The sequence below is a fragment of the Clostridium sp. Marseille-Q2269 genome (assembly GCF_943736985.1).
GTDB lineage: Bacteria > Bacillota > Clostridia > Clostridiales > Clostridiaceae > Clostridium_F.
In genome coordinates this window covers 57,672-115,342 of record NZ_CALSFS010000012.1, presented here as the reverse complement: position 1 = coordinate 115,342, position 57,671 = coordinate 57,672, and the positions used below count along the sequence as shown (strand labels likewise).

The 57,671-nt window shown below is 27.6% G+C and carries 59 protein-coding genes, 1 other RNA gene and 1 pseudogene (2 of these 61 cut by a window edge); 3 read left to right on the top strand and 58 right to left on the bottom strand.

What is annotated here, in order from left to right:
* Window positions 1-146 carry the final stretch of a cell wall hydrolase gene (locus NGI68_RS13105; protein ID WP_251861914.1) on the top strand. It extends 298 nt beyond the left edge of the window, so only the last 146 of its 444 coding nucleotides appear in the window; its start codon lies beyond the left edge, outside the window; the stop codon is at window positions 144-146.
* A 22-nt stretch (window positions 147-168) separates the two neighbouring features.
* Complete coding sequence (locus NGI68_RS13100; protein WP_251861913.1) at window positions 169-663, top strand: alginate lyase; 495 nt, start codon at window positions 169-171, stop codon at window positions 661-663.
* Between the two features lie 220 nt (window positions 664-883).
* Here the strand turns inward: NGI68_RS13100 and NGI68_RS13095 are convergent, their stop codons facing one another.
* The 39 genes and pseudogenes from NGI68_RS13095 to NGI68_RS12905 all read right to left on the bottom strand — a co-directional run bounded on the left by NGI68_RS13095 (window position 884) and on the right by NGI68_RS12905 (window position 37,869).
* A complete protein-coding gene (locus NGI68_RS13095) occupies window positions 884-1,231 on the bottom strand; it encodes a cupin domain-containing protein (RefSeq protein WP_251861933.1) in 348 nt (115 codons plus the stop codon).
* A 120-nt stretch (window positions 1,232-1,351) separates the two neighbouring features.
* A complete protein-coding gene (locus NGI68_RS13090; protein ID WP_251861912.1) occupies window positions 1,352-3,511 on the bottom strand; it encodes a YhgE/Pip domain-containing protein in 2,160 nt (719 codons plus the stop codon).
* Window positions 3,512-3,839: 328 nt separating this feature from the next.
* A pseudogene (locus tag NGI68_RS13085) lies at window positions 3,840-4,577 on the bottom strand (glycerophosphodiester phosphodiesterase).
* 368 nt (window positions 4,578-4,945) lie between these two features.
* Window positions 4,946-5,803, bottom strand: a complete 858-nt coding sequence (locus NGI68_RS13080; RefSeq protein ID WP_251861911.1) for a tagatose bisphosphate family class II aldolase — start codon at window positions 5,801-5,803, stop codon at window positions 4,946-4,948.
* Window positions 5,804-5,838: 35 nt separating this feature from the next.
* The gene (locus NGI68_RS13075; protein ID WP_251861910.1) at window positions 5,839-6,594 is read right to left on the bottom strand and encodes a DeoR/GlpR family DNA-binding transcription regulator; all 756 of its coding nucleotides are present in this window, start codon (window positions 6,592-6,594) and stop codon (window positions 5,839-5,841) included.
* Between the two features lie 180 nt (window positions 6,595-6,774).
* Window positions 6,775-8,178, bottom strand: a complete 1,404-nt coding sequence (locus NGI68_RS13070) for a PTS transporter subunit IIC (RefSeq protein ID WP_251861909.1) — start codon at window positions 8,176-8,178, stop codon at window positions 6,775-6,777.
* Window positions 8,179-8,216: 38 nt separating this feature from the next.
* Window positions 8,217-8,516 (bottom strand): PTS sugar transporter subunit IIB, encoded by a 300-nt coding sequence (locus NGI68_RS13065; protein WP_251861908.1) that lies wholly within the window; start codon window positions 8,514-8,516, stop codon window positions 8,217-8,219.
* A gap of 84 nt (window positions 8,517-8,600) precedes the next feature.
* Window positions 8,601-9,080: a PTS sugar transporter subunit IIA gene (locus NGI68_RS13060; protein ID WP_251861907.1), complete on the bottom strand. Its 480-nt coding sequence runs from the start codon at window positions 9,078-9,080 to the stop codon at window positions 8,601-8,603.
* Window positions 9,073-9,585, bottom strand: a complete 513-nt coding sequence (locus NGI68_RS13055) for an RpiB/LacA/LacB family sugar-phosphate isomerase (protein WP_353505401.1) — start codon at window positions 9,583-9,585, stop codon at window positions 9,073-9,075. Before NGI68_RS13055 ends, NGI68_RS13060 begins: the two co-directional genes overlap by 8 nt.
* 14 nt (window positions 9,586-9,599) lie before the next feature.
* The gene (locus NGI68_RS13050; protein ID WP_251861906.1) at window positions 9,600-10,031 is read right to left on the bottom strand and encodes an RpiB/LacA/LacB family sugar-phosphate isomerase; all 432 of its coding nucleotides are present in this window, start codon (window positions 10,029-10,031) and stop codon (window positions 9,600-9,602) included.
* Between the two features lie 338 nt (window positions 10,032-10,369).
* Window positions 10,370-11,338, bottom strand: coding sequence for a tetratricopeptide repeat protein (locus NGI68_RS13045; RefSeq protein WP_251861905.1), 969 nt, complete (start codon window positions 11,336-11,338; stop codon window positions 10,370-10,372).
* Between the two features lie 317 nt (window positions 11,339-11,655).
* Window positions 11,656-12,081 (bottom strand): type II 3-dehydroquinate dehydratase, encoded by a 426-nt coding sequence (gene aroQ, locus NGI68_RS13040; protein ID WP_251861904.1) that lies wholly within the window; start codon window positions 12,079-12,081, stop codon window positions 11,656-11,658.
* A gap of 45 nt (window positions 12,082-12,126) precedes the next feature.
* Window positions 12,127-12,615: a shikimate kinase gene (locus NGI68_RS13035; RefSeq protein ID WP_251861903.1), complete on the bottom strand. Its 489-nt coding sequence runs from the start codon at window positions 12,613-12,615 to the stop codon at window positions 12,127-12,129.
* 34 nt (window positions 12,616-12,649) lie between these two features.
* The gene (gene aroE, locus NGI68_RS13030) at window positions 12,650-13,459 is read right to left on the bottom strand and encodes a shikimate dehydrogenase (protein ID WP_251861902.1); all 810 of its coding nucleotides are present in this window, start codon (window positions 13,457-13,459) and stop codon (window positions 12,650-12,652) included.
* Window positions 13,460-13,477: 18 nt separating this feature from the next.
* A complete protein-coding gene (gene pheA / locus NGI68_RS13025) occupies window positions 13,478-14,653 on the bottom strand; it encodes a prephenate dehydratase (protein ID WP_251861901.1) in 1,176 nt (391 codons plus the stop codon).
* A 15-nt stretch (window positions 14,654-14,668) separates the two neighbouring features.
* Window positions 14,669-15,751, bottom strand: coding sequence for a chorismate synthase (gene aroC, locus NGI68_RS13020; RefSeq protein WP_251861900.1), 1,083 nt, complete (start codon window positions 15,749-15,751; stop codon window positions 14,669-14,671).
* Window positions 15,723-17,015 carry a 3-phosphoshikimate 1-carboxyvinyltransferase gene (aroA, locus tag NGI68_RS13015; RefSeq protein WP_251861899.1) on the bottom strand — a complete coding sequence of 431 codons (1,293 nt, stop codon included), beginning with the start codon at window positions 17,013-17,015 and terminating at the stop codon, window positions 15,723-15,725. Before aroA ends, aroC begins: the two co-directional genes overlap by 29 nt.
* A gap of 252 nt (window positions 17,016-17,267) precedes the next feature.
* Window positions 17,268-18,338 carry a 3-dehydroquinate synthase gene (gene aroB / locus NGI68_RS13010; protein WP_251861898.1) on the bottom strand — a complete coding sequence of 357 codons (1,071 nt, stop codon included), beginning with the start codon at window positions 18,336-18,338 and terminating at the stop codon, window positions 17,268-17,270.
* A 5-nt stretch (window positions 18,339-18,343) separates the two neighbouring features.
* Window positions 18,344-19,189 (bottom strand): prephenate dehydrogenase, encoded by an 846-nt coding sequence (locus tag NGI68_RS13005; protein WP_251861897.1) that lies wholly within the window; start codon window positions 19,187-19,189, stop codon window positions 18,344-18,346.
* Window position 19,190: 1 nt separating this feature from the next.
* Window positions 19,191-20,207, bottom strand: coding sequence for a 3-deoxy-7-phosphoheptulonate synthase (gene aroF, locus NGI68_RS13000; RefSeq protein WP_251861896.1), 1,017 nt, complete (start codon window positions 20,205-20,207; stop codon window positions 19,191-19,193).
* A gap of 92 nt (window positions 20,208-20,299) precedes the next feature.
* Complete coding sequence (locus NGI68_RS12995; protein WP_251861895.1) at window positions 20,300-20,470, bottom strand: hypothetical protein; 171 nt, start codon at window positions 20,468-20,470, stop codon at window positions 20,300-20,302.
* 685 nt (window positions 20,471-21,155) lie between these two features.
* Complete coding sequence (locus tag NGI68_RS12990; protein ID WP_251861894.1) at window positions 21,156-21,887, bottom strand: GntR family transcriptional regulator; 732 nt, start codon at window positions 21,885-21,887, stop codon at window positions 21,156-21,158.
* A 209-nt stretch (window positions 21,888-22,096) separates the two neighbouring features.
* A complete protein-coding gene (locus NGI68_RS12985; RefSeq protein ID WP_251861893.1) occupies window positions 22,097-23,023 on the bottom strand; it encodes a 1-phosphofructokinase family hexose kinase in 927 nt (308 codons plus the stop codon).
* On the bottom strand, window positions 23,020-23,871 hold the full coding sequence (locus NGI68_RS12980; RefSeq protein WP_251861892.1) for a tagatose bisphosphate family class II aldolase: 852 nt from the start codon (window positions 23,869-23,871) through the stop codon (window positions 23,020-23,022). The genes NGI68_RS12985 and NGI68_RS12980 overlap by 4 nt, the downstream gene beginning before the upstream one ends.
* Window positions 23,872-23,964: 93 nt before the next feature.
* Window positions 23,965-25,122 carry an N-acetylglucosamine-6-phosphate deacetylase gene (nagA, locus tag NGI68_RS12975; protein ID WP_251861891.1) on the bottom strand — a complete coding sequence of 386 codons (1,158 nt, stop codon included), beginning with the start codon at window positions 25,120-25,122 and terminating at the stop codon, window positions 23,965-23,967.
* Window positions 25,123-25,140: 18 nt separating this feature from the next.
* Window positions 25,141-25,563 carry a PTS galactosamine/N-acetylgalactosamine transporter subunit IIA gene (agaF, locus tag NGI68_RS12970; RefSeq protein WP_251861890.1) on the bottom strand — a complete coding sequence of 141 codons (423 nt, stop codon included), beginning with the start codon at window positions 25,561-25,563 and terminating at the stop codon, window positions 25,141-25,143.
* 56 nt (window positions 25,564-25,619) lie between these two features.
* Window positions 25,620-26,441 carry a PTS system mannose/fructose/sorbose family transporter subunit IID gene (locus NGI68_RS12965; RefSeq protein WP_251861889.1) on the bottom strand — a complete coding sequence of 274 codons (822 nt, stop codon included), beginning with the start codon at window positions 26,439-26,441 and terminating at the stop codon, window positions 25,620-25,622.
* Window positions 26,431-27,213, bottom strand: coding sequence for a PTS N-acetylgalactosamine transporter subunit IIC (gene agaW / locus NGI68_RS12960; protein WP_251861888.1), 783 nt, complete (start codon window positions 27,211-27,213; stop codon window positions 26,431-26,433). The genes NGI68_RS12965 and agaW overlap by 11 nt, the downstream gene beginning before the upstream one ends.
* An 88-nt stretch (window positions 27,214-27,301) precedes the next feature.
* The gene (agaV, locus tag NGI68_RS12955; protein WP_251861887.1) at window positions 27,302-27,778 is read right to left on the bottom strand and encodes a PTS N-acetylgalactosamine transporter subunit IIB; all 477 of its coding nucleotides are present in this window, start codon (window positions 27,776-27,778) and stop codon (window positions 27,302-27,304) included.
* A gap of 92 nt (window positions 27,779-27,870) precedes the next feature.
* On the bottom strand, window positions 27,871-29,049 hold the full coding sequence (locus NGI68_RS12950; RefSeq protein ID WP_251861886.1) for an SIS domain-containing protein: 1,179 nt from the start codon (window positions 29,047-29,049) through the stop codon (window positions 27,871-27,873).
* A gap of 522 nt (window positions 29,050-29,571) precedes the next feature.
* The gene (locus tag NGI68_RS12945; RefSeq protein WP_251861885.1) at window positions 29,572-29,751 is read right to left on the bottom strand and encodes a hypothetical protein; all 180 of its coding nucleotides are present in this window, start codon (window positions 29,749-29,751) and stop codon (window positions 29,572-29,574) included.
* Between the two features lie 126 nt (window positions 29,752-29,877).
* Window positions 29,878-30,241: RNase P RNA component class A (gene rnpB / locus NGI68_RS12940), an RNA gene on the bottom strand.
* A gap of 62 nt (window positions 30,242-30,303) precedes the next feature.
* Entirely contained in the window at window positions 30,304-31,032 is a 729-nt protein-coding gene (locus NGI68_RS12935) for a zinc ribbon domain-containing protein (protein ID WP_251861884.1), read from the bottom strand.
* Window positions 31,033-31,159: 127 nt separating this feature from the next.
* Window positions 31,160-31,963, bottom strand: a complete 804-nt coding sequence (locus tag NGI68_RS12930; protein ID WP_251861883.1) for a Nif3-like dinuclear metal center hexameric protein — start codon at window positions 31,961-31,963, stop codon at window positions 31,160-31,162.
* Window positions 31,947-32,642, bottom strand: coding sequence for a tRNA (adenine(22)-N(1))-methyltransferase (locus tag NGI68_RS12925; protein ID WP_251861882.1), 696 nt, complete (start codon window positions 32,640-32,642; stop codon window positions 31,947-31,949). Before NGI68_RS12925 ends, NGI68_RS12930 begins: the two co-directional genes overlap by 17 nt.
* Before the next feature lie 74 nt (window positions 32,643-32,716).
* The gene (locus tag NGI68_RS12920) at window positions 32,717-33,604 is read right to left on the bottom strand and encodes a PH domain-containing protein (protein WP_251861881.1); all 888 of its coding nucleotides are present in this window, start codon (window positions 33,602-33,604) and stop codon (window positions 32,717-32,719) included.
* Between the two features lie 72 nt (window positions 33,605-33,676).
* Complete coding sequence (gene rpoD / locus NGI68_RS12915; RefSeq protein WP_251861880.1) at window positions 33,677-34,762, bottom strand: RNA polymerase sigma factor RpoD; 1,086 nt, start codon at window positions 34,760-34,762, stop codon at window positions 33,677-33,679.
* Window positions 34,763-34,786: 24 nt separating this feature from the next.
* On the bottom strand, window positions 34,787-36,559 hold the full coding sequence (dnaG, locus tag NGI68_RS12910; RefSeq protein WP_251861879.1) for a DNA primase: 1,773 nt from the start codon (window positions 36,557-36,559) through the stop codon (window positions 34,787-34,789).
* Window positions 36,560-36,840: 281 nt separating this feature from the next.
* The gene (locus NGI68_RS12905; RefSeq protein ID WP_251861878.1) at window positions 36,841-37,869 is read right to left on the bottom strand and encodes a deoxyguanosinetriphosphate triphosphohydrolase; all 1,029 of its coding nucleotides are present in this window, start codon (window positions 37,867-37,869) and stop codon (window positions 36,841-36,843) included.
* Window positions 37,870-38,013: 144 nt separating this feature from the next.
* On the opposite strand from NGI68_RS12905, the gene NGI68_RS12900 reads away from it, so the two are divergent.
* The gene (locus NGI68_RS12900; protein ID WP_251861877.1) at window positions 38,014-39,090 is read left to right on the top strand and encodes a CotS family spore coat protein; all 1,077 of its coding nucleotides are present in this window, start codon (window positions 38,014-38,016) and stop codon (window positions 39,088-39,090) included.
* Between the two features lie 241 nt (window positions 39,091-39,331).
* On the opposite strand, the gene ppdK is transcribed toward NGI68_RS12900, so the two are convergent.
* The 19 genes from ppdK to dnaK all read right to left on the bottom strand — a co-directional run.
* The gene (ppdK, locus tag NGI68_RS12895) at window positions 39,332-41,965 is read right to left on the bottom strand and encodes a pyruvate, phosphate dikinase (protein WP_251861876.1); all 2,634 of its coding nucleotides are present in this window, start codon (window positions 41,963-41,965) and stop codon (window positions 39,332-39,334) included.
* Window positions 41,966-42,041: 76 nt separating this feature from the next.
* Window positions 42,042-42,683: a transcriptional regulator CcpN gene (ccpN, locus tag NGI68_RS12890; RefSeq protein WP_251861875.1), complete on the bottom strand. Its 642-nt coding sequence runs from the start codon at window positions 42,681-42,683 to the stop codon at window positions 42,042-42,044.
* A 501-nt stretch (window positions 42,684-43,184) separates the two neighbouring features.
* Window positions 43,185-43,796, bottom strand: coding sequence for a DUF4342 domain-containing protein (locus NGI68_RS12885; RefSeq protein WP_251861874.1), 612 nt, complete (start codon window positions 43,794-43,796; stop codon window positions 43,185-43,187).
* A 2-nt stretch (window positions 43,797-43,798) separates the two neighbouring features.
* Window positions 43,799-44,542, bottom strand: a complete 744-nt coding sequence (gene recO / locus NGI68_RS12880) for a DNA repair protein RecO (protein WP_251861932.1) — start codon at window positions 44,540-44,542, stop codon at window positions 43,799-43,801.
* A gap of 21 nt (window positions 44,543-44,563) precedes the next feature.
* Window positions 44,564-45,454, bottom strand: coding sequence for a GTPase Era (gene era, locus NGI68_RS12875; RefSeq protein WP_251861873.1), 891 nt, complete (start codon window positions 45,452-45,454; stop codon window positions 44,564-44,566).
* Window positions 45,455-45,469: 15 nt separating this feature from the next.
* Entirely contained in the window at window positions 45,470-45,868 is a 399-nt protein-coding gene (locus NGI68_RS12870; RefSeq protein ID WP_251861872.1) for a cytidine deaminase, read from the bottom strand.
* Between the two features lie 83 nt (window positions 45,869-45,951).
* Entirely contained in the window at window positions 45,952-46,650 is a 699-nt protein-coding gene (locus NGI68_RS12865; protein WP_251861871.1) for a diacylglycerol kinase, read from the bottom strand.
* A gap of 40 nt (window positions 46,651-46,690) precedes the next feature.
* Window positions 46,691-47,191, bottom strand: coding sequence for an rRNA maturation RNase YbeY (ybeY, locus tag NGI68_RS12860; protein ID WP_251861870.1), 501 nt, complete (start codon window positions 47,189-47,191; stop codon window positions 46,691-46,693).
* Window positions 47,188-49,272: an HD family phosphohydrolase gene (locus NGI68_RS12855; RefSeq protein WP_251861869.1), complete on the bottom strand. Its 2,085-nt coding sequence runs from the start codon at window positions 49,270-49,272 to the stop codon at window positions 47,188-47,190. The genes ybeY and NGI68_RS12855 overlap by 4 nt, the downstream gene beginning before the upstream one ends.
* A 22-nt stretch (window positions 49,273-49,294) precedes the next feature.
* Window positions 49,295-50,455, bottom strand: coding sequence for a sporulation protein YqfD (gene yqfD / locus NGI68_RS12850; RefSeq protein WP_251861868.1), 1,161 nt, complete (start codon window positions 50,453-50,455; stop codon window positions 49,295-49,297).
* A complete protein-coding gene (gene yqfC / locus NGI68_RS12845; RefSeq protein WP_251861867.1) occupies window positions 50,445-50,741 on the bottom strand; it encodes a sporulation protein YqfC in 297 nt (98 codons plus the stop codon). The genes yqfD and yqfC overlap by 11 nt, the downstream gene beginning before the upstream one ends.
* 117 nt (window positions 50,742-50,858) lie before the next feature.
* Entirely contained in the window at window positions 50,859-51,305 is a 447-nt protein-coding gene (locus NGI68_RS12840; protein ID WP_251861866.1) for a GatB/YqeY domain-containing protein, read from the bottom strand.
* Between the two features lie 43 nt (window positions 51,306-51,348).
* Window positions 51,349-51,525: a 30S ribosomal protein S21 gene (gene rpsU / locus NGI68_RS12835; RefSeq protein WP_003357777.1), complete on the bottom strand. Its 177-nt coding sequence runs from the start codon at window positions 51,523-51,525 to the stop codon at window positions 51,349-51,351.
* A gap of 135 nt (window positions 51,526-51,660) precedes the next feature.
* Window positions 51,661-52,005, bottom strand: a complete 345-nt coding sequence (locus tag NGI68_RS12830) for a histidine triad nucleotide-binding protein (protein ID WP_251861865.1) — start codon at window positions 52,003-52,005, stop codon at window positions 51,661-51,663.
* A 56-nt stretch (window positions 52,006-52,061) separates the two neighbouring features.
* Window positions 52,062-53,360 carry a tRNA (N(6)-L-threonylcarbamoyladenosine(37)-C(2))-methylthiotransferase MtaB gene (gene mtaB, locus NGI68_RS12825; protein ID WP_251861864.1) on the bottom strand — a complete coding sequence of 433 codons (1,299 nt, stop codon included), beginning with the start codon at window positions 53,358-53,360 and terminating at the stop codon, window positions 52,062-52,064.
* Window positions 53,360-54,118, bottom strand: a complete 759-nt coding sequence (locus NGI68_RS12820) for a 16S rRNA (uracil(1498)-N(3))-methyltransferase (protein ID WP_251861863.1) — start codon at window positions 54,116-54,118, stop codon at window positions 53,360-53,362. The genes mtaB and NGI68_RS12820 overlap by 1 nt, the downstream gene beginning before the upstream one ends.
* Window positions 54,119-54,267: 149 nt before the next feature.
* Window positions 54,268-55,206, bottom strand: a complete 939-nt coding sequence (gene prmA, locus NGI68_RS12815; protein ID WP_251861862.1) for a 50S ribosomal protein L11 methyltransferase — start codon at window positions 55,204-55,206, stop codon at window positions 54,268-54,270.
* A 175-nt stretch (window positions 55,207-55,381) separates the two neighbouring features.
* Window positions 55,382-56,527 carry a molecular chaperone DnaJ gene (gene dnaJ, locus NGI68_RS12810; protein WP_251861861.1) on the bottom strand — a complete coding sequence of 382 codons (1,146 nt, stop codon included), beginning with the start codon at window positions 56,525-56,527 and terminating at the stop codon, window positions 55,382-55,384.
* 144 nt (window positions 56,528-56,671) lie between these two features.
* Window positions 56,672-57,671, bottom strand: the 3' portion of a protein-coding gene (gene dnaK / locus NGI68_RS12805; protein ID WP_251861860.1) for a molecular chaperone DnaK. 872 nt of this gene lie beyond the right edge of the window; 1,000 of the gene's 1,872 nt are visible here — the last part of the coding sequence; its start codon lies off the right edge, out of view; its stop codon occupies window positions 56,672-56,674.

Genomic DNA, 57,671 nt, shown 5'->3' with positions numbered 1-57,671 from the left:
ATAATATAGGATATTCACTTTGGTATTTTAATCCTTTTAGACCCGTTTGTCCTAATATTTTTCCATCGAATGGTGTAGGCTCTTTTCAAGTAAGAGTTGTTCAACATTGTTTTTATAATCCAACTGAGTTATATGCACAAACTTAATAAATAAATTAGGAGGAATTTTATGTTTATTGATGATTGTCCTTATTTAGAAAATAATAGTTATGGCCAAAATATGAGACCTATGCCTTATATGGCTTGTGGTAATTCTCCAATGTATAACCCATACATGACTTCTTCTACAGATAACATAAATTACAATGAGATGAATAGATGTAACGATAACATAGCTAATGAAGATTCTATATATACTGAGAGTGGATCACCTATGAACACTAATCAATCTCAAAATCTACCTACTACTCCTGCACCTACTCCTAATGGTACACAATTTGTACCTTCTGTACAAGATGATATATTATATAACCAAGGCTTTCTAAAAACTCAAATAGGTAAAAGAGTAAAAGTAGAATTTTTAATAGGCACAAATTTGCTAATAGATAGAGAAGGTACATTAGTAGGAGTTGGAATAAGTTATATTTTAATAAATGAAGTGGATACTAATCATTTAGTTATGGCTGATATGTACTCTATAAAATTTGTAACAATATTTGATTAATTAGCATTTTATATAGTTAATTAATAAATTTATTTTCTAAATAAAAAGCATTACTAAACTAATCCATTTATTAAATTAAACCTTAACTAACTGCTATAAATGCATAAAGCTATGAAGTTAGGGTATCATCCTTATATTTCATAGCTTTTAATTTAAAATAAAACTTATAATTTTATATATTTATAATATACCATCTTGAAAATAACTTTTTAAATGATGTTTATTGTAAACTAAATATTACTGTTAACAGCATTTTAAATCTTTGTGTAGCCAATAATGCATGAGGTACATTACCTGGCATTACTATAGTCTCTCCCTTTTTTACATTAAATTTTTCTTCTCCTATAGTTATTTCTGCTTCACCATCTAGTATATAAACCATAGCATCTCCTGAAGCTGAATGTGAACTTATTTCTTCCCCTTTATCAAATGCAAATAAAGTTACACTTAATGGTTTTCCTTGTGCTAAAGTTCTACTTACAACTGTACCCTCTTCATAATTTACTAAAGATTCCATTTCTATTGGTGTTGCAAAATCTATGTTTTTTATTAATTGTTTTTTCATGATAAAAGTTTCTCCTTTTAATTTTAATTATAGAATAAAATTTAACAAAATTTTGTTGTATATATTTATATAATAATGTCTTTTCATCAATAATTCTGTGACTTAAATCACATACTCTAATTACTATTCTACTAATCCACTTTTTTTAAACTTTTTTATGAAACTTTTATTTATCCTTTCCAGTTTCTTCTTTAACAACAAAGCTATAAGTATAGATATTGTAAAATAAATTATTAGGATTACTATATCCCTTACAAATATACTTTCTATCACCCCTCCTACAGTCTCTCTCATACCTGATATAGCATATGTGAAAGGTAACATTGGATTTATAATTTGAAAAAATCTAGGAGTCACTTCTATAGGAAAAGTTCCTCCTGAAGAAGATATTTGAAGAACTAATAATATTACTCCTAAAGCCTTACCTATATTACCAAAAACAGATACTAGAGTGTATATTATCATAGAAAATACTATGCTTATAAATATTGAAAATAAAATAAATTTTGGTTTATCCGATACATATACTTTTAATAAAAATATGTCTCCTAAACTCACTATTATAGCTTGAAATATAGCTATAGTGGCAAATGTAAGATATCTTCCAAAGTATTTTTCATAGACTTCTAATTTTTTTACTTCTTTTATATCTTTTACCTCTACTGAAAGTATAGAAACTAATATCAAGGCGCCAACCCAGAGTGATAATGTAGTAAAAAAAGGAGCCATTGCTGATCCGTAGTTTGGAATAGGATATATTCTATTTTCTTTTATTTGTATAGGATTTGATATAAATTCACTTTCTGTTTTTGCATCATTTTTCAGTAATTTTATTATTTCATTTAATCTTTTATCATCATCTAAAGTTTTCAGCTTATTTGCAACTTCGCCTATTGATTTTTCTATAGATGGTAAATTAGATTTTAGAACTTTTATACCTTTTATTCCATTTTCTGCACCAACATACCCTTTATCTAATAAATCTGTAGCTTCTGGCAAGTTTGAATTAGCATTTTTTAATAACTGTATAGTATTATCTGCCACAACTATCAAATCATTAAGAACATTATTTATAGCTGGTACTATTTTAGGATTAAAATCTTTTATAATATTTTCTAGCACTGAATTTATCTTATTATGTTTACTCTTTAATATATTTATAACATCCCTAGATATTTTTTCCCCTCTATCTATAGACGAAAGTATATTATCTATAATTTCTATTTTTTCATCCAATCTTTCCTTAGAATTTAAAATATCATTTTGAAAATCATTTATTATATTATTTTTTTTATCTTTATTTATAGTATCTAATAATTCTAATATATTATTAAAAATTTCCTTTACATTATTTAATTTATCTTTTGAAGTTAATAGATTCTCTTTAGCTTCTGCAGAATTTTTTTCTGATAATATTATACCTTCTTCCATTAAAACTTCTGCCGTACTATTTATTTTTTTTGCTATAATCAAATCTTCTTTTATATAAGGAGCCACATTATTTATTCCTTCTTTGGACTTTGTTAAAAATGATTTTGTTTTATCTCCTGCATTTAGAGCTTTATCTATAGTATTTTTTATTAATGGAATATCTTTATTTATTTTTTCTATAAACTGTTCTAATGTTATAGCACCTTTTTCTAATTTGTCTATAGAAGCATTTATTTCAGGTATTTTATCATTAACATAAAAAATCATATTCATTAGATCTTTTAGTTTTGGCTTTCCCTTTTCAAGTTCTATACCTACATTATTAAATATATCAAATATAATACCATTCACTGTTTTTACAAAGGTTTTTGTAACTTCATTTTGTACTGTTGTAACACCTTTGCTTGTTATTTTAGGAGCTACTGCATTGCTTTTTTCATTTACAGAATAAATCAGAGTAGGTTTTTCTTGTTTGTCTCTAGTTATAGATAATATTTTATATGAAAAATCTTCAGGTATAACTACGCTAGCATAATATTTTCCATACTTTATCCCCTTCTCAGCTTCCTTTTCATCAACAAATTTCCATCCTATTTTGTCATTTGCTTTTAATTTATTTATAAGTTCTTCTCCTACATTAATAGTAACCCCATTAAAAGAAGCGGATTTATCTTTGTTTACTACAGCCACCGATATTAGTTTTGTATTAGAATAGGGATCCCAAGAAGACTTTATATTAAACCAAGCGTATAAAGAAGGTAATATCATAAGACCTAGCATTACAACTATAGCTACCCAATTTGTTGTTATATTCTGCAGATCTCTTTTATAAATTTTAAGACTTCCTCTCATGAAATACCTCCTTTCTTTTTTATAAAGGGATTTATTAAAATATAGATTTCTGTAACTTTCCTATAAACTTTAGTATTTCTATATTAATGACTTTAAATACCTGATTTAAAAATATATTTTATTCTAATATGCATATTAATATAAATTTAATATTTTTATACAAACCAATAAGACTTAAAATTTTATAGTGTTATTAGCACTACTAAAACTTTAAGCCTAAATCTATTAAATATTTTTCTTGTAGCTAATGCATCCTTTTCTATTGCAAATGAACATATATGAATATATTAATTATTTAAATATTTATGTAAATATAACTTTTTATATTCTATAATTTAAGTTTTGAAATAATATTATAAGCTTTATCTGGATAATTAGTTATAATACTAGTTATTTTACTCTTTATTAATCTTTCCATAGTTATCTCATCATTTATTGTATACGGATTTATTTCCAAGCTATTGATATGAGCTTTATCTATAAATTCCTTTGTAAGCGTAATATAATTAGGATGAATTGCATCTACTTTTATATACCTTGCATATTCCCAAGGTTCATATAAGGCTGCTTCATAAAGCATTCCTGTTTTTATATTGGGATTTATTTCTTTAACTTTTACTAAAGAATAATGATGGAAAGAAGATATGATAACTCTATCTATAATTTTATATTTTTCTATCATATCTATAACTTTTTTCTCTATATTAGAGTAATATCTATATCCTGCTTTTATTTCTATATTTAAATAAATATTTATATGTATTATTAACTTTAAAACTTATTCTAAAGTAGGTATCTTTTCATCTTTATATTTTTCACTAAACCAAGAACCTGCATCTAGTTCCTTTAATTCATGAAATAAAAGATCTTTTATTTCGCCTTTGCCATTTGTAGTTCTATCTACTCTTTCATCATGCATTACTATAATATGTCCATCTTTAGACAAATGAACATCCAATTCTATTCCATCAGTATTCATTTCTATAGCTTTTTTAAAAGCTACTATAGTATTTTCTGGAGCATAAGCACTAGCCCCTCTATGAGATAAAATTTTAGTCTTTTCCATATTTATTTCTCCTAATCTAATAAATTCATTTATATAATTTATATTTATAACTTAATAAAACTTCTATATAAAAATTTTCATTCTTTTAAAATTAAGAAAATAAATCAAGTAGTAGAAAAATAATTATTTTATTATTCCCTTTTCATATTGTCATATTTTCATATTTGACTGTGTATACTCTTGCTGTCAGTTAGTGGTACCCATGGTCAACCTCAGCGTACTTTTATCTTCAAGTTGTACACATGCTGAGCACACTAAAAAAGTACCTTAAAATAGATTTAATTTTAAGATACCTTCTATTAATGTAGTTCAGATTCATATACTTAATTATGATTTTTTAATATTAATTTTTAGATCTACTACAGTGATTATGCCTTATTCTCACTTCCACACATTCTTATTTTTTCTTCTACTATTCTTTTCATTGCTTCTTTCCCTGGTGTCATATATTTTCTTGGATCATTTGCATTTGGATTTTCTTTAAAATACTCTTTTACTGCATTTGCAAATGGTATTTTTAAATCTGTTGCTATATTTACTTTACATATTCCAAGTTCTATTGTGTTCTTAACTGACATCTCTGGAACATCTGATGCTCCATGTAATACTAATGGAACTTCCACTTCTTTTCTTATGTCTCTTAATCTATCATAATCTAATTTGGGATTACCTTTATAAACACCATGGGCTGTTCCTATTGCTACTGATAAGGAATCTATTCTCGTTTTTTCTATAAATTCTTTTGCCTGCTGTGGATTTGTATACATTGCATCTTTTTTATCTACTATTAGATCATCTTCTTGTCCATCTAGCTTACCAAGTTCTGCTTCAACTACTGCCCCTCTTTCATTGGCATAACTAACAACTTCTTTTACTGTTTTTATATTATCTTCATAAGACTTTTTAGATGCATCTATCATTGCAGAAGTAAACCCTATATCTATATATCTTTTAATTTTTTCTACATCCTCAAAATGATCTAAATGTAAAGCTATTGGAATATTATTTATTTTAGCTGCTGTTTCCAAAATATTCACTAAATATTCTGGACCTGCATACTTTATTGTACCTGGAGTACCAGCTATTATAACTGGTGATCTCATTTCTGATGCTGTTTCTACAACAACTCTTATAGTTTCTAAATTATGAATATTAAATGCTGGTACTGCGTAATGGGCTTCTTGTGCCTTTAATAACATTTTTTTAGTTGTTACTAGATTAACCATTTATCCACATCCCTTATGCATATTTAAACTAAAAATTATTTATTTATTATCCTAACTATATCTTCATACTCATTTCTTAGTGCTTCATTTATTTTATTATCTGTAATAATAGCTGTAACTTCATTTAAATCATAAAAACTATAGAAATCTTCTTTATTTATCTTACTACTATCACAAAGGATATATCGTTCTGATGAATTATTTAATATTATTCCTTGACAAACTCCTTCTTCTTCATTAGATGTTGTTATATTATTTTCATATATTCCATTTGTTCCTACAAAAGCTGTCTTTACTCTTATCTTGTGAAGTATTTCATTTGTAAAATTGCCTACAAATACATCAGTTCTTGAACGAAATCTTCCCCCTACTAATATAAGTTCAAATCTTTTATCATCTCTAAATTTTGAAAATATTGACATGGAATTTGTTATTATTTTTGCATATGATACATTAATATAATCATATATATATTCATTAGTAGTTCCTGGTCCTACATATACAATATCATTTTCATGTATTAAATCTGCTGCTAACTTTGCTATATATTTTTTTTCTTCCACATGTATTTTTCTTTTTTCATTATGTGATAGTTCTTTAAAAAGTGTTTCTGTTTTCTTTTTAGCTCCTCCATGTATTCTAATCAAAAGCCCCTTTCCTTCTAAATATTTCAGGTCTCTTCTAACAGTCATTTCTGTAACATCTAATAGTTTCGTGACATCTGATATCTTTATAATGTTTTCTCTCTGTATTAATTCTAATATTTTTTGAAATCTTTCTTCTTTAAGCACTAAATAATACCTCCAAATTCATTTAAAAAGAAATGTTCGTTTTTGTTTTGTTTTGTTTTTATTTTATCATCGTTATTGAATGTAATCAATGAACATTTATATTTTTATTATATAATTTTGTTAAACAAGGATATATCCATTTAATGGTTATATCCTCTTTATAAAAAATATAATTAAATTTTAATTATTCTTCAAGTATTCTTCATTACGTTTTCTCATTTGTTTTGTATACCATATAAATAATACTATATATACAGCTAATGAACCTAATGCTATCAATATATCTTGTATTCTTCCTATACCAGCTCTCCCCACTGCTATAGCTATAAACTTTTCTATAGGACCTTCAAGAGTTGAATGGGTTATAGCAGCTGCACTTGATAAACCTGATGGGAATGCCCCCACTGCCTTAGCTGTAGTAGTAACAAAATTGGATATTGCTGTGCCTGACCATAAAAATACTGGTAACATTAATGTTCCTATTATAATCATTCTTAATATTTTACCACGAGTAACTACTAATAAAGCTGGAGTTAATCCTATAGCTATAATACCACCTAATGGAAGTATTTTATTTCCTGGCAATATTAAAGCCATTAATAACATTATTGGTGCCAATACATTAGCCGCTGCCCACATTTCAGCTCTTGCAGCTAAAAATGGCCAATCTATACCAATATTAAATGTTCTTCCTTGTAATTTCTTACTCATAAAATTTGTTATTCCTTGAGATAATGGTTCAACAGCTGCTATAAACCAGCTTCCTACTTTTGAAAACAGTTCTAAGCACATTCCACCTATAAAAGCTAAATTAAATATATCCTTTATGGGCTGTTTCCCTAGTAATCCAACAAATATTCCCAAGTACAATCCTATAGCAAATTTACTCCCCCAAAATCCTATTTTCTTATTTAATGTAGCTGCATCAAAATCATATTTATCTATGAAAGGGAAAATCTTATCAAATATTTTATCAAATAACATTATTACTGGATTTAACATAAAATTTAAATGCGTTGTTGTTGTTGGATTGGTATTGGGCATATTTAATAAATCATTAAATGTTGGTTTCATTAAATCTGCATTTATGAATTTTAGTACACCTATTAATACAATTAATACTGTAGCTAATACTAAATTGTTATTTGAATAATACATTACTATTAATCCTATAATTGCTAAATGCCATACATTAAATATATCCACATCTAAAGTATCCGTTTTATTTAACACTAGCATTATTATATTTATTATTATTAATATCAGTAAGAAATACAACGTATACATTGACCCCCATGTAATTGTTGCAAGTGGAGCCCATCCAACATCTGTTACTGACAATTGAATTCCTGTTGATTTAACAAACCCTTGTAGTGCTGGTGCAAAAGCTCCAGTTAATATACCTATAATAGCCCCCATTGCTGTTAATGCTATAGCTAATTTTATACCACCTTCCAATGCCTTTGTAAACTTAACTTTCATACACATTGCTAGTATAGTTAAAACAATAAGCATCATTGGTGGAGCCCCTAGGTTTATTATAGGTTGAAATATGCTATTGGCAAAATCAATTATACCTGACATATTTTTTATCCCCCTATTATCATTCTATCTTTAATTTATTATTTATAACTTTTTATTATTTCTTCTAATTGATCAAATACTGGTTGTGACATGGCTGGTATTCTGTATAATATTGGACCAGCTTCTACTACAGGTATTTTTATTTGGAATCCAAAATCCGGTTTTGAAATTGGTGTGAAAATATCATATTGATTTAACATATCCTCCGTTATATCTTTTATAACTACTGTATCTGCTATCACCTCATAACCTCTATTTTCCATTTCTTCTTCTATGGCTGTTTTTATTTGATGACTTGAATTTATTCCCGCTCCACAAGCTGCTAATATCTTTATCATAATATTCTACCCCCAACTTAATAAAATTTTTATTTATTAAAATCATTTTATAGATAAATATTTATATGTTAAGCTTTTCAATGTTTATCCAGATATTACATTATAAATTTCTTTTTCATCAGCTGCATTGCAAAGTTTTTCAATATTTTTAATTTGTGTAATAAAGCCCATGATGTTAGCTAAAATATTTGTTTGAGAATCTTTTGCATTATTTAATATCATAAATAAAAATCTAACATTTAGCTCCTTTTCTGGAGAAATCATATTTTTAAATTTTATATTATTTTTTGATTTTACTACTATCACATTTTTAGTGTTGCAATACTCTGTTTCTGTATGAGGTATTGCTACATTAGGAATATTATGATTACTATAAACTACATTTAAATCTATTCCCGTTGGATACTCTTCTTCTCTTTTTATTATTTCTTCAACAAAATTATTTCTAACTAATCCTCTTTTTATTAGCTTTTTACCCACTTTAGAAAGTATATCTTCACTACTTTCAGCTTCTTCTATAAAGACTAAATCTTCTCTAAACAAATTAGAAATTTCATTAATCATGGTAATATCCCTCTTTCCATTTTTTCCTTTCATCTTCAAATATTTCACCTTTATTAGCATCTTTACTTATTAATCCATTTATAAAGTCACGAGTTATTTTATTCTCTTCACTATCATTAAATTTTGTATTTAAAAAATCTTCTATTATATTTTCCATTAATCCTATACCTGTTATTCTTCCACCTACCCCTATTATATTAGCATCATATTTTTCTCTTGCAATTTTAGCTGTATGAATATCTCTTGCCAAAATACATCTAGCACCTTTAACTTTATTGGCAGAGTTTGTTATACCAACACCTGTACCGCACATAATTACTCCAAAGTCAAATTCTCCATTAGCTACAGCTTCCCCCACTCGTTTCCCAAATATAGGGAAGTGGGTTCGTTCTTTATCATAAGTTCCAAAATCAACAACATCATAGCTTTTACAAATGAGCCAATCTCTAACTTCATTTTTTATATCTGTTACTATATGATCGCATCCTATTGCTATTCTTTTCATTTTATTCACCCTTTCTATGCCATTTTATTTAACATATCTATCCTTACCATATGCCTCCCTGCTGAAAAGTTTTTTTCTATAAAAGTTTTTACTATATTCTTAGCCAAAGTTTCTCCAACAAGATCTGATCCTAAAGCTAATCCTAAAGAAGAATTATGTTCTCTTGTCATTTTTGCTGAATGTTCATCACTAATACATGCTGTTATCATACCTTTTATCTTTGAAGATATCATAAAAGATCTAGCTCCAACTTCATCTAAATATATTACTCTATCTATATCACCTTTTACTGCTTTTTTTGATACTTTAATAATATTATTAAGATAATTTTTTAGATCATCACCTTGTTGAATAACTTCCACACTATGTCCAAGTTCTTTAACATAAGTAACTAATACATTTTTTAAATTTTCAGAGTGTTTATCACTACATATTGCTACTTTCATTAATCCCACCTCCAAATATATAAATAACCTTAAATATTTGTGCTTTATAAAATATAAATAAATTTTTATATTTTATTTGTATTGTTCTGTTTTTTTATGTTTTGTTTTTTTATGTTTTGTTTTGTTCTTTAATGTTATCCTACCACTTCAAACACATATTTGTCAATTATTTCTTGTTCATTTTTATTTCTTTTTTATATATTTTTTATTATGGTGTAATTGCTATATTAATAGAAATAAAAAATTACACTTAACAAATTTTCTTAAAAATAAAGGTCATGAATTTTAAAATATAATATCAAAATTCATGGCCTTTAAATATTAATGGTTTTTTAATTTTATTTAACTCTTATACATTTAAGATTACTTGGATAGGTATCTTTATAAACTCTGCCACTAAAATCAACATAATATTGACTTATTGCATAACTGGCATCACCTTTACCATATATACCTTCAAATACGTAAACTTTTTTATTTTTAAGTTCTTGTGGGAATGCCTTATAAGGGGTAGTTGTGTGAGAATACGGTACTGTATCAATTCCTAAATAATTTAAAGTAACATCAGAAGGTTTTATAGATTCCACAAGATCTCTAGCTTTATTTTCACTGATATAATTATTCTTAGAATTTATATTTTCTTTATTATTGTTTTTTTCTTTATTATTGTTTTTTTCTTTATTAGATTTGCTATACTTTTCATATTTATTAGCTTTTTTATTCTCTTTTAAATTATTTATTTGTTGTTGTTTTCTGTCTATTTCTTCATTATGCTTCTTTTCTTCTATTTTATTTTTTATATCGTTTCTTATATTTATTGCTTTTTTATTCTCTTTATCATATTTTAAAGCTATATTTAAATATTTATTAGCCTGTTCATAATTTTCTTTTTTAAAGTCTTCATTAGCTAAGTTTATTAGTTCATTTATACATTCATCTATCTTATCTTTTGCTAAAACATATACTTTTTCCTTATCTTCATCTATAGAAGTTAACTTATCCAAGGCTTCTTCATATTTTTTATTTTCTAATAATTTTATGGCCTCATCATATACATTTCTACTATTTTTAAGTTCCCGTGCTACTTTTATTTTTTTATCTATTTCTTTGTCTTTTTTATAATTTAAGGATTCTTTAAATCCTTCTATAGCCCTATCATATTCTCCTTTCTCCATATAATTATTAGCTGTAGCTATAACTCTATTATACGCTTGGACTCTATTGTATCTATACAAGCCCAAACTTATTACTAGTGCAATTATAATTGCAATTAAAACAATAGCTTTTTTATTCTTTAACTTGTTCACTAAAACACTCTCCTCTTATATATTTTTTCTTTTAATATAATATTGCTTTTACTTTTAATATATTCTTGAGAAATTTTTTAGTTTACAAATTCATAATTTTACCTACACATTATGTTATATAAATATACTGTATTTTGTTTTTAAATAATTTCTATAAAAAATAAAAAACACCTATTTAGAGTGCAGCCTAAAATTTATATCTTCATACAAACTTTAATATACACTTCAAATATAGATGTTATTAATAATACCAATAATCTATTTATTATGGTTAAGAAATAGATATATATTATAATGTAAATGTTAATTCTATAAGTTTATAATTCTTTTATTGCGTTCATAGCCATAACATATCCAAATGGACCAAATCCGCATATCTGGCCTATACAGGCCTCCGCTGTTACTGATTTTTTTCTATACTCTTCTCTTTTATGTATATTACTAAGATGAACTTCTATAGCTTTCATATTTACAGCTTTTAAAGCATCATATATAGCTATACTATAATGGGTATACGCTGCTGGGTTTATTATTATTCCATCATATTTTTCATAGGCAGATTGTATATATGTAACTATTTCACCTTCTATATTACTTTGAACAATATTTAAATCTATTTCTAATTCACTGGCTTTTTTGTTAAGATAAGAACACATTTCATCATAGGTCATAGTTCCATAGATGTTCTTTTCTCTTATGCCTAACATATTTAAATTAGGACCATTGATTAATAAAATTTTCATCTAAAGCACCTCCATAAAGATAATAAGGACTTTCACTTGTACACTTTATAAATTTGACATAATAGCATCCACTACTAAACTCAATTTTTCTTCATTAGTAACTGTAAAATGGCTATATTTTTTATAAAGTTTATATCTCTCATTATATAATTTAATTAAATTAGCTTTCTGATCTTTTAATAAAGGCCTAGCTTCAATATCTATATCCTTTAATATATTATTTAGAGGCCTATCTATAAAAAATATTTTCCCATTCTCTTTTAAATATCTTATATTTTCTTCTCTTTTTATTACTCCTCCACCAGTAGAAATAATTATATTCTCTTTTTTAGATATTTGTTTTACTGCTTCAGTTTCTATATTTCTAAAATATTCTTCTCCTTTTTTAAACAAACTAAGAATGGATTCATTTGTAGTTATTTCTATATATTCATCTACATCATAAAACTTTAACCCAGTTTCTTTAGCTATAATTTTTCCTATGGTAGTCTTACCACAACCTGGCATTCCTATCAATACTATATTTTTTTTCATTAAAATCACCTAATCTAATTAAATATTTCATCTATTATATTATTTTTATTAATTCACTATAAATTTCATCTATTACTTTTTTATCAATTTTAATATTATTCCACAATTCTTCTGACTTTATTGCTTGACCAACTAACATATATAATCCGTTAATACAGATATTCCCTACAGATTTAGATTTTTTTAAAAACAATGTTTCTAAAGGATTGTATATTAGATCTATGCTTACTTTAAATTTATTTAATATATCTTCTTCAACTGTAGATTTATTTGTATTAGGATACATTCCTATGGGTGTACAATTTATTATAATTTCAGAGTTGCATATATTATTTAATTGTTTATAAGAAATTATATCACAATCCTTAAACTTACATTTAGCTTCATTCATATTCCTACTTGCAATTATGATTTTGCTACAATCATTATCTTTTAAATATTGAACTACAGCTTTAGAAGCTCCTCCACTACCTAAAACTACTATAGATTTATTTTTTATGTCCACATTAAATTTTTCTAGCATCATTCCAAATCCATAATAATCAGTATTATATCCTATTAGTTCATTATTTGTTATAGCTATAGTATTTATAGCTCCTATTTTACTTGCTTCCTTAGAAATTTCATCTATATACTTCATAGTTTCAATCTTATATGGTATAGTAACATTTATGCCTTTCATGTTTAATGCCTTAATTCCACATACTGCATCTTTAAGATTTTTTTTATTTACTTCAAACAAATTATAGACACCATTAACACCCAATTTTTCAAATATTAATTTATGTATTTGCGGTGATAAACTATGTCCAAGTTTTTCTCCTAGTAATCCGTATATATACAAATTTATTCCTCCAAATTTTTATTCATAAGATTGATCTTTAATATAAGATCCCATGATTTTAAAACATTCACTGTTTTCTTTTATCAAATTTAATGCATTATTAACTTTTCCACTTTTATTATTTCCTTCAAAATCTATATAAAATAAATAAGTCCAATTTTTATTTCCTGTTGGTCTAGATTCTATTTTTAACATATTAAGATCGTTATCTGAAAAATATCTTAGCACGTTATATAATGTTCCTGCCTTATGCTCTAAAGAAAAGGCTACACTTATTTTATTGTTATTTGGAGTATCAATTAATTCTCTTCCTATTATAATAAATCTAGTATTATTATTATTATTATTATTTATATTTTCTTTTAATATTTCTAATCCATATATTTGTGAAGCTCTTTTGCTAGATATGGCAGCTTTACTTATATCATCTTCATTTTTTATAAATTCTGCACTTATGGCAGTATTATAATATGGTATTAATTTTGCTCTGTTATAATATTTATTTAAAAAATTACTACTTTGTTGAAAAGCTTGAGGATGAGAATATATTTCTTTTATACTTTCTAATTTTGACCCCTTTATTCCCACAATATTGTGTTCTACTTTTATACATTTTTCTCCTATGATATAAAATTCATATTTTCTTAACAAATCATATACATCCACTATAGCTCCAGTAGAAGAATTTTCTAAAGGGAGTATTGCATAATCTACAACTTTATTCTTTAAATTTATAAATACATCTTCAAAGGTTTCAAAGTTAATTGTATTTATATTTTCTCCAAAATAATCAAACAAAGCCTGTTCACTAAAAGATCCCCTTAAACCCTGAAATCCTATCTTATTATTTTCATTAAATATTAATTCGTGATTTTTACTCATACATAAATTTTCTTTTGATTCTTTTTTATTATCTTCACAAAACATTTTGTATGATTGATATTTTCTACTTATAGACATTGTATCTTTAAAAAATTCTTCAGCATATAATTTAAAATTTTCATTTTTTAATCTATCTACATTTTTTTTTAATACTTCCTTTTCTCTTTCACTATTAAATATAGGCATATTATTTTCTTTTTTATATTTAGCTACATCCACCACAATATTCATTCTTTTTTCAAATAATTTTATTAATTGTTCATCTATTTCATCTATTTGATTTCTTAACTGATTTAATTCATTTTTATTCATAAAGAACACCTACTTTTAATTTTTATTTAAATAAACATCTAATAGAGCAATAGCTGTTACTGCTTCTATTACAGGCACAGCTCTTTGAACTATACAAGGATCGTGCCTTCCTGTAACATTTAAAATAACATTTTCCTTTTTATTTATATCTATAGTTCTTTGAGTCTTCGATATAGATGGGGTAGGCTTTATGGCACATCTAAAAACAAGTGGCATTCCATTAGTTATTCCACCTAATATTCCTCCATTATTATTACTATAAGTCTTTACCTTATTATCTTCATAATAAAATTCATCATTAGATTCTGAACCAAGCATTTCAGTTATATCAAATCCAGCTCCAAATTCCACACCCTTTATTGCTGGAATTGAAAATAACAAATGTGATAGGGTACTTTCTATAGAATCAAAGAAAGGACTTCCTAATCCGGAATCTAAATTAATAGCAGCACACTCTACTATTCCTCCCACAGAATCTCCTCTTTCTTTTGCTTGTAAAATTATTTCTTTCATCTCTTCCTTTTTATCTTTATCTATTGTAGGAAACTCTTCTAATCTTAGTTCTTTAAGTTGCTCTTCTTTTATATCAATTAAATTAAAATTAGTATCCTGTATATATTTAATAGATTTTATGTGGCTTCCTATAACTACACCCTTTTTTTCTAATATTTGCTTTGCTACTGCCCCTGCAAATACTAGGGGCGCAGTTATTCTACCTGAAAAATGCCCTCCTCCTCTATAATCATTATATCCTTCATATTTAATATTACCTGTAAAATCTGCATGTCCTGGTCTCATTACTTCTTTAATCTTTGAGTAATCTTTAGATTTTTTATCACTATTTTTTATAATGGCACATAAAGGAGTTCCTGTGGTTCTTTCTTCAAAATACCCACTTAATATATCAAACCTATCTTGTTCTTTTCTAGCTGTAGATATTGAGTTCTTACCTGGAGCCCTTCTTTTCATTTCATAATCTATATAATTTAAATCTAATTTTAATCCACTAGGCAATCCGTCCATTACTATCCCAATTGCTTCTCCATGGGATTCTCCAAAAATGGATATATTAATTTTTTTTCCCCATACTCCACTCATTTACTTTACCTCCAAGCATTTTAAAATCTTCCCAAAAATCAGGATAAGATTTATTAACTGCATCTGTATTTTTTATTATAACAGGCTCTGTACATTTTATTGAAGCTATAGCTAAAGCCATAGCTATTCTATGATCATTCCAACTATCTACTATTCCACCCTTTAACATGTCTTTTCCTGTAATAACTAATCCGTCCTCTAATTCTTCAATTTCTGCTCCAAGAACTTTAAGTTCTGTAGCCATAGCTCTTAATCTATCACATTCCTTTATTCTTAATCTTTTAGCATTTATTATTCTAGTTTTTCCTTTGCTTAAAGCTGCTAATACAGAAAGTATAGGAACTAAATCTGGGCACTGTGATACATCTATATCAATTCCATATGTACAAGATTTTAAAACTCTAACTTTATCATTTTCTACTTTTATATTTGCACCCATATCTTCTATTATTTTTAATATTTTCTTATCACCTTGAACAGAATGTATATTTATATTACAACATACTATATTTCCACCTAATATACCAGCCACTAAAAAGAAAGCAGCTTGTGAAAAATCACCTTCAACATTATAATTCATACTGGAATATTTTTGATTACCTTTTATATAAAATTCTTTGTACTTCTTATTTTCTATATCTATATTAAATCTCTTAAGCATCTGAAGTGTTAAGTCTACATAGCCTTTAGATTCAAGGTTAGTTGTTATTATTATTTTAGAATCTCCATGTAAAAGTGGTAATGCAAATAGTAATCCACTTATAAATTGAGAGCTAACATCACCTCTTAATTTATAAGTTCCAGATACTAATGGACCTTTTAATTCTAATGGAAGTTTATTATTTGCATTTTTGTACTCTATATCTTTCTCATCAAAAATTTTATAATACACATCCAATGGTCTTTCTACTAATTTTCCTTTTCCCTTAAAAGTAACCTTATTGTTTTGAGTCAATGCTATAGGTATTAAAAATCTTATAGTAGAACCAGATTCATTACAATCAATTACATCATTAATCAATTCCAATTTTTCTTTACCTTGTATATAAATTTCACTTTGATTTTTCAAGCATTCTATATTTGTCCCTAATGATGTCATAGCATCACACGTAGCTATTATATCATTTGAAAAAATGATGTTTTCTATCTTAGTTGTTCCTTCACTTAAACTAGCACAAATTATAGCTCTATGACTCATGCTCTTGGAAGGAGGTATGCTTATATTACCGCTTAAGTTGCTTGGTTCTATTTTTAAATCTTTCATAAATCTCCCCGCTTTTCTTCCATCTTTAATTATAAATTTTTTATATTAAAATTTTTTACTAACTATAATTATTAACTTTTATAATAAAGTATCTATATTTAAATAACACATCTTATTTATAACTTACCTTATTGTGCTAACTAAATTTCTTTAATCTTGAAAATACTATATTAATATTTTTGTATTTAGATATTCTTTAACTTTAAAAAGAGTAATTTCAATATAAAATATTAACTAACACAAGAAGTTAAATTAACATCCAATTATATATTTTGATGCTTGTTCTTTTTTTATTTTCTTTATAAAACTTTCTCCTATATTTTTAATCAAAATCAAATTTATATTATTTCCATCTATCTTTTTATCTAAATTAATTGTTTTTATAATTTCATTCATATCCATTTTTTCCACATTCCAAGGTAAATTATATTTAATTAATAATTCTTTTATTTTTTTTGCTGTACCTTTCTTAGTTTCACCTATGATTTCAGAATTATTTACTATTATATACATACCAATGGCCACCGCTTCTCCATGTGTATATACGTCATAGCTAAAATATTGTTCTATAGCATGTCCTATAGTATGTCCAAAGTTAAGAATCATTCTTTTACCTGTATCTTTTTCATCATGTTCCACAAATTCTTTTTTTATACTACAACAACTATATATTATATATTCTATATTTTTATAAAGATCTTCGTAAGAATCATAATTTAAAAGCTTTGAAAAAAGCCCCTCATCTTTTATACAGCCATATTTTATACATTCACTTAATCCATCATTAAAAACTCTCTTATCTAATGTTTTTAAAACTTCTGGATCTATAAATACAACTTTAGGATGATAAAAGTTGCCTATTAAATTTTTCCCTCTTCCTAAATTAACTGCAACTTTTCCTCCTATACTACTATCAATTTGAGAAAGTAATGTGGTAGGAATTTGTATAAATGGTACTCCTCTTAAAAATGTAGCTGCAGCAAATCCTCCTATATCACCTACAACTCCACCTCCAAAAGTTATTATTAGATCACTTCTTGTAAGATTAAAATTTAAAAATCCGTTATATATATCCTGAAGTACACTTATTGATTTACTTTTTTCTCCGTTTTCTATGACAATAAATTTTATATTGAAATTATTTTTTTCTAATACATTCTTAATTTTATCACCATATAATTTATATACATTATCGTCTGTAACTATTGCTATCTTTTGTCCAGTATATATTTTTTTTATTTTACATCCTACTTCGTCTAATAAACCTTTTTTAATATAAATAGAATAGCTTGTATCAGGCAAGTTTATACTTAAACTTTTCACCTACATCATATCCTCTCTTTTTTCTCTCGTCCTTTATCAAATATTCTTTTTAATTCATTAGATTTTTTTAACTTTAATAACTCTTCTATAGATCCTAATTGACTTTTAAGATATTCTATCTGTTTTATTACATTACTTCTATTTTTAATTAAAAGTTCTACCCATAAATCAGAATTAACATTGGAAACTCTTGTGATATCTTTAAAACTTCCCCCTATGCATATATTCTCTTTATCTACCATGCCGTTATTCATAATTACAGTAGCTATTATATGAGGCAATTGGCTTACATAGGCTATCATTTCATCATGTTCTTCCACAGTTACTTCTATAATTTTCTTAAATTTAATTGCTCTAATAATCTCTTTTAGAAGTTTAATATTCTCAGTTTTATTTTGTGATGTAGGGGTTAAAATATAGTCTGCATTTTCAAATATCTTTTCTGAGGAAATCTCAAACCCCTTGCTTTCTTTTCCTGCTATTGGATGACCTCCTATGAAATCTATATCATCAGAAATTAGATTTTGAATCTCATGAACTATATTAGATTTAACCCCTGCAACATCTGTTATTATAGAGTTTTTCTTGAATTCTTTTATATTATCCTGTATAAAATTTATTACCAATTCAGGATATAAACATACTATTGTAATGTCAGATTTATTTAAAGGAATACTTGACTCTGTAAACCCTTTATCTATTATATTTAATTCTTCTGCTTTTTTTAAATTATCTTGATTTATATCTATAGCCCATAAATTTTTAAAACCACATTTTTTTAAAGCTTTAGCAAAAGATCCTCCTATAAGCCCTAAACCCACAATAGATACATTAAAATCCGAGAAATCCATTTTATACTTCTCTCCCAACTGCAAGTGCAATATCTTTTATATCTTTCATTAGTTTCTCAAATCTTTTTGGTCTTATAGATTGTGCTCCATCACATTTAGCATTTTGTGGATCATTATGAACTTCTACTATTATACCATCGGCTCCAACTGCTACAGCAGCTTTAGTTAAAGGTTCTACCATCCACCACAATCCAGCAGCATGACTTGGATCCACTATTATAGGTAAATGACTTAATTTCTTTATTGCAGGGATTGCACTTAAATCTAATGTATTTCTAGTGTATTTTTCAAATGTACGAATTCCTCTTTCACAAAGTATTACATTCTCATTGCCTCCTGCCATTATGTATTCAGCAGACATTAAAAGTTCTTCTATAGTGGCACTTAGTCCTCTTTTTAGAAGTATTGGTTTGTTGGTCTTACCTAATTCTTTAAGCAAATCAAAATTTTGCATATTTCTTGCTCCAACTTGAATTATATCTACATCTTCTTGAAATTTTTCTACTAAATTAGGGGACATAATTTCTGTAACTATAGGCAGGTTAGTTTGTCTTCTTGCAATCTTTAATAGTTCTAATCCTTCACTCTCTAATCCTTGGAAACTGTATGGAGATGTTCTTGGTTTGTAAGCTCCTCCTCTTAAAAAGGATGCTCCTGCTGATTTTACACTTTGGGCAATTTCTACGATTTGACTTTCATTTTCTACAGAGCACGGTCCTGCTATAATAGATAATTTCTTTCCACCTATTTTATTACCATTTATATCTATTACAGTATCTTTAGGGTTAAAAATTCTATTAGCTTTCTTGTAAGGTTCTTGAACATGCATAACCTTTTCTACCCCAGTCATACAACTAATTTCTTTTTGATCTAAATTGCTGGTATCACCTATAAGACCTAATATTGTATAATTATCACCTTGAACCTCCCTAATCTCTATATTTCCTAATTTACTTATCTTGTTTTTGATACTTTCTGATTCTCTTTTTAATAAATTGTTTTCTAATACTACTACCATTTTCTACATCTCCCTTTGTTTTATTAATAATTTTAAAATAAAAAAAAGAGCCTCTTAATGAGACTCTTAACTTACCAAAATTTACTTTAGTATTAACCTATAAGTATTTTATCGGTTTTAAAATTTATAATTTTCTCATTAGAAAAGTATTTAAATATTTTTTTGTAAGACAAAGTACTAGCGCTAAAATAAAAGCCCCAGCTAAAATAAAAGTTTCTAAATTGTACTTGTCCTACATTAACTTTTCTAATTATTGATTCCATAATATTCCTCCAACATAAAACTAATCTATTTAGTGTAAATTGAATACTTTTAAATAAAATACTATAACATTTAAATTTCCATAAATATAAACTTAAATATTTATCTACTAATTATTGTTCAAGTTTGTTAACTATTTTTAATCTATTGTAACAGAAAAAAAACTAATGTCAATAAAAATTTCATTAATATTTCCTAATTTCACTAAATTCTAAATACTAATTAACAAGATTTTTAATTTTATGAATACGTTATACTATCTTATATTTTGGGGTTTATCATTATACTTAAATTTAATTATATTTTTTTATTATAATTATAATAAAAAGTACCTAAAAATTTAATTCATAGGTACTTTTTTATAATTATTTATCACTCTTTTGATGTTATATATATTAAGATTTGCAATCTTCTTATTAGAAAAATATCAAATATTTTTCTAAGACAAAACTTATAACTAAAATAAAATCCCTTACTAACATAAATAGTTCTTAAGTTGCAATTATTCTATATTAAATTTTCTAATAATTAACTGCATAATTATTTCTACTATAATATTCTTTAGATCCTTATAAACATACTTCTGAATATATATTATTTTAACTTTTAAATATAAAACAAAATGGATGAGAAAAATTTTCTAGTCTTTAATTATATTTTAGCTGTTTATAATATAGCAATTATATACTATTTTATATTATCAAGTTTAACCCTATACTTAAATTTATCTCCTCTAGCAATACTTACGGTATATTCTATTATATTATTTTTTTCATAAGTATATCTTGCTATTTTTAAGCTGGGACTTCCTTTTTCTATTTTCAAAATTTTAGCCTCATCACTACTAGTTAAAACAGGCCTAAATATTTCTTCTGCCATATCTATTTTTAAATCATGTTCATTTCTTAATATATCATATAACGGATTATTTTCTAATTTTTCCTTTGTTATATCTTTAAATCTGTCATAAGGAATATATGTGGTTTCCACAATCATAGGTATATTATCCGCAAGTCTCAGTCTTTTGAATTGGTAAACCAATTCTTCTTCTGGTACATTCATTTTATTACTTAAAGTAATATTAGCTTTAATAATTTGAAATTCTAACAATTTAGAAGTAGGTGCTTTCCCTAATTTTTTCATTTCATCAGTGAAGCTATAGAATTGAATCAAATCTTGATGAACTTTTTTATCAGATACAAAAGTTCCTTTACCATGAATTTTATATATATATCCATCTTTCTCCAATTCACTTATAGCCTGTCGTACAGTTGATCTGCTAACATCATACTTATCGCAGATTTCTCTTTCAGAAAGTAATTTATCTCCCCTTTCCATAGAATTCTCAATTTTACTTATCAATATATCCATAAGTTGTAAATATAACGGGATTCTACTTGTCTTGTCTATTTGTTTCACATTGCTTCTCCTTTATAATATTTTCTTTTTTGCTCTTAAATATTGTAGTGTTGTTATGACCAATCATAATATATTATAATTGTACAATAATATATTTTCAATTAATTATACCTATTTTGAACAAAAATAAAGAAGATATACAAAATAACACATCCCCTTTATCAAAAATTAATCCTACAATTAAACATTAACCACAACAAAATTTTATATCAAATCATCTTTATTTTAACCTGTTTTAATATTTTATCTACTACTTCTTTTCTAACAAAGCCAGTTTCTTTTTCCATTGCATTAGCGGTACCACAAGCTGCAGCTAATGCTATTGTATCTTGTATTTTATAATTTCTTTCAAGACCCACAGCAAATCCTCCTACAAATGAATCTCCTGATCCTACTGGATTTACTGCTTTTATATTAGGAACGGTTACTTTGTACATTTTATCTTCATATCCTACTAAGGATCCATGTTTACCCAAAGATACTACTACACAAGTTATTCCTATATTTCTTAATCTATTTATTTGTTTTATTATATCTTTTTCGTTAGATACTGTATTTCCTGTTATCATTTCTATCTCATCTTGATTAGGCTTTATAAAAAATGGTTTTGCTTCTATTCCATTAAGTAAAAGTTCTCCACTTGTATCTAGTAAAAATTTTTTACCTTGCTTTTCTGCTTTTTCTATAAGAGTCTTATATATATCCTTAGGAATTTTTTTAGGTACACTTCCTGAAGCAGAAATTATGCTACTTGTTTTAAGAAGTTCATCATATTTTTTTAAAAATACCTTTAACTCTTCTTGTTTTATTTCAGGGCCTGGTTCTAGTATTTCTGTTTGAAGTGAATCATCTGTTATAAAAGCTAAGCATTCTCGCGTAGCTCCTTCTATTTTTACAAACTCTCCTTTAATTCTCATGTATTTCAGTCTATCTTCTATAAATTCTCCAGTTTTTCCACCCAAAAAACCTGTAACCAAAACATCTTCTTTAAGAATAGTAGCCACATTAGCTACATGTATCCCTTTACCACCTGCAGTATTTTCTACAGATCTAGCCCTCATTACTTTTCCTTTTTCTATATCCTGTATTTCATATCTTTTATCCACAGATGCATTTAAATTTAATACAGTTATCATGCTTTATTCTCACTTCCGCACATTTTTATTTTAGCTACTACTATTTCTTTCATTGCTTCCTTTCCTGGAGTCATATACTTTCTTGGATCATTTGCATTTGGATTTTCTTTAAAATATTCTTTTACCGCATTTGCAAATGGTATTTTTAAATCTGTTGCTATATTTACTTTACATATCCCAAGTTCTATTGTCTTTTTAACTGATTCTTCTGGCACATCTGATGCACCGTGTAATACCAATGGTATATCTACTTCTTTTTTTATCTCTTTTAATCTATCATAATCTAATTTAGGTTCACCTTTATAAAGTCCATGAGCCGTTCCTATTGCCACTGCTAATGAATCTATGCCAGTTTTATCTACAAATTCCTTTGCTTGTTGTGGATTTGTATACATAGCATCTTTTTCATCTACTATTAAATCATCTTCTTGTCCACCTAATTTCCCTAATTCCGCTTCAACTACTACCCCTCTTTCATGAGCATAATTAACAACTTCTTTTACTGTTTTCACGTTATCTTCATAAGACTTTTTAGATGCATCTATCATTGCAGATGTAAATCCTATATCTATATATTTTTTTATTTTTTCTACATCTTCAAAGTGATCTAAATGTAATGCTATTGGTATATTATGTTTTTTAGATGCAGCTTCTAATATTGCTACTAAATATTCTCCTCCAGCATATTCAATTGTTCCTGGTGTTCCAGCTACTATTACTGGTGATTTCATTTCTGCTGCAGTTTCTACTACCACTCTTATTGTCTCTAAATTATGAATATTAAATGCTGGAACAGCATACTTTCCTTGTTGAGCTTTTTTTAATATTTCTTTTGTTGTTACTAACATTGTATCACTCCTATTTTTCACAGTTTTAATATAAACAAGTGATAATTACATCATTATGTTTTTTATTAAATTTACTTTACCCATTTTATTCTTTTAAACTTCGTATACGATCTTCCCATTTATAAATGTTTTTATTATATTAAAATTATCATCCACAACTACTAAATTTGCTTTTTTGCCTTCTTTAATGCTTCCTATTTCTTTATCAATTTTTAAGAGTCTTGCAGGATTCAATGAAGCCATATTTATAGCATCTATATCTGTAACTGAAACATTTTTTATTATATTTTTTATGGAATACATTAAATTAGTTGTACTACCTGCCAAAGAACCACTTTCAGTTCTTGCAACTCCATTTTTCACTATAACTTTCAATGTTCCAAGCATATATTCTCCATCTTCTAGTCCACCAGCTCTCATAGCATCACTAATTAACACTACTTTGTCTTTTCCCTTACATCTTATTACTATATCTATAGCTGCTGGATGTATATGAATCATATCAGCTATAAGCTCACAATATACATCATCTCTTGTTAATGCAGCCCCTATCAAAGCTGGCTCTCTGTGTTTTAATCCTTTCATACCATTATAAATATGCACTGCTATTTTAGCACCTGCATCTATTGCTTCTATAGCTCTATCATAATCTGAGCTAGTATGTCCCATAGATACATTTACCCCTCTATCTGTAATATATTTTATAGATTCTATTGAATTTTCTTTTTCTGGAGCAATTGTAATGGTTTTTACTGTTCCTTCTCCAACTTCCAATATTTCTTTTATTTCATCCATATCTATATGTTTTAATAAATTTTCTGGATGTGCTCCCTTATGCTCTTTAGTTAAATATGGACCTTCCACATAAGATCCCAATACTTCAGCACCCTCAACTTTCTCTATACATTCCTTTACATTATCTACAGCATTTTTTATATTTGAGATATCATCTGTTACTGTGGTAGGAACAAATGATGTTACTCCTCTAGTTGATAAATACTTTGATATTTCATTAATAGATTGAAACGTTCCATCCATAGTATCAAAACTAGCCCCACCGTGAATATGTGTATCTATCAATCCTGGCATTAAATTGTAATTTTTCATATCTAAAACTCGATCTAATTTAATATTTTTTTCATCTTTTAAATTTAAAATTGATTTTATTAAACCATCTTCAATTATTAACAACGCATTTTCTAAAATTCTATCTTCTAAATAAGCTTTTTTAACTTTTATACCTAATTTCAAATTTATTCATCTCCAATTTTAAATTCCACTACAAGAATTTTGTTTTTTCTTTTTATTTTCATAAATCTTTACAGCCTCTTTTCCAGAATTAATCAAGGTATCTTTAAGTTCTTCCATTGTTAATCCTTCTCTACATAAAGCTCCTTCTAAAATCATGCCTAGATTAGTTCCAGAAATAACTGTAACATTTTCTTTACACATACCTAACAGAACTGCTGTGTTAAAAGGGGAACCTCCGATTATATCAGTGAGAACTACTAATCCTTCACAATGTTTTAACTCATCCATGGCATTCTCCATTTTTTCTTTTAAAGTATCTGTTGTATCTTCTATAGTAAAATCTACAGCAATTAAATCTCTTTGCTTACCTGCTATAAGTTCTAAAGAACTTGTAAGCCCTGTAGCAAAATTCCCATGACCACTGACTATTATTCCTATCATTTTGTTCACCCTTTCTTTTTATGCTAACTTCAAAGTTTAAGAATATGAATCAATTATTATAATATGTTAAATAATCTACCCACTATGCCTACAACAACAGTCAATAAAACTAGTCTAAGTGGTGACCAACCCTTTTTAACTAATCTATACATTAATAATGCATATAAAAGAGGTAATAAGTGTATTAAAACTTTATCTAAAACATCTTTTTGCAATGCAACTTTTGCTTTACCTGCAGTAATTACAGCTGTTGTTTCTAATTTGATATATGAAGATATTAATGCACCTAAAACTGTTATACCAAGTATTGATGCTGCTCTAGATATTTTCTTTGTACCTTCTTTTAGCTGTGATATAGCCTTTACACCTGTATTATATCCATAATGCATCAATCCAAATCTTAAACCTAAGTGAACTACATTAAATAGCACTAAGAATATTACTGCTCCAAAAGCACTTCCTGCTTTACCAAAGGATGCTCCGATTCCAACACATATTGGAAGTAGCGTAAGCCAAAATAATGCATCTCCAATTCCCCCTAGTGGTCCCATAGTAGCAACTTTTATATTTCTTATTGTATTTCTATCTGCCTTATTTTCTTCCATAGCAAGGACTATACCCATAATGAAAGTTACTAAAAATGGATGAGTGTTAAAAAACTCCAGATGGTCTTTCATTGAATCTGATAAATCTTTTTTATTTGTGTGTATCTTTTTTAGTCCTGGCAGTATGCCATATAGCCACCCACAAGCTTGCATTCTTTCATAATTAAATGATGCCTGTAAGAACATTGAACGCCATGCCATTCTATTTAAATCTTTCTTAGTTATAACTTTTTCTGGTTTTGGATTTTCGTAACCATTTACATTAGATTCCATGTGAAGGCGCCTCCCTTTTACTAGTAGTATTTCCTTTCTTCTCATTTAAGAAATAATCATATGCAGCTATTGCTCCACCAATTAAGGCTATTGGCAGTATATCCAATTTTCCATATGCTGAAAGCATGAACCCAATTATTAAAAACGCTACATATTGTTTTTTAAGCATTATTTTAAGTAAAGTAGCAAAACCTACTGCTGGCATAATTCCACCAGCTACTCCTAAACCACCAATTATTACTTTTCCGGCAGTAGTTGAATTTAATACATCTACAAGGGCTTTTGCTGAATCTGCACCTAAATATATAGGTAGAAATGCAATTATAAAGTTAAAACCAAATAATGCTATTAGTGCTACATAATTCACTTTATTAATTCCATTTACATCAGCATCTTCTGCACATTTGTCTGCTTTTTTCATAAATCCTGAGAAAAGGGTAAATAAAAATGTTATTGCTGCTTGTACAGCCAAAGCAAATGGAAGGGCAATTCCTAATGAAACTTCTGCACTCTGCTTAGTTATTATTGCAAATGCTGTACCTATAATTCCTCCTATAACTACATTTGGTGGCTGAGCTCCAGCTAAAGGAACCATTCCAGCCCAGAATAATTCAAATGTTGCACCAGCTATAATACCTGATTGAACATCCCCTAATATAAGACCTACAAGTATTCCTGAGAAAATAGGTCTATGGAAGTGAAATAAGAAGTTAAATTGTTCTATTCCAAGTATACCAGCCAGAAGACCAATTAATAGTGCTTGAATTAACATTTGCTTGTTTCCTCCTTTATACACTTTTTATTATTATATTTTTATAGTTCATATAAAAAACATTATTAACGTTTAGATATATTAAAATTTATATAAATTTTAATATATCTACTTCAATCTTTTCATCTGGAACTCTTCTTATTTCTAGTTCTACACCTAAATCATGTAATTTCCTTAAAGCTTTCTTATCCTCTTCATCAATTGAAACTGTACTAGATATTTGCTCTTTTCCTTCACTAAAATGCATATTTCCTATATTAACTTTACTTATAGGAACTCCACCTTCTACAAGCCTTAAAACATCTTGTGGTGTTTCACAAACCATAAATATTAGCTGATCTTCTGCTGCCATATTAATAACATCTATAGTTTTTTGTATTGAAAAATATCTTGTTCCTATAACATCTGGTACAACCATATCCATCAAATTTTGTCTGATTTCATCAGTAGAAACTTCATCATTTGCAACAACAATCAAGTTAGCTCCTAAATAATTTACCCAAGTTACGCCTACTTGCCCATGTACTAATCTGTTATCAATTCTTGTCATTAAAATATTTGCCATAATACATTCCTCCCTAACCATTTAAATAATTATCTATTTCTTATCATTGATTTCTTGACTATTTCCAAGAAATCAATGATGTTAATTTAATATTATTTATTATATTCATGAATAATTACACCTTTAACAACTCTATTTACAGTTCCATCTGGTCTTGGGTTATCAGGGCTAATTCCAAGTTCCTTTGAATATAAGAATGCAAACATTTGAGCATATAGTATATAATCTAATGCTAAATAAACTTCCTTTACATTCTTACATTCCTCACTTAATACAAACATTTTATATGAATTCTCTTCCACTTCTTTATCACGTTCTGATGTTATAGAAATTACTTTATGATTTCCTTTATCTCCACTTATTTCTTTTAATAAATCTACTTCATATTTCCTTGCATGCTCGTCATTTGACATAAACATAAACACTAATGTTTTATCATTTATTATTGATTTAGGACCGTGTCTAAATGCTAAAACTGAATCATATGATGTTATAACTTTTCCGCTTGTAAGTTCCAATCCTTTTAAAGCTGATTCTCTGGCCAGTCCTTTAAGAGAAGATGAACCTAAGTAAATTACCCTATCGTAATTTAATTTAACAAGATTGAAAATATCTTTTGATGCTTCACTAAGTATTTTTGAAGCATCGTTGGCTACATACTTCATAGTTTCAATATTTTTATCTAAGTTGTCCATATCAAATACAGTTATTGTAGTCAATAACATTGATGTGAAACTGCTTGTCATAGCAAACCCTTTATCATCAGATTTTTCTGGCATTAAAATAACAAGATTTTTATCATCCTCTTCGGCCTTTTTAGCTAATGCCCCTTCCTTATTACAAGTAATAACAAGTTGTCCTACGTCATCTATTAAATTTTCTCCTAAATTATAGGTAGCTACACTTTCTGGACTATTACCTGAGCGAGCAAAAGATACTAATATGGTTGGTATTTCCTTTTCTAAATAATCTTCCGGATTACTAACAATATCTGTTGTATGAATTGCTTCTACTCTTTTTCCTAAAAGTCTTGCTAAATAAGGTGCTGCCACTTCTCCAACAAAAGCTGAAGTTCCAGCTCCTGTTAAAATTATTCTTAAATCCTTGTTTTCTAATCGTTTACCTATATAATTTGATATTCTTTCTCTATTATTTTTTATTATTTCTAATGTTTCCATCCAAACCTCAGGTTGTTGATATATTTCCCTGGCTGTATTGATCCCCCCTAAATCTTTTAATGTCTGTTCTTCAATGTTAAAAATTTTAGACATATTTTCACCTTCCTGTATCTTATTCATCATGCTGATGTAATTATCTCTTTATATGTTATACTGATGTAAGTACCAGTATAAATATATGCCTTCTAAATTTATGTTATAACTATTAAATACTTTTTCAACTTATTTATTAATCTAATTTGGTAATGAGGTTATTACCAGTTGTTATATTAATAATATATTACAATTTAAATATTGTCAATATATTTTGATTATTTTTATTGTGATTTTTTATAATATTCAGATTATATAACTTTTATTTAATTATTTACTACACCATTACAATTCTAAAAATAATTTATGACATTAAAAATATAATATTAAATATAGCAGAAAAAAGTTCCTACTCCTTCTAAATTATTATTTTTATATCTACTCCACTGTCATATCTCTATAAAATACTAGACAGCTGTGATCGCCTTGAACACGCTATTAACATAGCACGCACAAGGATAGTTACTTAATTTATACCTTCAGTAGAATTATTTTAATCATGCACCTTAATATAAAAGTATTTTACTTTTTTTTAGATTTTTTTATTACGTATACTATAAAATCAATTAATGTTATACTAAAAGATATTGCTAATGATTTAAGAATATTAAGCTCTAATGATTTTATAAAATGCCCTACGATAAAAAGAACCAAAAGCACGAAAACAAATTTTATAATAATTTCTTTAATTGAACTACTCATAATAACTTCCTCCATCAATAATTTTCTGCTATTATGTACCTCATAAAATATAGTTTAAAAATCTCTTTCTTTTGAATTATAATTTTTTACTAAAAAACACCAGGCATAAAACCTAGTGTTTTCAATGGTACGACTAAACCTATAAGCCGAGTTCTGTATTAGACAATCATCTATCTAGGCCCATTGTTACCAATAGGCTCCAGCGATACTACCCGAGAGCGGGACGGGCTACCCCTGAGAATCAAAGTTCTCTGCTCTCCTATTCGATCTTGCTCCAGATGGGGTTTACATAGCCGTATAATCACCTATACGCTGGTGAGCTCTTACCTCGCCTTTCCATCCTTACCAGATAAATCTGGCGGTATATTTCTGTTGCACTTTCCTTAGAGTCGCCTCCACTGGGTATTACCCAGCACCCTGCCCTATGGAGCTCGGACTTTCCTCTCCCGTACGCGGTACGGCATACGGCAGCGATTGTCTGGTTTACTCGCAAGTACTATAATATCACAGCTATAAATAAAAATCAAATTTATTTTTATAAAATTTATTTTTTTATTTACTTGATTTCTTTGAATCTGAATTATAAATCATTCTTCCACAATTATTACAATAAACTACATTTTCTTGTTTCCTTATTTTATCTAAAATCACACTGGAAACCCTGACCCTACAACCCGTACATACTCCATTTTCTACAGGTACTATAGCTATTTTTTTAACTTTTCTCATTTTATCAAATTCTTGTAGTGCATTTCTTTCAATACTATCTCTTAGACTTTTTATTGACCTTTCACAAGAATCTATTTCAGTTTTAGCTTTATTTATTTTTTCACTACTTGTTTTTTTATACTCATCAAAATTTACTTTTATTATTTTTAGTTCTTCTCTTAAAGATTCTTTTTCTGTACTTATTTTTTCATCTTTTTCTATTAATTCTATTCCTAAGTTCTCTAAATATTTTATTCTACTCTTACTCTTTTCTATATCTGATTCTAATCTTTGTATTAATTTTATGTTATTTTTTGTTTCATTATATAGAGTATATTCTTTTTCATCTATATTTTTATTTTCTTTTTTTATCTTTAAACTTATTTCTTTATATTCTCTCTTTATATTTTCTAGTTGTTCTTCTTTAGATTTATATGCTTTCTTATTTTCTTCAAACTCGTCTTTTAATTTTTTTAAAAAATATATATCTGAACCATCCTTTAGTACTTTATTACTATTTTCTAATTGAATATATAAATTTTGAAGCTGAATTAGTAAATTTAAATTTTTCATAATTTTCTTCTCCTTTAAAATACAATTTTTAATTTTAAAGAAATACCTCCTTATATTATACCTAATAAGTTTTAACTCTATGTTATTGATATATAAAAAAATAGAAACGAGTGAATAAAACTCATTTCTATTTATATTTGTAGGGCGAAAAATTGTTCTCAGCTAAAAGAACATCATTTTTAAAGCCCATGTTTTCTATTCTATTTTTTAACCATTCATAAAAACATTGCAAAGCTGGCCATTCTGTATGAAAGTGGCCTGCATCAATAACTGCTATTTTTTCTTCCATTAAATCACTTACATAATGATATGTGGTATCCCCTGTTATTACGCAGTCTGCTCCTAAGGCTTTAGCTTTACCAAAATAGTCTTGACCACTACCATTTATTATGGCAACTTTTTTTATTTTCAAAGAATCTTCTCCTGAATATCTTAGTAGAGAAATATTAAAAGCCTTCTTTACAAATTCACATAATTTCTCTAAAGTCATAGATTCTTTTAAGTGCCCTATTCGTCCTATGCCTGCCTTATTATTATAAGTACTAGGATCTATAACCTCTATATTCTCTAAATTTAAAAGCTGTGCTACTATTTCATTAAAACCATTTTCTGTAGAGTCTAAATTTGTATGACTAGAATACAAATTTATATTATTTTTTATTAGCTCTATTATTTTTTTACCTAATAAAGTATCTGTAGTTATAGAAGAGGGCTTCTTAAATAATAAAGGATGATGTGTAACTATTAAATTGCATCCTTTTTCCTTAGCTTCTTTTATTACATCTAAAGTACAATCTAGGGCAACCAATATTCTATTTACAGTAGCTTTATGATCACCTATCATAAGACCTACATTGTCATAACTTTCCTTTAAATATAAAGGAGCATATTTTTCTATTTCATTTTCTATGTTTTTAACACTTAAATTCATTTAAAAGCTCCTCCAATTTAAATATTTTTTTCTTAATTTCTACTTTTCTTAATTTTGAACTATCTGTGTCTTCTTTTATATATTGTAGTATTTTTTTATATTTGTCAATATTATTACATAAAAACTTAGTTATCAATGGGTGTCTATTGTTTATCAAATATTGTCCTATCTCATAGTATATAGGATCTATAGACTTGACATTTTTATCATATCTTATTTTTATTATTTCATAAAATCTATTGTCTTCAAACACTAACGATTCTTCTAATATTTTATATCCATTATTATATATATGTTTCCTTAAAGCTTCTGGATTTTGCACAGGTTGTAACACTAAAAAATCTAAGGTTTTAAAAACTTCCTTTGATTCCTCCAATATATCTTTTATAAGATGCCCGCCCATTCCTGCAATTATAGCACCATTAACTTCTTTAGGATATATTTTAGTAAGTCCTGGCCCTAATCTACACTGAATTTTACCTTGCAAATTATGAAAGGCAATATTGTTTTGTGCTCTAAATAAAGGCCCTTTATTTATATCTCCAGCTATAGCGTTTTTACAAATGTTATTCTTTATCAAATATATGGGTATATATGCATGATCTGTACCAACATCTACTATTGATTCACATCTATCTACCATATTAGCTATTTCTTTTAATCTTAAGCTTATTTCCATATCTAACTCCTACTATATGTCATACTTATCTTTTATCATAATAAAAATTACATCTATTGTTTTAAGTTATAAAATTATAAAAATACATGTAGTATTCTTATTTGAAATATTAAAAATATTGTTGAAAAAAACAATGATATATATAAAAATTTATAGGCATAGTCCTTATCATATTTTGAATAGAAATATGATACATAATACATACAAAATAATATAACCATATTTAATGCCCCATACATCATTTGTTTAAAAGCAAATTGTTTACCTTCACCAAAGCCTACTGGATTAAATTTAGCATCAAATACAAGAGGCATCTTGCTTGGTAAGAGATTATACAAATAAAGTATTATAGGGGTTAAGGTTATTATTAACACCATAATGGTCACAATTATGAAAGGTGTAAAATATCTCTTATCTTTAAATATATTAGTATTTTTATTTAATTTAAAATTCCAATCTCCCTGTTCTATTCTTGATTGCTTTAATATTGATTCAAATTCTTCAATATCCTGAGGAGATATTCCATAGTTTATTTTTTCTGTTTTTAAATATAATATGCTTTTATTAGATGTTACATACATATAAGTATTACCTAATTTATCTATTATATTTCTACCTATAGCATAATAATATTTACTAAAACCCGATATTCTCATACTCTTTATATATCCAGATTGTTTCTTATAATATTGTATTTCTTTAATGGGTATTACAACTTTCTTTAGACCAAATATACTGTTTATATACATATTCTCTTTATCTAAAGAATAAGAAACTGTAGAATACATTAATATATAGTAAATAAAATATATATCCAATCCTATTAAACAAATTTTTAACAGCTCCATTATTTCATAAGAATTAACTAAAAACATTATTAAAATTACTGCTATATTATACAGTATAGTAGTAGTTGCTACAGAAATTAATCCTGATCCACTCATAGGCTTAAATTTTTTCACAGTTATCACCTACCTTAACATGAACATTATATCATTATAAGTAAGAAAAAAAAAGCACCTTATATTGGTGCATTAATCTAAATAATCTTTTAACTTTTTGCTTCTACTTGGATGTCTTAATTTTCTTAGAGCTTTAGCTTCTATTTGTCTTATTCTCTCTCTTGTTACATTGAATTCTTTTCCTACTTCCTCTAAGGTTCTAGCTCTTCCATCATCTAAACCAAATCTTAATCTTAATACTTTCTCTTCTCTTGGTGTTAATGTATCAAGTACATTAATAAGTTGCTCTTTTAACATGGTAAACGCTGCTGCTTCTGCTGGTGCTGGTGCTTCATCATCTGGTATAAAATCTCCTAAATGGCTATCTTCTTCTTCACCAATTGGAGTTTCTAATGATACTGGCTCTTGAGCTATCTTCATTATTTCTCTCACCTTATCTACAGGCATTTCCATAATTTTAGCTACTTCTTCTGGTTGTGGTTCTCTTCCTAATTCCTGCAACAACTGTCTTGATACCCTTATAAGTTTGTTTATAGTTTCTACCATATGCACTGGTATTCTTATAGTTCTTGCTTGATCTGCTATTGCTCTTGTAATAGCCTGCCTTATCCACCAAGTAGCATAGGTACTAAATTTATAGCCTTTTCTATAATCAAACTTTTCTACGGCTTTTATTAGTCCTAAATTTCCTTCTTGTATAAGATCTAAGAATAGCATTCCTCTTCCCACATATCTTTTTGCAATACTTACAACAAGTCTTAGATTAGCTTCTGCTAGTTTTTTCTTAGCAACCATATTTCCTGCTTCTATTTTTTGGGCTAATTCTATTTCTTCTTCTGAAGTTAATAATGCTACTTTACCTATTTCTTTTAAATACATTCTCACAGGATCATCTATAGCAATACCTTCTGGAACTGATAAATCAATATCTTCTTCCTTTACGTCTATATCATTCATGTCACCTGTAACTTCCACACCCATAGATTCTAATACATCATATATCTTCTCTATTTGCTCTGGACTTAAATCTATTTCTTCTAATTCGTCCATAATTTCTTTATAACTTAATGATCCACCTTTTTTACCTTTATCTATTAAGCGTCTCACTAATTTCATTTTTTCATTTTTATCTTTAGCATTATTCTTCTTTTCTTTCATTATAAGTGTAGCCTCCTTTCGCCATTATTTCATGGCACTTAGGGTTTTCTGTACTTTTATGAGTTCTTGGCTCATTTTTATAGTTTCATCTAAATTTCCTTGTGTATCATACTCTTTAATCTTTTTAAGTAAATCTTCTTTATATTTTTCCAATTTATATTTTTTAATATTTAAAATAACATCATCTATAAATTTACTACTTTCCTCTTGTTTATAAATAAAATTGGTATTTAATATATTTACCCATTCTTTAGATGTTTCTACGTTTTTATTACATAAAGTTTCTATATGTAATTTTTTGTTTTCTATATTTGAGTCTTCTAAAGTATCCCTTATATATTTATATATTGTCTTATGAGTATCCTCTATTATATCCTGCTCATTTATATTATTTTTTATATACTCATAAATGTTGTAATCATTAAACATTAATTGGAGGATAAATCTTTCAGCTCGTATATAAGCTGGTTCTAGATACAATTTTTGTCCAAAAGCTTCTAATATATTCATTTTTCTTTCATTTTTCCTAGAATCTTGATTTTTTTTATTAAATTGGTCATATAAAGTCTGAATTTCTATATTAGTTTCTTCTGATAGCCTTCTTATGTACATATCTTTTTCCACAGGATCTAAATCTTTTATAATTTTTATATATCTATCTACATATCTTATAGCTTGCCTTTTATCCCTAATATTTAGGTCCTGCTTGCTAATTTTTATTTTATACTCTATAAGAGGTAGTGCTTCCTTTACTAATTTTAAATAGGCTTCTTTTCCATGTGCCTTTACAAATTCATCTGGATCTTTTCCATCTGGTACAGTTAGTATTTCTACGTTAAGCCCTACATCCTTTAGTATTTCTAAACCTCTCATTGTAGCTAATTGTCCTGCTGTATCTGCGTCATAAGATATTATGACTTTATCTGCATATCGTTTTAAAAGTCTAGCTTGATTTGTAGTTAGAGCTGTTCCTAGAGATGCTACAGAATTTTTTATGCTATATTGATGTAATGTTATACAATCCATATATCCTTCTACGATTATTAATACTCTATCTTTATTTTCTTTTATTGCATAATTTAAACCATATAAATTTATACCTTTTTTAAATATCATAGTTTCTGGTGAATTCAAATATTTAGGTTTAGAATTATCCAGTACTCTTCCGCCGAACCCTATTACTTTTCCTCTATAATCAAAGACTGGAAACATAACTCTGTTTCTAAATCTATCATAATAAGATCCTTTCTTACTTTTTATAATAAGACCTCCAGATAGCATATCTAGTTCAGTATATCCCATTGACTTTAGATGCCTTAAAAGACCATCCCAACTATCTTTAGAATATCCTATACCAAACCTTTTAATTATTTCTTTTGTAACACCCCTATTTAAAAAGTAATTTATAGGTTTTTTATTCTTTATGAGATTATTAAAAAAATACCTAGCTGCATCTATGTTTATTCTATAGATTTTATCTTTAGGATTATTTCTATTTTCTTTTTTATCTTCCTGTATATCTATATTTGCTCTTTCTGCTAAAATTTTTATTGCCTCAGGAAAGGCAATATTTTTAGTCTTCATTACATAAGTTACAACATTTCCTGCTTCTCCACATCCAAAACATTTATATATCTGCTTATCCTGCGATACACTAAAGGAAGGTGTTTTTTCATGATGAAAAGGACATAACCCAAAATAGTTCCTTCCACTGTTTTTAAGCTTTATGTCCCCTGATATAACATCTACAATATCGTTTAGCTCTATTACCTTTTGGACGACATCTTCCGATATCAATGACTACTCCCACCTTACTCTTTAATATTTTATGAATATATTATTTTAAAAATACGTAGGCAAAAATAATATATTCGACAAAAACTTTATATTTCCTTCTAGGTTTTCGAATATTTTTAAACTTTCGTTATAAACTCACTATAATATATTCTTTATAAATGCTAAATTTCCTTCAAATTTCAGTAATTTTTATTTTTTAGTTATATATCATTACTTTTTATTTCATTAATTTATAAATTTTACTTTTTTTACATTAAATATTATACCCAATTCATACTTTTTTAATATATAACTACTTTAGGTACATATATATTATTAAAAACATATAAACAGTAATCATCACTCATTCCTGATATATAATCTGCTACTCCTATATATAACCCTTCTTCTTCTATTATTCTTCTATAAAGTTTCGGCATTTTTTCAGGATTTTTAACAAAATAATGGCAAACTTGTTTTAGTACAAATTTAGCTTTGTCCCTTTCTACTTTTAATATGTCACCATTATATATTTTCTGAAATAAATATTTTCTAAGTTCATATAAAGCTTTTTGTTTTTCATCACTTAGTGATACTTCTATAATTCCTTTTTTTATATTATTTAATGTGTTTTTTATACAATCCTTAACTAAAGTATCGATCCTTCTTCCATGGGTATTTCCAAGACAGTATAGTAACTCATTAGGTATATCACTTTGAAGTAAAAGTCCTGCTCTTATAGAATCATCTATATCATGATTTACATAGGCAATCTTATCACTATATTTAACTATCTGGCCTTCTAATGTATAGGCCTTAGGAGAGTTTCTAGAAAAGCCACTGTGGTGCAATATACCATCTAATACTTCCTTAGTCAAATTTAATCCTCTACCTTCATTTTCAATTTTTTTAAGGACTCTTACACTATTTTCATTATGTCTAAATCCATTAGATAATAACTCATTTAACACTTCTTCTCCATTATGAGCAAAGGCTACATGCCCTATGTCATGACCTAGAGCTATTGCCTCTATTAAATCTTCATTAAGTCCTATGCCCTTTCCTATTGTTTTTGCAATCTGTGCCACCTCTAAAGTGTGAGTAAGCCTAGTTCTGTAATGATCTCCAGAAGTTATTATATATACTTGAGTCTTATGCTTTAATCTTCTAAAGGATTTACTGTGAATAATCCTATCTCTATCTATCATAAACACTGTTCTTATATGGTCTTGCTCTTCTGGTCTTTCTCGTCCCCTAGAATTTGTAGAAAGACATGCCTTTTCATTTAATATTAATTGTTCTTTTTTTTCAATTGTTTCTCTTATATTCATAATATATTATCATCCTAACAATAAAATGTTTTTGTGTTATTAATTCTATATTAAATTAAGAACTCCTTTTTTTAGGAATCCGTTATAATAAATGATTTTAATTAATATCATTATAAAAGAAAATATTTTTTAAGGAGTGTTTCTATGGCTTATGAGTCTAAGTCATTTGATATAAGCTTATTATCTGAAGAAAACGTAAAAAAATACGTTCTTCCCAAATATAACTTGCAAACTGCAAACATTTGTCAAATCAAATTTAAAAATACAGAAAAGCAAAGAGCTGTTTATAAAGTTACTTATGGTAATAGTTCTTATTGCCTAAAAAAAGTATATTATGATGAGCCTAATTTATTGTTTGTTTATTCTGCTGTAGAATGGTTTTATCGAAATGAAATCAAAGTCCCAAGAATTCTGCCTGCTTCCGATGGAAATAGATTTGTAAATTATAAGAATATGTTTTTTATACTTACTCCTTGGATTGAAGGCGAAAAATGTGATTATGATAAAAAAGAACATATTGTCTATTCCATAGAAAATTTAGGGAAAATGCATGTTAGTGTAGAAAAATTTGTTCCCATAAAAGGTAGTAAAGTTAAAGAAAAGAGTGATAGCATCTATAGATCCCATGAAAAACATTTTTTTCATCTTTTAAAATGTTCTAATTATGCCTTTAAAGAAAAAGATAAATTCTCTGATTTTTTTCTTAAACATTTTGAAAAAAACATAATGTTAGCAAAAACTTCTGTAGATATATCTCATAGTATAAATAATAATAATCTACACAGATGTTTATGTCATTTAGATTATGTTAATAAAAACATCATTCTCTCTCCAAATGATAATATATGGGTTATAGATTTTGATAAATGTGCTATAGACTATAGGGTTCATGATATAGGTTATTTTTTAAGAAGGCTCCTAAGGAGAAAAAATACAAACTGGGATGCTAACTTAGCAATTGAAATATTAGAATCCTATGACAAATTTATCCCTTTAAATTTAGATGAATACAGGTATATATTGAGCTACTTATCTTTTCCTCAAAAGTTTTGGAAAATATCTAGAGATTATTATAAAAATATAAACAAGTGTAATAAAAAATCTTTTCAAAAAATCTTAAAAAGTTCTGTTGAGGATATTGATAATCAAAGTGAATTTGTATATTTATTTGGTAAACACATAGAATCCAAATTCAATAAAAGTTTGACTTGTAAAAAATAAAACAATTTGGATTCATACTATTAAGATGAATAATATATTTTATAGACTAATTCACTTTAAAAAAGTTCTTAATCTGACTGTATTAAAATTTTATGTCTAAGAGAGAAAATATATCTGTTAACTCTTAGTTACTCACCTACATGAGAAATTTAAAAATTTTAAAGCCAGATTAAGAACTAATAAAATTTATTTATATATTTGTATTTGATTTATGATTTTTAATCCATCTTATAAAATAAAACTACTTTCTTGGATTTTTTATTTGTGCTTGTGCTGCAGCTAATCTTGCTACTGGTACTCTAAATGGTGAACAAGATACATAATTTAATCCTACATTATGACAGAATTCTATAGATGAAGGATCTCCTCCATGTTCTCCACATATTCCTAATTTTATATCTGGTCTTTGTTGCTTTCCTAATTTCACTGCCATTTCTACTAGCTTTCCTACACCAGTTTGATCTATTCTTTGGAATGGATCAAATTCATATATTTTTTTATCATAATATGAATTTAAGAATTTACCCGCATCATCTCTTGAAAATCCAAATGTCATTTGTGTTAAATCATTGGTTCCAAAGGAGAAGAATTCTGCTTCTTTAGCTATTTCATCTGCTGTAAGAGCAGCTCTTGGAATTTCTATCATTGTTCCAACTTGATATTCCATATCTATTTTTTCTCTTTGTAATACCTTATTAGCTGTTTCTACAACTATAGATTTTACATAAGCCATTTCTTTTATTTCCCCTATTAATGGTATCATTATTTCCGGCTTAATGTTTATTCCTTTATTTCTTACAATCTCTATAGCCGCTTCTATTATGGCTGTGGTCTGCATTTCTGCTATTTCTGGGTAAGATACAGCCAAACGGCATCCTCTGTGACCCATCATTGGATTAAATTCATGCAATGATGCTACGGTGCTTTTTAAATCTTCAAAGCTCACTTCCATTTCTTTTGATAAGTCTTTTATATCTTCATCATCTTTTGGTAAAAATTCATGCAATGGTGGGTCTAGTAATCTTACAGTCACTGGTCTCTCTCCCATGGCTTCATATATTCCTACAAAGTCTTCCCTCTGCATTGGTAATAATTTACCTAGCGCTTTCCTTCTTTGAGATTCCGTATTTGCAAGTATCATTTCTCTAACAGCTGGTATTCTTTCTTCTTGGAAGAACATATGCTCTGTTCTACAAAGACCTATTCCTTCTGCACCAAATGTAACTGCTTGAGCTGCATCTCTTGGAGCATCTGCATTAGTTCTAACTTTTAATATTCTTACTTTATCTGCCCATTCCATGAATGTTCCAAAGTATCCGCTTATCTCTGGAGCCACAGTCTTTATGCACTGTCCATAAACTCTTCCTGTACTTCCATCTAGAGATATATAATCGCCTTCTTTATAAGTTTTTCCTGCAGCGTGGAAATATTTTTCTTTTTCATTTATAGATATTTCAGAACAACCTGCTACACAGCATGTTCCCATACCTCTAGCAACTACCGCTGCATGAGATGTCATTCCACCTCTTGCTGTTAATATTCCTTCTGCTGCTATCATTCCTTCTATATCTTCTGGGGATGTTTCAAGTCTTACTAATATTACCTTTTCACCTTTCTCATGATGCATTTTAGCTTCTTCAGCTGTAAAATAAATTCTACCACAAGCAGCCCCTGGAGATGCTGGAAGCCCATTAGCTATAACTTGTGCAGCTTTTAATTCTTTTTCATCAAAATTAGGGTGTAACAATGTATCTAATTGTTTTGGATCTACTTTTAACAAAGCTTCTTCTTTTTGTAATGTTCCTTCTTCTACTAAATCTACAGCTATTTTTAATGCAGATTGAGCAGTCCTTTTACCATTTCTAGTTTGAAGAAAATATAATTTACCTTGTTCTATAGTGAATTCCATATCTTGCATATCTTTGTAATGCTTTTCAAGCTTTATAGCAATAGTCACAAACTCTTCATAGCATTGTGGTAAATCTTCTTTTAATTTTGCTATAGGTTGAGGTGTTCTAATTCCTGCTACAACGTCTTCACCTTGAGCATTTATTAGATATTCTCCAAATATTTTATTTTCTCCATTAGCAGGGTTTCTTGTAAAAGCCACTCCTGTTCCTGATGTTTCTCCCATATTTCCAAATACCATTGATTGTACATTTACAGCTGTTCCCCAATCTCCTGGTATATTATTCAATCTTCTGTATATTATAGCTCTTGGGTTATCCCATGAACCAAATACTGCTGTAATTGCTGCTAATAGTTGTTCTTTAGGTTCTTGTGGAAAATCTGTTCCTAATTCTTTTTTATATATTTGTTTAAACTTACTTACAATTTCTTTCAAATCTTTTGATGATAAATCTGTATCATATTTAACTTGTTTCTTATCCTTCATTTCATCTAATACATCTTCAAAATCTCTTTTATCTATACCCATAACTACATCTGAGAACATTTGAATAAATCTTCTATATGAGTCATAAGCAAATCTTGCATTGTTTGTAAGTCTACTCAAAGATTCTACTGTTTTATCATTTAATCCTAGATTTAATATAGTATCCATCATTCCTGGCATAGAAACTCTAGCTCCTGATCTTACTGAAACTAGTAGAGGATTTTCTTCACTGCCAAATTTCTTATTAGTTTTCTTTTCTAATTCTTCCATAGAATCTGTTATTTGCTTTATTATTTCTTGTGTTAATTTTTTACCATCTTTATAATATTTTATGCAAGCCTCTGTAGTTACTGTAAATCCTGTAGGAACTGGAATTCCTAAATTAGTCATTTCTGCTAAATTAGCTCCCTTTCCCCCTAACAATTCTCTCATTGATGCATTTCCTTGGCTAAAAAGATAAACATACTTGTTATTTTCCATAATAAACATCCCCTCTGTAAAATTTCTTTGTGATTTATATATTTAGATAAGTAATTATCTGGTTAAAACTTTTACTTTAAACACTCTCTCCAACCTTCACAAATAATTTTGTAATATTAGTTTTTGATACTTTTCCTATAATTTTAAATTCTTCAGTATTATTTTTTATTGTCTTTTCTATTACAGGTAAACTATCTACTTCATGTTCTATTATCTTTTGTGCAGCATAATAAGCAGAGTCTTCTTTATTCACACATACTATATTGGGCATTCTTGTCATTATAATTCCTATAGGTACGTTATGCATATCAGTACCACCCATAGCAACTTTAAGGAAATCTTTTCTTGATACTGCCCCAACTAATATTTCTTCATTATGCACAAATAATGTTCCTACATCGTTTAAAAATAAATGCAGTATAGAATCATATACTGTAGTATTTTCATTTACCATTACAGGCTTAGACATTATATCCTTAACCTTTATATCATTTATATAGTCCTGTAACAAACTATATGAAGGCTTATGAGAATATATATATCCTACCTTTGGTTTAGCCTCTAATATACCTATCATAGTTAATATTGCTAAGTCTGGTCTTAAGGCTGCTCTTGTAACTCCTAAACATCCTGCTAAATTCTCACTAGTTATAGGCTCATTCTTTTTTACTAGTTCCACTATTTGTTCTTGTCTTTCAGATAGTTTAATTGCCTTCACCCTCTTCCTAAAATTAAATAGATTTTAAACATTTAAATTATAAAACTAAACTATATATATTATATCATCAATTTAGTTTAAATAGTATATCACTTTTAATTATTTGTGCTAAGTTATTTAAATTTATGTTATGCTTATTAATGCTTTCTCAATATTACTTTATTTCTTATATTTTTTTATTTTACAGAGGAATTTGTTATAATTTTTTATTATAATTATTTTTATAATATGTAACTTTTAGATTTATATGCTACTTTATTATATATATAACCAATAATTAATACTATTTTTAATATATTATGCTACACTTTAATTTATTATTTATAAAATACTGCTGGTCATTTTTGTAACTACCACATCACTTTGTGTCCCACTTGAAAATTTATAAAACACCTTGTAACAATATAAATTTTATAGATACAATTAAAATCTATTGTTTAACAAGGTGTTTTTCATTTCATTATAAATTTACACCCTTATAATTAGCTAGTAATTATTATATTATTCTTGTTTTTTATTTTCTGCAGAATCTTCTTTTTTACATTTATCACATTCTTCATCTGCTGTTTCTTCAAAATTAACTGTATAACTATAGAAATTGTTTTCTTTTTCATCTGATTCATTATCAAACTTATTAGAAAACTTTTCTTTTATATCACAAGTAGTTTCATTTACTTTGTCTTTTACATCTTCAGCTGTACTTTTTATTATTTTATTGATCACTTCTACGCTGCCATCTTCTTTTGTTATTTCTATGGTTACTTTAGTTACTATAGCTGCTGCCAAAGCTGCTAATAGTATAGGCGCCCAAATAATGGCTGCTGCAGCTGTAGCCGCTAAACCTGCATTTACTGGTATATCCACTATAACTTTTTCTTCTTTTTTTACTCTTATTCTAGTAACATTACCTTTTCTTATAGTCTCTTTTATCCATTTTATTAATTCATCTTTTGTAGTATAAAAATCTTCTTTCTGCTCTTTCTCTTTATTTTCCATGTATACTAAAGCATCTACTACATTACCCTCACAAGCCTCTAAAGCCTCTTTAGCTTCTGTATAAGTTGCTCCTGTCCTTTCTCTTACAATATCAATTTTTTCTAATGTTATTTCCATTTTTATTCCTCCTTTATATAATTTAATATTTGGAGACTTTTAGGTTTCTTCAAATAGCTCTCACTTATTATAGTACTTAAAATTTTATATATGTCTTTTTTAGTTTTTGCATCAATAGAAAGCCTGTAAAGTTCTTCCAACGAAGTTTTATATATATATTTTAATATATTATAAGTAGCATAGGTTACAGATATACCATTTATCTTATTACAATAATTACATATTCCACCTAAACTTTGCAGACTTATGTAATTAGAAGTTTCTATCTTTCTCCCACACTCCAAACAATGATTAAAATTAAAAGCATATCCAGTATGTTTTAAAATTTTCATTTCAAAAGCCCTTGCTAAAATATCTAAATCTATTACTTTATTTTTCATTAAAAATAGACTTTTAACGAATTCTTGAAATAATTCTCTATTACTTTCTTTTTCTTCTGTACATATATCTATTAGTTCACAAAAATAAGATCCATAAGTTAATGTATCTAAATCTCTTAAAAAGTCCTGAAATGAATCTATTAACTGGACTTCTGATAAATTAAATAAGCTTTTCCCTTTATATAATACATATTCTCCATAGCAGAAAGGTGAGGTATTAGATAAATATTTACTTCTGTTTTTTTTAGCACCTTTTGCTATAGCAGTTATTTTACCTAACTTTTCTGTATATAACCAAACTAATTTATCTGCTTCTTTGAATTCTTGAGTTTTTATTACTACAGCTCTAGTTTTATATAGTGACAGAAAATCAACTCCCTATATTATTTATTTCATCTTTTTATAACCTAATTCTTTTAATAAACTTTGGTTATCTCTCCACTCTTCTTTTACTTTAACCCAAAGTCTTATATATACTTTACTTTGAAGAAAAGCTTCTATATCTTGTCTTGCATGTTGAGATATCTTTTTTAACTTACTACCATTCTTACCTATAATTATAGGTTTGTGAGAATTTTTTTCACATAATATATTACCCTCTATATGATAAGTGCCTTTTTCATTTTTCTTCATTTGAAGTATTTCTACAGCTATACCATGAGGCACTTCTTCTGATAAAAGTCTTAAAGCTTTTTCCCTTACTATCTCTGCCACTATAAACCTCTCATTTTGATCTATTATCATATCTTCAGGATAATATTGTGGTCCCTCTGGTATATATTTGAACATTAATTCTTTAAGTAAATCAACATTTTTTCCTTTTAGAGCAGATATAGGTATTATTTCTTGAAACTCCATAAGTTCTGAATATGTTTTTAAAGTTTCTGCTACTTTTTCTTGTGAATTTTCATCTATTTTATTTAAAACTAAAAATACCGGTACTTTTACTTCTTTTAATTGTTCTATTATAAATAAATCTCCCCTGCCAGGTTTTTCATCTGGATTTATTAAAAAAAGTACTAAATCCACATCTTTCATAGCATCTGATGCTGATTTTACCATATATTCTCCTAATTTATGTTTAGGTTTGTGTATTCCTGGTGTATCAACAAATACAAGTTGATAATTATCCTCTGTTAATATGGTTTGTATATTATTTCTTGTGGTTTGTGGTCTACATGAAACTATGGAAAGTTTCTCTTTCATTATGGCATTTAACAACGTTGATTTTCCTACATTTGGTCTTCCTACTATAGTTACAAATCCTGATTTAAACATGTTTTATCTCCTCGTCTATTTTATTAAATCCTTTTTAGTAAAGGCTCCTGGTAAAATTTCATCTAGTTTCTTTATTTCATAATTATTTTTATCTTTTACTATTATTATGTCTATATTTCCATCTGCAAATTCACTTATAACCTGCCTACATATTCCACAAGGATAGGTATATTCTTCAAAACTTCCCACCACTGCAATGGCTTTTATCTTTTTATAACCTTCTGATATAGCCTTAAATATAGCTGTTCTTTCTGCACAATTTGTAGCACCATAGGATGCATTTTCTATATTACATCCTGTATATATAGTATCATCTTCTGTTAATAGAGCTGCTCCTACTTTAAATTTTGAATAAGGAACATAAGCATTTTCTCGTGCTTCTATTGCTTTTGTTATAATTTCGTCATATTTCATTATAAATCCTCCCGTTTGGATAAACTATTTACTCTACAAATTATAGTGTAAATAAATTATAACATTATTTTACATCATTTCAACTATCCAAATATTCTATACAGCAAAGTAGTGAATAATGTTCCAAATAAAGCTCCTACTATTACCTCTAATATAGAATGAACTTCTGAATCTACTCTGCTTTGAGCTACTATGAAAGCTAAAAAATAACTTAGCATAACTACAGGAAATTCTTTAGTTATAAGAGCTATTATTGTAGCTATAGAAAATGCCATGGTACTATGTCCACTAGGCATTCCTCCTTTTAAGGGAGTTCCTTCTCCATATATAGCTTTCACCACTACTGTAACTATACAAACTATAGCTAATATGATAAATATAGCATAAGGATTGGAGTTTTTTATTTTAGTTATTAATACGAAATTCATATATTTTAATTTATCCCAAAATATAATATATCCAACTACTATTGCATTTATAGCTGTCAATAAGACTGCTCCAGCTGCTACATTTTTAGAAACTTTAGCTAATGGATGATAATAATTTGTAGTAGCATCTATAGCAAATTCTATAGCAGTATTCATAAGTTCTGCAAAAATAACTAAAGTAATGGTTATGCATACTACTACTAATTCTATCTTTGATAAATCATAGAAAAAACAGGCAGTTAAAACCAAAAGAGCAGAAAGCATATGTATTCTCATATTCCTCTGGGTTCTAACTGCATGTATTATTCCATCTATAGCATAATTGAAGCTATCCAAAAGTTTATTTACTTTCATGGCTACACACCATCCTTTACAGGTTAAAAGAAATAAATCTTTACCTTCCCAAATTAAAGTTTTTTAATATTTCCTCTTCTCTTTGTCTCATTACAACTTTTTCATCTTCTTTAATATGGTCATATCCTAAAAGATGCAATACTGAATGTATGGTTAAATAACAAGCCTCTCTTAGAAAGCTATGACCAAATTCTCTACTTTGCTCTTCTGCTCTCTCTAGCGAAAGTGCTATGTCTCCTAGAACTAACTTTCCTTCATCTAGGTCACTTTCATCAAATTCATAATCTACATATAAATCTTTAAATACTTTTCCTTCTTCATAATCTAACATAGGAAAGGATAATACATCTGTTACTTTATCTATATTTCTGTAATCTTTATTTATTTCTTTTATATTATTATTGTCTATAAACACAACACTTATTTCATAATTTATATTTACCTTTTCCTCTTTTAGAGCATAATCTATTATTTCTTTTATTTTATTTTGAAACTCTTCATCTATGTTTATCTTATCCTGTCTATTATCTAAATATATCATTTGGTCCTCCTATCTTTCATCCATTTATCTTCTGGATATTCTATTCTTTGATGGTATATACTTATAAGCACCTTTAAAAAGGCATTTCTTATTAAGCCTATTTCTTTTAAAGTAAGATCACAATCATCTAGCTGACCTTCATCCAATCTTGCCTTTATTATTTTATTCACCATTTCCTCCATTTTACCTTTAGTAGGTTCATTTATAGATCTTACTGCCGCTTCTACACTATCTGCTAGCATTATTATAGCGGCTTCTTTACTTCTTGGTATAGGTCCTTGATACCTAAAATCCTCCTCATTTACATCTTCAGGTCTTTCACTATTATTTTTCATAGTTATATAAAAATATTTTACTAAAGATGTACCATGATGTTGTTGTATAACATCCTGTATAACTTCAGGTATCTTATATTCTTTAGCTAACTCTAATCCATCCTTTACATGGGATGTAATTATTAAAGTACTTAAGTTAGGAGATATTTTATCATGAGGGTTTTCTTTTCCTATTTGATTTTCTTTGAAAAAATATGGTCTTTTAGTCTTTCCTATATCATGATAATAAGCAGATACCCTGGCCAATACTGGATTCCCATTTACAACTTCAGCACCAACTTCAGCTAAATTTCCTACCAATATACTGTGATGATAAGTTCCTGGAGCTTCTAATAATAACTTTTTAAGTAATGGATTGTTAGGATTTGAAAGCTCTAAAAGCTTAATAGTAGTAACTATACCAAATAAATTTTCAAATAGAGGAAGAAGTCCTATTGTTAGTATAGCTGAAAGAACCCCTCCTATAAGGGTAAATAGAGCTTTTTTACTTACATCTATAACGCTATTACTTAAAAGAAAACCTGATGAAAAAACAAGAATCACATTTATAATAGCTATATAAGATGCAGAATACAATATATCATTTCTCTCTTGCATCTTCCTTAATATAGTAGATCCTAAAACAGCACTCATTATAGCTATTAAAATAATCTCTACTTCAAAATTAACTGCTACCGCTATTAAAATACAGTTTACAAGACTGGTAAATAAGGATATCTTATGATTTAATAACAAAGTTAATATCATAGGTATAGATGCTAATGGTATTAAAAATGGGGATATTGTATACATACTCCTAGCTAATAATATAGCTATGCAATTATTTAAACTTATTAATATCAAACTATTTAATTTATTAAATTCTTCATTGTAGTATTTATATATATATCCATACTGTATGAAAAGCACTAATACTATTAAAACAGCTAATCCTATAAATATATACCATTCAAAATTATTATTATTATTTAACAACCCTATATCCTTTAATAAATCTAATTGATATTTAGATACTGGCTCTCCTTCTTTAACTATTGTTTGATCTTTTTTTATCATAACTGGTGGAGTATTTTTTAAAGTATCTTTCTTTAACTCCTCTGTCTTATCTTTATCATAATAAAAGTTAGGCTTTATTTCTGAATAGGCTATACTTACTGCAAGTTGTTTAGAATTAGACAACTTAGAATTTTTCACTTTCACATAAATATATTCCTGTGCCTTTTTTATATCTTGGGCATTATCCTTTTGTGAATCATCACTTATATTTACATTTTCATATAAATCTGATATTGCTTTAATAAGAACATCCTGCAACGATTTAAGTTGTGCTTTATCTAGATTTAATATCTCAATTAGTTCTCTTTCTGATATATTTATTTTACCGTTCTGGTCTAATTGTTGAATCTTTTGTTTTTCCTCTATTTTTTTATCTTTTAAAGAGTCTACTTGTGAAAAAAAATTATTTATTTCACTTAAAACTTCAGTTTTAACTTCTGTTCTCTTACTATATTGTATAGGCACTGAATCTAAAGCCTGCTGTAACCTAGCTTTAGTAGACACTTCATCTTTTATTTCCCTTGGAGCTTTTATATCAACTTTAGCTATATCGCCCTCTTTTAAATCATATTTTTTTGTAACAAATGATGTTATAAGTACCACATACATAAATAAAAATGTAATAAAAAAAACTAATCCTCTCTTTAGTTTATCGTCATTTTTTATTTTTTCCATGGTAATCTTTTTCATATACTATAATACCACCTTTATTTTAGCTGTCTTCTTCTTTATCTGTAACTTCTATTTTTTGTGGAACAGCTATATCTTCTTCCGCTATAATCAACATTCTAATCTTACAGACATCTCCCTCTGGAGAATAATCCGTAATTTTATCTATGATTTTAACAGATTTATCTAAGTTCTTGGTTATATTCTTATATATTTTTTCACATTCTTTATCTACAGCTTTTTTCACATCAATATCTTCTCTTGCTTCTTTTACTTCATATAAAGTTTCCTTTCCCATAAATAACTTATTATTCTCTATTCTATCATATTTTTTAAATTTATTTATAGTTTTTTTCAAATATAGTTTTTTACCTTTAAAATTAATATATGTCCTATCTATTTTTTTACCCGTTCTTTTTCTTTTTATTCTATAGGTATTTATAGTCTCAATTTTTTCATAAAATGTTCTGGCAAATACTTTTCCTGCTGAATGAACTTCATAAGTTTCTTCTTCTTTTCCTTGTTCTCCCTTAATCAAAATATCTCCTTTTTTTACTATGTCTCCATTTTGTACTATAGCACTTCCAGAAGTAGTATATACCCTTTGTACTTCACCATCTTTTTTTGCAACTAAATCACATGGCTCATCCTCTTCTATTATATTTGGAGGTGATTGCCTTTCTTCAGCTTTTATTACCAGTCTGCCCCCTTCAATTCTAGCTTTTACCCACATTATATTATCTATATCTTTAACTAATTTTTCCTCTAGTTTATAAACATCTATATTACTTTTATTTATTCCAGGCTTTACACCATATTTTTTTAATTGTTGTCTTATTTCATAAGGTGTTATACCATTAGTTGACGTTATATCTATATTCCATATAAATGTTGACATAAAGTATATTATAAAAGAAAAAATAAATATACCTATCACCAATGAAAATCTTCTTTTTAGAAATAAAACCAAAAAAGAAATTCCCTTTCTTTTAACTATTTTCACCTTTGTTCCTGTTCTATTAGCTATATCCTCCATAACAACATAATCTCTTAAGTTTATATCTAAAACAAATGTAGTTACATTTTTTTTAACTACATTTTTAACTTTAACACCATTTCTCCATAAGAGGTTAATAAATCTCTCTGGTATCATAGATTGAATTTCTATAGTTATGATAGCACTTCTGTATTTATCAAATTTCATCTACTTCAGACCCTTCATATTCTATAGATTTAAATTTTCCTCCTAGAGTAATAGTACTTCCCCCCATAAATAATATTTCAAAATCTTTACCATAAATAGATATCAATCCAGCTCCAGAATTAATCTTTACCACTTTTTCTTCAAAAACAACTACTCCTCTATGATTTTCTATAGCTATTTCTTCATTACCAGTAACTGTTATCTTTGGTTGATTTAAAATTATATCTCTCGGTAAATCTAACTTATCTGCTACAGTTTCTTTTGCATTATAAAATTTTTTACCCATTTTTCACCTCAAATAAAAAAAATACTTTCATATTAATTTATGAAAGCATTTTTTAATAAATGACAAATATGATTTTATATATACAAATATAAAAAGCTGAGTTTTACTCAGCTTTTACTATTTACTCAATATATTTTTTACTTTTTCACTTACAAGTTTACCATCTGCTTTACCTTTAGTCTTAGGGATAACTATACTCATGACATTTTTCATATGTTTCATGCTATTTGCACCAGTTTCATTAACTGCTTTTTCAATAATTTCTGTAATTTCCTCTTCTGTCAACTGCTGAGGAAGGTATTTTAGCAAAACTTCTATTTCAAAATTAGTTGAATCTATTAAGTCTTGTCTGTTTCCCTTCTTGAAGTCTTCTAAAGCTTCTTTGCGTTGTTTTATCTCTTTGGATAAAATATCAATTATTTCTGAATCTTCAAGCGTTTTCCCTGAATTTTTTTCTGCTAAAAGAATTGCAGCTTTAACCATACTTATAGTACTAGCTTTTTCTTTTTCTTTAGCTTTTAAGGCTTGTTTCCAATGGTCTTGTAGTGTTTCCTTAAGAGACATTATTGTATAATACCCTCTTTCAAAGAAATCTATTAATTTATGACTACTTGAATTTTCTCTTTCTTGCAGCTTCAGATTTCTTTTTTTTCTTTACACTTGGTTTTTCGTAGTGTTCTCTTTTTCTTACTTCAGATAAAACACCAGCTCTTGCACATTTTTTCTTAAATCTTCTTAGTGCGTTTTCTAATGATTCATTTTCTCCAACTTTTATTTCTGACATGTTTTCTCCCTCCCTCCGCTAGTTCAATTTAGTAAAAACAAAGCAGTTAATTGCGGGCTAAATAACACACTAGCTATTATACAACATATTTTGGGAAACTGTCAACAACTTAATATATGGACTTTAATAAGTTTTTTAGCCTGGAGGCCACTTCAAATTTCTTCCTGCTATCAAATGAAAATGTATATGAAAAACAGTTTGTCCTGCTGACTCTCCACAGTTAGAAACTATTCTATAACCTTGTTCTGATATATTAAGATCCTTAGCTAACTTTTTAGCTACCATGAATATATGGCTTATAACTTTACTGTTTTCTTCTGTTAGATCATTCAAAGAACTTATATGTTCTTTAGGTATTATAAGAATATGATGTGGCGCAACTGGATCTATATCATTAAAAGCATATACTATTTCATCTTCATACACTTTAGAGCTTGGTATTTCTCCCTTTAATATTTTACAAAAAATACAATTTTTCATTATATCACCTCCTGCTAAGTGAAATATTCAATAAATATATTAAAAATCCTTCTACTCTAATAAATTTCTCCCTTAATAAAATCCTTTGATACTTCTTTCAATGATGTATTTATTATATCTCCAGTAATATCATTTAAACTTATTGCATATATTTTTATATAGTTAGGAGTATACCCTTCAAAAATACCTTCATCTTTAGTTTCCTTTTCATATAATACTGGCATTTCTCTTTCTATAAATTTGTTCATAAATTCTTTTTCAAGAATTCTATCCAAATTTATTATTTTATTACTTCTCTCTTCTTTTATATTGCCATCTATTTGCTGCTCCATCTTTTCTGCTCTTGTACCTGTTCTTGGACTAAATTTAAACACATGCATTTTAGATAATTTTATATCCTTTAAAAATTCATAAGTTTTATTAAATTCCTCTTCTGTTTCTCCTGGAAACCCTACTATTATATCTGTTGTTATAGAAACATCTTGTATATTTTTTCTCAAATTATATACTATCTCTTTATACTGCTCTATAGTATATTTTCTATTCATTCTTTTTAATGTTTCATTACATCCACTCTGAAGGGATAAATGAAAATGCGGGCAGAATTTTTTTAGTTTACCTATTCTTTTTATTTCTTCTTCTGTAAAAAATGTTGGGTCTATGGAACCTATTCTTATTCTTTCAATATCATCTATTTTATCTATCTGTTCTAGTATAGTTGTTAAATTGTATTCTCCTTTTAAATCAAAGCCATAAGAGGCTATATCTATACCAGATAAAATTATTTCTTTAAATCCATGTTTAGAAAGTTTTTTAGCCTCTTCTATAACTTTTTCTGGGTTTTTACTGCACACTGCTCCTCTTGCAAAAGGTATCAGGCAATAAGAACAAAATCTATTACATCCATCTTGTATTTTTAGAAAAGCTCTTGTCTTATCTCTGTATTCTTCTATATTTAATTCTTCAAATTCTTTATTTTTAAGAACGTCTTTGACTTCTATTACTTGAGTTTTTTCTTCCATTGCTCTATTTACCCAGTAAACTATTTCTCCTTTATTTCTAGTACCTAAGACTACATCTACCCCTTCTATTTTAGATACTTCTTCTGAAGCTATTTGAGAATAACAACCTACTACTGCAATTATGGCTTTAGGATTTTGTCTTCTTCCCCTGCTTATCATCTGTCTTGATTTTTTATCACCCATATTAGTCACTGTACAAGTATTTATTACATATACATCAGCTACTTCATTAAAATCCACCACTTCATATCCTTGCTTTGTGAATTTTTCTGTCATAGCTTCTGTCTCATATACATTTACTCTACATCCTAATGTAGAAAAAGCAACTTTCATTATATATTTCCTCCTAGATCTCCTAATTCATATGAAATTATAGAAGTACATACTATACCTGCTGTTTCCGTTCTAAATATTCTAGGTCCTAAAGTTATTATATTAGCCTTTATTTCTTCTAAAGCTTTTATTTCACTTTCTTCAAATCCACCTTCTGGCCCTATAATTATTCCTACATTTTTAATATTTTTTATTTCACATTCTATATCCCTTATAAGAGATTTCATTCCATAATTTTCTTTATTTTCATAAGGTACAATTATTAAATCCATATTTATTAATTCTTCCAGTAAATCATTAAACTCTAAAGGTTCTCTAACTGTTGGAATTAAAGATCTTTTACACTGTTTGCATGCTTCAAGTGCAATTCTATTCCACCTATCTAACTTTTTAAATTCCTTTAATAAAGTTTTTATCTCTACTCTTTCTGTTAATATTGGTACTACTTCTTTTATACCAAGTTCAGTGGCCTTTTGAACTATTAGATCCATTTTAGTAGATTTAGGAAGTCCTTGATATAAATAAATATTTAAAGGGCTCTCGTTATTTACTTCTACTTCCTCTAGTATTTTTACAAAGACAGCCTTTTTATCTATACTTTCTATCTCACCTTTGTATTCTTTTCCCTGGCAATTATTTATGTTTATAACATCTCCACACTCTAATCTCAATACTTTATAGATGTGCTTAACATCATCACCATCAATTTTAGCCTTTTTATCAACTATATTTTCAGCTGGCACAAAAAATTTATGCACAATAATCACCTACTTTAATATTTTCTTATAAGAAATAAATATAAATTAATACTTTAAAATTTGAATTAAATACATATATACTAAGATTCCCCCTACTTATGTAGGTATAATCTATTTATATAGTGTTAATTGTTAGTTAAGTATATCCATTAACTTATTTTAGATACTATACAAACCCATTCTCCCTCTTCTTTTACCTCTTGTATAATAAAACCTGTTTCTTCCAGCTTTTTAATAACATCTTCTTTTCTAGAATTTATTATACCAGAAGCTATAAAATATCCATCCTTTTCTATAAAAGATTTAACTCCTTCTGTTAAAAATATTATAATATCTGCTATTATGTTAGCTACTACTATATTAGCCTTACCATCTACAACTCCCATTAGATTGCCTTCTAGTATTTCTATATTATCTAAATTGTTATATTTAATATTTTCTTTAGATGATTTCACAGCTACTGGATCTAAGTCTACCCCTATTACATGTTTAGCGCCTAGCTTAGCTGCTGCTATAGATAATATACCTGATCCACAACCTATATCAAATACAGTTGTATCATCTTTTATATATTTTTCTAAAGCATTTATGCACATTCTTGTTGTTTCATGAGTTCCTGTACCAAAAGCCATGCCTGGATCTAATTCTACCAATATTTCCTCTTCTTTTTTATCATAACTTTCCCATATAGGTTTTATAACTATTTTATTTGAAACCTTAGTTGGCTTATAGTATTTCTTCCAATTATTTTCCCAATCTTCTTCATTTACCTTATGAACTTCTATTAATCCTTTACCTTTATCTATTCCAAACTCACCTAAATTACTTACTGATTCTTTTATGTACTCTAAATATCCATTAAATTTATCATCTTCTTTATAATATCCCTTTACTATAGCAGTATCTTTAACAGTTAATAAAGTTTCATCGAAGTAATCCCAATCTCCAGGATGTTTCTTTTTAAACTCAATATCCTTGGGATCTTCTATTGAGACTCCCTTTACACCTGTATTATATAATATTCCTGATATAGCTTCTAAAGCTTCACTACTTGTATATATACAAATCTCTAACCATTCTTTATCCATTGAAAATTCCTCCTTCTAATAAAAAACTATTGTTAATTTATTTATTATAAATTAACTCTATTTAAAAACTAATAACTATAATTATACGATTTATCTAACGTTACTAATATATTATACCTAAAAATATAAGAATCCACCACAAAATATAAGGAAAGTGCTTAGCACTTTCCTTATATTAGTCCTTGAAACCTTTTTTTATCTTTTCAAAAATATTACCCTTATCTTTTCCTTGTGGTGCTTCGCCACTTGCTTCCATATACATAGCTAAAGCCTCTTTTTGCTTATTATTCAATCGTTTTGGTATGTCTACTATTATAGTAACATATTGATTTCCTCTAGCTGTGCTATTTATCTTTGGAACACCTTTACCTTTTAACCTAAATACAGTTCCTGGCTGTGTTCCTGCTGGTACTTCATATTTAACTTCTCCATCTACGGTAGGTACTTTTATTTCAACACCTAAAGCAGCTTGAGCAAAGCTTATATGATTTTCTATATAAATATCAAAGCCTTTTCTTTTAAATGTAGGGTGAGAAGCTACTCTTATATTTATATATAGATCTCCTGTTGGACCTCCATTATTTCCTGGTTCACCTTGTCCCCTTAATGGAATAACATTTCCTGTATCTACTCCTGCTGGTATATTAACTTTAATCTTTTTGTTTTTTCTAATCTTACCTTTTCCGTGACATTTATGACATGGATTTTCTATAACTTTTCCACTACCGCCGCATTTATCACAGGAAGTTTCTGTAACCATACTTCCTAATATAGTGTTCTTTTGGATTCTAATTCTTCCACTACCGCCACATTTATCACAAGTTTTTGGGCTTGTTCCTGGTTTTGCACCAGTTCCACTACAAGTATCACATTTTTCATTCTTATTTACAGATATTTCTTTTTCTACACCAAAAACTGCTTCTTCAAAGGTTAGATTTATAGCAGTTTCTATATCTGCACCCCTTTGAGGAGCATTTTTTCTTCTTCCACCAGAAGAAAATCCACCACCAAAGAAGGAATCAAATATATCTCCAAAGCCTCCCATATCTGAAAAATCGAATCCTCCAAAGCCTGATGAATCAAATCCACCTGCTCCATTAAAATCTGTAGTTCCAAATTGATCATACTGAGCTTTCTTCTGAGGATCAGAAAGTACTTGATATGCTTCATTTATTTCTTTGAATTTTTCTTCAGCCTCTTTATTACCTTTATTTTTATCTGGATGATATTTTATAGCTAATTTTCTAAAAGCTTTTTTTATATCTTCTGGACTAGAACCTTTATCTACTCCAAGTAATGCATAATAATCTTTGCTAGGCATTCCTATCTTTCACCACCTAATTATCTAATTCAATGTAATCTAAAATTGTTTTTTCACTTAAATTAAGGGAGGAGTACAAACTCCCTCCCTTAAGTCATACCTATTATATATTATACAATTTTTTAGTATTTGTCATTTATTTTTTTATTTATCGTCTTCAACTTTATAATCTGCATCTACTACATTATCATCTTTTTTATCATTTCCAGCTGAATCATTACCTGCATTTGTTCCACCCATATTGTTAGGATCAAAGCCTGCACCTGAAGCACCTTCTGGATTAGCTTGTTGATACATCTTTGAAGATATTGAATAGAAAGCTTGAGTTACATCTTCAGTTGCTTTTTTGATAGCTTCTAAATCTTCTCCGTCTTTAATATCTTTAAGTGCTTTTAATTTTTCTTCTACTGTAGCTTTATCTTCAGCTGATACTTTATCTCCTAATTCAGTTAATGTTTTTTCTGTTTGATATACTGTTTGATCTGCATTATTTTTAATTTCTATAGATTCTTTTCTCTTTTTATCTTCTGCTTCAAATTTCTTAGCTTCATTTACAGCCTTATCAATTTCATCATCAGATAAGTTTGTTGAAGCTGTTATTGTTATATTAGCTTCTTTTCCTGTTCCTTTATCTTTAGCTGATACATTAACTATACCATTAGCATCTATATCAAAAGTTACCTCTATTTGAGGTATTCCTCTTGGAGCTGGTGCTATTCCTGATAAAGTAAATCTTCCTAGTGTCTTATTATCAGCTGCCATTTGTCTTTCACCTTGTACTACGTGTATTTCAACTGATGTTTGACCGTCAGCTGCTGTAGAGAACACTTGACTCTTCTTTGCTGGTATTGTTGTATTTCTTTCTATTAATGGAGTTGCAACTCCTCCTAATGTTTCTATTCCTAATGTTAATGGAGTAACATCTAGAAGTAATACATCTTTAACTTCACCTGTTAAAACTCCTGCTTGAATAGCAGCACCCATTGCAACAACTTCATCAGGGTTAACTCCTTTACTTAATTCTTTTCCTGTAAATTCTTTAACTGCATCTTGAACAGCTGGTACTCTTGTTGATCCACCAACCATTATAATTTTATCTATATCTGACATTGTATATCCAGCATCATCTAATGATTTTTTGATT

Coding starts and splice junctions, on each gene's coding strand:
- NGI68_RS13100 (WP_251861913.1), top strand. CDS start 169: ATGTTTATTGATGATTGTCCTTATTTAGAAAATAATAGTTATGGCCAA.
- NGI68_RS13090 (WP_251861912.1), bottom strand. CDS start 3,511: ATGAGAGGAAGTCTTAAAATTTATAAAAGAGATCTGCAGAATATAACA.
- NGI68_RS13080 (WP_251861911.1), bottom strand. CDS start 5,803: ATGGTTAATCTAGTAACAACTAAAAAAATGTTATTAAAGGCACAAGAA.
- NGI68_RS13070 (WP_251861909.1), bottom strand. CDS start 8,178: ATGTCAGGTATAATTGATTTTGCCAATAGCATATTTCAACCTATAATA.
- NGI68_RS13065 (WP_251861908.1), bottom strand. CDS start 8,516: ATGATAAAGATATTAGCAGCTTGTGGAGCGGGAATAAATTCAAGTCAT.
- NGI68_RS13060 (WP_251861907.1), bottom strand. CDS start 9,080: ATGATTAATGAAATTTCTAATTTGTTTAGAGAAGATTTAGTCTTTATA.
- NGI68_RS13055 (WP_353505401.1), bottom strand. CDS start 9,585: ATGAAAAGAATAGCAATAGGATGCGATCATATAGTAACAGATATAAAA.
- NGI68_RS13050 (WP_251861906.1), bottom strand. CDS start 10,031: ATGAAAGTAGCAATATGTAGTGATAAACACTCTGAAAATTTAAAAAAT.
- aroQ (WP_251861904.1), bottom strand. CDS start 12,081: ATGAAAATTTTATTAATCAATGGTCCTAATTTAAATATGTTAGGCATA.
- NGI68_RS13035 (WP_251861903.1), bottom strand. CDS start 12,615: ATGAAAAAAAATATAGTATTGATAGGAATGCCAGGTTGTGGTAAGACT.
- pheA (WP_251861901.1), bottom strand. CDS start 14,653: ATGAATAAAAATGAATTAAATCAGTTAAGAAATCAAATAGATGAAATA.
- aroC (WP_251861900.1), bottom strand. CDS start 15,751: ATGAGTGGAGTATGGGGAAAAAAAATTAATATATCCATTTTTGGAGAA.
- aroA (WP_251861899.1), bottom strand. CDS start 17,015: ATGAAAGATTTAAAAATAGAACCAAGCAACTTAAGCGGTAATATAAGC.
- NGI68_RS13005 (WP_251861897.1), bottom strand. CDS start 19,189: ATGGATTTCTCGGATTTTAATGTATCTATTGTGGGTTTAGGGCTTATA.
- aroF (WP_251861896.1), bottom strand. CDS start 20,207: ATGGTAGTAGTATTAGAAAACAATTTATTAAAAAGAGAATCAGAAAGT.
- NGI68_RS12995 (WP_251861895.1), bottom strand. CDS start 20,470: ATGGAATCAATAATTAGAAAAGTTAATGTAGGACAAGTACAATTTAGA.
- NGI68_RS12985 (WP_251861893.1), bottom strand. CDS start 23,023: ATGATAACTGTATTAAATTTAAATGCATCTGTGGATAAAAGATATGAA.
- NGI68_RS12980 (WP_251861892.1), bottom strand. CDS start 23,871: ATGTTAGTAACAACAAAAGAAATATTAAAAAAAGCTCAACAAGGAAAG.
- agaF (WP_251861890.1), bottom strand. CDS start 25,563: ATGATAGGAATAATAGTCAGTGGTCATGGGAATTTTGCTACAGGGCTT.
- NGI68_RS12965 (WP_251861889.1), bottom strand. CDS start 26,441: ATGGAATCTAATGTAAATGGTTACGAAAATCCAAAACCAGAAAAAGTT.
- agaW (WP_251861888.1), bottom strand. CDS start 27,213: ATGTTAATTCAAGCACTATTAATTGGTCTTCTGGCTGGTATACTTGGA.
- agaV (WP_251861887.1), bottom strand. CDS start 27,778: ATGGCAAATATTTTAATGACAAGAATTGATAACAGATTAGTACATGGG.
- NGI68_RS12950 (WP_251861886.1), bottom strand. CDS start 29,049: ATGTCTAAAATTTTTAACATTGAAGAACAGACATTAAAAGATTTAGGG.
- NGI68_RS12945 (WP_251861885.1), bottom strand. CDS start 29,751: ATGAGTAGTTCAATTAAAGAAATTATTATAAAATTTGTTTTCGTGCTT.
- NGI68_RS12935 (WP_251861884.1), bottom strand. CDS start 31,032: ATGAAAAATTTAAATTTACTAATTCAGCTTCAAAATTTATATATTCAA.
- NGI68_RS12930 (WP_251861883.1), bottom strand. CDS start 31,963: ATGAATTTAAGTGTTAAAAACATAGAAAATGAAATAGAAAAATATGCT.
- NGI68_RS12925 (WP_251861882.1), bottom strand. CDS start 32,642: ATGGAAATAAGCTTAAGATTAAAAGAAATAGCTAATATGGTAGATAGA.
- rpoD (WP_251861880.1), bottom strand. CDS start 34,762: ATGAAAGAAAAGAAGAATAATGCTAAAGATAAAAATGAAAAAATGAAA.
- NGI68_RS12905 (WP_251861878.1), bottom strand. CDS start 37,869: ATGAATATAAGAGAAACAATTGAAAAAAAAGAACAATTAATATTAAAT.
- NGI68_RS12900 (WP_251861877.1), top strand. CDS start 38,014: ATGGCTTATGAGTCTAAGTCATTTGATATAAGCTTATTATCTGAAGAA.
- ppdK (WP_251861876.1), bottom strand. CDS start 41,965: ATGGAAAATAACAAGTATGTTTATCTTTTTAGCCAAGGAAATGCATCA.
- NGI68_RS12885 (WP_251861874.1), bottom strand. CDS start 43,796: ATGGAAATAACATTAGAAAAAATTGATATTGTAAGAGAAAGGACAGGA.
- era (WP_251861873.1), bottom strand. CDS start 45,454: ATGTTTAAATCAGGATTTGTAACTATAGTAGGAAGACCAAATGTAGGA.
- NGI68_RS12870 (WP_251861872.1), bottom strand. CDS start 45,868: ATGAAATATGACGAAATTATAACAAAAGCAATAGAAGCACGAGAAAAT.
- NGI68_RS12865 (WP_251861871.1), bottom strand. CDS start 46,650: ATGAAAGTAAATAAACTTTTGGATAGCTTCAATTATGCTATAGATGGA.
- ybeY (WP_251861870.1), bottom strand. CDS start 47,191: ATGATATATTTAGATAATAGACAGGATAAGATAAACATAGATGAAGAG.
- NGI68_RS12855 (WP_251861869.1), bottom strand. CDS start 49,272: ATGAAAAAGATTACCATGGAAAAAATAAAAAATGACGATAAACTAAAG.
- yqfD (WP_251861868.1), bottom strand. CDS start 50,455: ATGAAATTTGATAAATACAGAAGTGCTATCATAACTATAGAAATTCAA.
- yqfC (WP_251861867.1), bottom strand. CDS start 50,741: ATGGGTAAAAAATTTTATAATGCAAAAGAAACTGTAGCAGATAAGTTA.
- NGI68_RS12840 (WP_251861866.1), bottom strand. CDS start 51,305: ATGTCTCTTAAGGAAACACTACAAGACCATTGGAAACAAGCCTTAAAA.
- rpsU (WP_003357777.1), bottom strand. CDS start 51,525: ATGTCAGAAATAAAAGTTGGAGAAAATGAATCATTAGAAAACGCACTA.
- NGI68_RS12830 (WP_251861865.1), bottom strand. CDS start 52,005: ATGAAAAATTGTATTTTTTGTAAAATATTAAAGGGAGAAATACCAAGC.
- mtaB (WP_251861864.1), bottom strand. CDS start 53,360: ATGAAAGTTGCTTTTTCTACATTAGGATGTAGAGTAAATGTATATGAG.
- prmA (WP_251861862.1), bottom strand. CDS start 55,206: ATGGATAAAGAATGGTTAGAGATTTGTATATATACAAGTAGTGAAGCT.
- dnaJ (WP_251861861.1), bottom strand. CDS start 56,527: ATGCCTAGCAAAGATTATTATGCATTACTTGGAGTAGATAAAGGTTCT.